This window comes from Streptomyces sp. NPDC047081 (assembly GCF_040643775.1).
Lineage (GTDB): Bacteria > Actinomycetota > Actinomycetes > Streptomycetales > Streptomycetaceae > Streptomyces.
Window position 1 is genome coordinate 281072 of the sequence record NZ_JBEYUY010000007.1, and the last position, 55653, is coordinate 336724.

The 55653-nt window shown below is 70.9% G+C and carries 54 protein-coding genes and 1 tRNA gene (2 of these 55 only partly in view); 40 read left to right on the top strand and 15 right to left on the bottom strand.

Translation table 11 applies throughout. The features are described 5' to 3' along the window. From ABZ848_RS16410 to ABZ848_RS16435, 6 genes are all read left to right on the top strand, one after another. On the top strand, positions 1 to 359 hold the end of the coding sequence (locus tag ABZ848_RS16410; RefSeq protein WP_360831671.1) for a sugar ABC transporter substrate-binding protein. 661 nt of this gene lie to the left of the window's left edge; the window shows 359 of its 1020 coding nt (coding positions 662–1020); its start codon lies beyond the left edge, outside the window; the stop codon is at positions 357 to 359. Then, positions 359 to 1435: an ABC transporter permease gene (locus ABZ848_RS16415; RefSeq protein WP_360831961.1), complete on the top strand. Its 1077-nt coding sequence runs from the start codon at positions 359 to 361 to the stop codon at positions 1433 to 1435. The genes ABZ848_RS16410 and ABZ848_RS16415 overlap by 1 nt, the downstream gene beginning before the upstream one ends. Before the next feature lie 4 nt (positions 1436 to 1439). Further along, positions 1440 to 2351 (top strand): ATP-binding cassette domain-containing protein, encoded by a 912-nt coding sequence (locus ABZ848_RS16420; protein ID WP_360831674.1) that lies wholly within the window; start codon positions 1440 to 1442, stop codon positions 2349 to 2351. Between the two features lies 1 nt (position 2352). Continuing rightward, complete coding sequence (locus ABZ848_RS16425) at positions 2353 to 3255, top strand: sugar phosphate isomerase/epimerase (RefSeq protein ID WP_360831677.1); 903 nt, start codon at positions 2353 to 2355, stop codon at positions 3253 to 3255. Between the two features lie 19 nt (positions 3256 to 3274). Further along, complete coding sequence (locus tag ABZ848_RS16430) at positions 3275 to 4294, top strand: Gfo/Idh/MocA family oxidoreductase (RefSeq protein ID WP_360831680.1); 1020 nt, start codon at positions 3275 to 3277, stop codon at positions 4292 to 4294. A gap of 92 nt (positions 4295 to 4386) precedes the next feature. After that, positions 4387 to 6807, top strand: a complete 2421-nt coding sequence (locus ABZ848_RS16435; RefSeq protein WP_360831683.1) for a hypothetical protein — start codon at positions 4387 to 4389, stop codon at positions 6805 to 6807. Positions 6808 to 6811: 4 nt separating this feature from the next. Here ABZ848_RS16435 and ABZ848_RS16440 read toward each other — a convergent pair whose 3' ends face one another. From ABZ848_RS16440 to ABZ848_RS16460, 5 genes are all read right to left on the bottom strand, one after another. Beyond that, a complete protein-coding gene (locus tag ABZ848_RS16440) occupies positions 6812 to 7873 on the bottom strand; it encodes a Gfo/Idh/MocA family oxidoreductase (protein WP_360831686.1) in 1062 nt (353 codons plus the stop codon). Between the two features lie 23 nt (positions 7874 to 7896). Then, the gene (locus tag ABZ848_RS16445) at positions 7897 to 9192 is read right to left on the bottom strand and encodes an FAD-dependent oxidoreductase (RefSeq protein WP_360831689.1); all 1296 of its coding nucleotides are present in this window, start codon (positions 9190 to 9192) and stop codon (positions 7897 to 7899) included. Positions 9193 to 9350: 158 nt separating this feature from the next. Further along, complete coding sequence (locus tag ABZ848_RS16450) at positions 9351 to 10355, bottom strand: Gfo/Idh/MocA family oxidoreductase (RefSeq protein WP_360831692.1); 1005 nt, start codon at positions 10353 to 10355, stop codon at positions 9351 to 9353. Between the two features lie 101 nt (positions 10356 to 10456). Continuing rightward, complete coding sequence (locus tag ABZ848_RS16455; RefSeq protein WP_360831695.1) at positions 10457 to 11233, bottom strand: SDR family oxidoreductase; 777 nt, start codon at positions 11231 to 11233, stop codon at positions 10457 to 10459. Positions 11234 to 11249: 16 nt separating this feature from the next. Next, positions 11250 to 12413: a phytanoyl-CoA dioxygenase family protein gene (locus ABZ848_RS16460; protein WP_360831698.1), complete on the bottom strand. Its 1164-nt coding sequence runs from the start codon at positions 12411 to 12413 to the stop codon at positions 11250 to 11252. A 127-nt stretch (positions 12414 to 12540) separates the two neighbouring features. Between ABZ848_RS16460 and ABZ848_RS16465 the strand changes: the two genes are divergently transcribed. Beyond that, complete coding sequence (locus tag ABZ848_RS16465) at positions 12541 to 13572, top strand: LacI family DNA-binding transcriptional regulator (RefSeq protein WP_360831701.1); 1032 nt, start codon at positions 12541 to 12543, stop codon at positions 13570 to 13572. An 11-nt stretch (positions 13573 to 13583) separates the two neighbouring features. Next, positions 13584 to 14183, top strand: coding sequence for a poly-gamma-glutamate hydrolase family protein (locus ABZ848_RS16470; RefSeq protein WP_360831704.1), 600 nt, complete (start codon positions 13584 to 13586; stop codon positions 14181 to 14183). 9 nt (positions 14184 to 14192) lie between these two features. Here the strand turns inward: ABZ848_RS16470 and ABZ848_RS16475 are convergent, their stop codons facing one another. After that, positions 14193 to 14537, bottom strand: a complete 345-nt coding sequence (locus ABZ848_RS16475; RefSeq protein WP_360831707.1) for a cupin domain-containing protein — start codon at positions 14535 to 14537, stop codon at positions 14193 to 14195. A 122-nt stretch (positions 14538 to 14659) separates the two neighbouring features. Between ABZ848_RS16475 and ABZ848_RS16480 the strand changes: the two genes are divergently transcribed. From ABZ848_RS16480 to ABZ848_RS16495, 4 genes are read left to right on the top strand one after another with little or no spacing between them, the layout of a single operon-like run. Next, positions 14660 to 15172 (top strand): hypothetical protein, encoded by a 513-nt coding sequence (locus tag ABZ848_RS16480; protein ID WP_360831709.1) that lies wholly within the window; start codon positions 14660 to 14662, stop codon positions 15170 to 15172. A 41-nt stretch (positions 15173 to 15213) separates the two neighbouring features. Beyond that, positions 15214 to 15807 carry a hypothetical protein gene (locus ABZ848_RS16485; protein ID WP_360831710.1) on the top strand — a complete coding sequence of 198 codons (594 nt, stop codon included), beginning with the start codon at positions 15214 to 15216 and terminating at the stop codon, positions 15805 to 15807. Positions 15808 to 15832: 25 nt separating this feature from the next. Continuing rightward, positions 15833 to 16699 carry an intradiol ring-cleavage dioxygenase gene (locus tag ABZ848_RS16490; protein WP_360831713.1) on the top strand — a complete coding sequence of 289 codons (867 nt, stop codon included), beginning with the start codon at positions 15833 to 15835 and terminating at the stop codon, positions 16697 to 16699. After that, entirely contained in the window at positions 16699 to 17775 is a 1077-nt protein-coding gene (locus ABZ848_RS16495) for a maleylacetate reductase (protein ID WP_360831715.1), read from the top strand. The genes ABZ848_RS16490 and ABZ848_RS16495 overlap by 1 nt, the downstream gene beginning before the upstream one ends. Positions 17776 to 17859: 84 nt before the next feature. Here ABZ848_RS16495 and ABZ848_RS16500 read toward each other — a convergent pair whose 3' ends face one another. The 3 genes from ABZ848_RS16500 to ABZ848_RS16510 all read right to left on the bottom strand — a co-directional run bounded on the left by ABZ848_RS16500 (position 17860) and on the right by ABZ848_RS16510 (position 21755). Further along, a complete protein-coding gene (locus ABZ848_RS16500; protein ID WP_360831717.1) occupies positions 17860 to 19335 on the bottom strand; it encodes an MFS transporter in 1476 nt (491 codons plus the stop codon). An 83-nt stretch (positions 19336 to 19418) separates the two neighbouring features. Then, positions 19419 to 20594 (bottom strand): sensor histidine kinase, encoded by a 1176-nt coding sequence (locus ABZ848_RS16505; RefSeq protein WP_360831720.1) that lies wholly within the window; start codon positions 20592 to 20594, stop codon positions 19419 to 19421. A 126-nt stretch (positions 20595 to 20720) separates the two neighbouring features. After that, positions 20721 to 21755, bottom strand: coding sequence for a zinc-binding dehydrogenase (locus ABZ848_RS16510; RefSeq protein WP_360831723.1), 1035 nt, complete (start codon positions 21753 to 21755; stop codon positions 20721 to 20723). 261 nt (positions 21756 to 22016) lie between these two features. Between ABZ848_RS16510 and ABZ848_RS16515 the strand changes: the two genes are divergently transcribed. Then, positions 22017 to 22520: a MarR family transcriptional regulator gene (locus ABZ848_RS16515; RefSeq protein ID WP_360831728.1), complete on the top strand. Its 504-nt coding sequence runs from the start codon at positions 22017 to 22019 to the stop codon at positions 22518 to 22520. Between the two features lie 10 nt (positions 22521 to 22530). On the opposite strand, the gene ABZ848_RS16520 is transcribed toward ABZ848_RS16515, so the two are convergent. Continuing rightward, positions 22531 to 23307, bottom strand: a complete 777-nt coding sequence (locus ABZ848_RS16520) for a hypothetical protein (RefSeq protein WP_360831731.1) — start codon at positions 23305 to 23307, stop codon at positions 22531 to 22533. A gap of 120 nt (positions 23308 to 23427) precedes the next feature. Here ABZ848_RS16520 and ABZ848_RS16525 point away from each other — a divergent pair, with 120 nt between their 5' ends. The 8 genes from ABZ848_RS16525 (at position 23428) to ABZ848_RS16560 (ending at position 30977) form a co-directional block, all read left to right on the top strand. Then, the gene (locus ABZ848_RS16525; RefSeq protein WP_360831734.1) at positions 23428 to 23877 is read left to right on the top strand and encodes an Lrp/AsnC family transcriptional regulator; all 450 of its coding nucleotides are present in this window, start codon (positions 23428 to 23430) and stop codon (positions 23875 to 23877) included. Positions 23878 to 23983: 106 nt separating this feature from the next. Beyond that, positions 23984 to 24634, top strand: a complete 651-nt coding sequence (locus ABZ848_RS16530; RefSeq protein ID WP_360831737.1) for a GntR family transcriptional regulator — start codon at positions 23984 to 23986, stop codon at positions 24632 to 24634. A 184-nt stretch (positions 24635 to 24818) separates the two neighbouring features. Further along, positions 24819 to 25571 (top strand): PIG-L deacetylase family protein, encoded by a 753-nt coding sequence (locus tag ABZ848_RS16535; protein WP_360831740.1) that lies wholly within the window; start codon positions 24819 to 24821, stop codon positions 25569 to 25571. Further along, on the top strand, positions 25568 to 26272 hold the full coding sequence (locus ABZ848_RS16540; protein ID WP_360831743.1) for a 4-carboxy-4-hydroxy-2-oxoadipate aldolase/oxaloacetate decarboxylase: 705 nt from the start codon (positions 25568 to 25570) through the stop codon (positions 26270 to 26272). The genes ABZ848_RS16535 and ABZ848_RS16540 overlap by 4 nt, the downstream gene beginning before the upstream one ends. A 32-nt stretch (positions 26273 to 26304) precedes the next feature. Continuing rightward, positions 26305 to 27381, top strand: a complete 1077-nt coding sequence (locus ABZ848_RS16545; protein ID WP_360831964.1) for a 4-oxalomesaconate tautomerase — start codon at positions 26305 to 26307, stop codon at positions 27379 to 27381. After that, positions 27378 to 28328: a catechol 2,3-dioxygenase gene (locus tag ABZ848_RS16550; RefSeq protein WP_360831746.1), complete on the top strand. Its 951-nt coding sequence runs from the start codon at positions 27378 to 27380 to the stop codon at positions 28326 to 28328. Before ABZ848_RS16545 ends, ABZ848_RS16550 begins: the two co-directional genes overlap by 4 nt. Before the next feature lie 111 nt (positions 28329 to 28439). Then, the gene (locus ABZ848_RS16555; protein WP_360831749.1) at positions 28440 to 29765 is read left to right on the top strand and encodes an aromatic acid/H+ symport family MFS transporter; all 1326 of its coding nucleotides are present in this window, start codon (positions 28440 to 28442) and stop codon (positions 29763 to 29765) included. A gap of 429 nt (positions 29766 to 30194) precedes the next feature. Then, positions 30195 to 30977, top strand: a complete 783-nt coding sequence (locus ABZ848_RS16560; RefSeq protein WP_360831752.1) for an alpha/beta hydrolase — start codon at positions 30195 to 30197, stop codon at positions 30975 to 30977. A 19-nt stretch (positions 30978 to 30996) separates the two neighbouring features. On the opposite strand, the gene ABZ848_RS16565 is transcribed toward ABZ848_RS16560, so the two are convergent. After that, positions 30997 to 31407, bottom strand: a complete 411-nt coding sequence (locus tag ABZ848_RS16565; RefSeq protein ID WP_360831755.1) for a cupin domain-containing protein — start codon at positions 31405 to 31407, stop codon at positions 30997 to 30999. A 235-nt stretch (positions 31408 to 31642) separates the two neighbouring features. On the opposite strand from ABZ848_RS16565, the gene ABZ848_RS16570 reads away from it, so the two are divergent. From ABZ848_RS16570 to ABZ848_RS16625, 12 genes are all read left to right on the top strand, one after another. After that, on the top strand, positions 31643 to 32209 hold the full coding sequence (locus ABZ848_RS16570; protein ID WP_360831758.1) for a carboxymuconolactone decarboxylase family protein: 567 nt from the start codon (positions 31643 to 31645) through the stop codon (positions 32207 to 32209). A gap of 29 nt (positions 32210 to 32238) precedes the next feature. Next, positions 32239 to 33750 (top strand): sugar ABC transporter ATP-binding protein, encoded by a 1512-nt coding sequence (locus ABZ848_RS16575; protein WP_360831761.1) that lies wholly within the window; start codon positions 32239 to 32241, stop codon positions 33748 to 33750. Then, positions 33747 to 34757: an ABC transporter permease gene (locus ABZ848_RS16580; RefSeq protein WP_360831764.1), complete on the top strand. Its 1011-nt coding sequence runs from the start codon at positions 33747 to 33749 to the stop codon at positions 34755 to 34757. Before ABZ848_RS16575 ends, ABZ848_RS16580 begins: the two co-directional genes overlap by 4 nt. Before the next feature lie 60 nt (positions 34758 to 34817). Further along, complete coding sequence (locus tag ABZ848_RS16585; protein ID WP_360831767.1) at positions 34818 to 35768, top strand: sugar ABC transporter substrate-binding protein; 951 nt, start codon at positions 34818 to 34820, stop codon at positions 35766 to 35768. Between the two features lie 46 nt (positions 35769 to 35814). Continuing rightward, the gene (locus tag ABZ848_RS16590) at positions 35815 to 36726 is read left to right on the top strand and encodes a LysR family transcriptional regulator (protein WP_360831770.1); all 912 of its coding nucleotides are present in this window, start codon (positions 35815 to 35817) and stop codon (positions 36724 to 36726) included. Between the two features lie 97 nt (positions 36727 to 36823). Continuing rightward, positions 36824 to 37735, top strand: coding sequence for a VOC family protein (locus ABZ848_RS16595; RefSeq protein ID WP_360831774.1), 912 nt, complete (start codon positions 36824 to 36826; stop codon positions 37733 to 37735). A gap of 14 nt (positions 37736 to 37749) precedes the next feature. Next, entirely contained in the window at positions 37750 to 39198 is a 1449-nt protein-coding gene (locus ABZ848_RS16600; RefSeq protein WP_360831777.1) for an NAD-dependent succinate-semialdehyde dehydrogenase, read from the top strand. Beyond that, positions 39195 to 39965, top strand: a complete 771-nt coding sequence (locus ABZ848_RS16605) for a fumarylacetoacetate hydrolase family protein (protein WP_360831780.1) — start codon at positions 39195 to 39197, stop codon at positions 39963 to 39965. Before ABZ848_RS16600 ends, ABZ848_RS16605 begins: the two co-directional genes overlap by 4 nt. After that, positions 39962 to 40333 (top strand): VOC family protein, encoded by a 372-nt coding sequence (locus tag ABZ848_RS16610; RefSeq protein WP_360831783.1) that lies wholly within the window; start codon positions 39962 to 39964, stop codon positions 40331 to 40333. The genes ABZ848_RS16605 and ABZ848_RS16610 overlap by 4 nt, the downstream gene beginning before the upstream one ends. Before the next feature lie 26 nt (positions 40334 to 40359). Further along, complete coding sequence (locus tag ABZ848_RS16615) at positions 40360 to 41145, top strand: alpha/beta hydrolase (RefSeq protein WP_360831786.1); 786 nt, start codon at positions 40360 to 40362, stop codon at positions 41143 to 41145. Next, entirely contained in the window at positions 41142 to 41612 is a 471-nt protein-coding gene (locus ABZ848_RS16620; protein ID WP_360831788.1) for a heme-binding protein, read from the top strand. The genes ABZ848_RS16615 and ABZ848_RS16620 overlap by 4 nt, the downstream gene beginning before the upstream one ends. 3 nt (positions 41613 to 41615) lie before the next feature. Then, entirely contained in the window at positions 41616 to 42611 is a 996-nt protein-coding gene (locus ABZ848_RS16625; protein WP_360831790.1) for a methionine synthase II (cobalamin-independent)-like protein, read from the top strand. A 35-nt stretch (positions 42612 to 42646) separates the two neighbouring features. Here ABZ848_RS16625 and ABZ848_RS16630 read toward each other — a convergent pair whose 3' ends face one another. After that, positions 42647 to 42934: a putative quinol monooxygenase gene (locus ABZ848_RS16630; protein ID WP_360831792.1), complete on the bottom strand. Its 288-nt coding sequence runs from the start codon at positions 42932 to 42934 to the stop codon at positions 42647 to 42649. 181 nt (positions 42935 to 43115) lie between these two features. Between ABZ848_RS16630 and ABZ848_RS16635 the strand changes: the two genes are divergently transcribed. From ABZ848_RS16635 to ABZ848_RS16655, 5 genes are all read left to right on the top strand, one after another. Beyond that, positions 43116 to 44576 (top strand): aldehyde dehydrogenase family protein, encoded by a 1461-nt coding sequence (locus tag ABZ848_RS16635; RefSeq protein WP_360831794.1) that lies wholly within the window; start codon positions 43116 to 43118, stop codon positions 44574 to 44576. Next, a complete protein-coding gene (gene lhgO, locus ABZ848_RS16640) occupies positions 44569 to 45777 on the top strand; it encodes an L-2-hydroxyglutarate oxidase (RefSeq protein ID WP_360831797.1) in 1209 nt (402 codons plus the stop codon). The genes ABZ848_RS16635 and lhgO overlap by 8 nt, the downstream gene beginning before the upstream one ends. A 122-nt stretch (positions 45778 to 45899) precedes the next feature. Next, positions 45900 to 46760 carry an amidohydrolase family protein gene (locus ABZ848_RS16645; protein WP_242776452.1) on the top strand — a complete coding sequence of 287 codons (861 nt, stop codon included), beginning with the start codon at positions 45900 to 45902 and terminating at the stop codon, positions 46758 to 46760. Positions 46761 to 46773: 13 nt separating this feature from the next. Then, positions 46774 to 48483 (top strand): thiamine pyrophosphate-dependent enzyme, encoded by a 1710-nt coding sequence (locus ABZ848_RS16650; protein ID WP_360831800.1) that lies wholly within the window; start codon positions 46774 to 46776, stop codon positions 48481 to 48483. 14 nt (positions 48484 to 48497) lie between these two features. Next, positions 48498 to 49562, top strand: coding sequence for an Ldh family oxidoreductase (locus ABZ848_RS16655; protein ID WP_360831803.1), 1065 nt, complete (start codon positions 48498 to 48500; stop codon positions 49560 to 49562). 57 nt (positions 49563 to 49619) lie between these two features. Here the strand turns inward: ABZ848_RS16655 and ABZ848_RS16660 are convergent, their stop codons facing one another. Further along, positions 49620 to 50198 carry a helix-turn-helix domain-containing protein gene (locus ABZ848_RS16660; protein ID WP_360831805.1) on the bottom strand — a complete coding sequence of 193 codons (579 nt, stop codon included), beginning with the start codon at positions 50196 to 50198 and terminating at the stop codon, positions 49620 to 49622. 166 nt (positions 50199 to 50364) lie between these two features. Here ABZ848_RS16660 and ABZ848_RS16665 point away from each other — a divergent pair, with 166 nt between their 5' ends. Together ABZ848_RS16665 and ABZ848_RS16670 are read left to right on the top strand one after the other, a co-directional pair. After that, a complete protein-coding gene (locus ABZ848_RS16665; RefSeq protein ID WP_360831808.1) occupies positions 50365 to 51804 on the top strand; it encodes an MFS transporter in 1440 nt (479 codons plus the stop codon). Between the two features lie 90 nt (positions 51805 to 51894). Continuing rightward, positions 51895 to 51971 (top strand) — tRNA-Pro (locus ABZ848_RS16670). A gap of 97 nt (positions 51972 to 52068) precedes the next feature. Here the strand turns inward: ABZ848_RS16670 and ABZ848_RS16675 are convergent. Together ABZ848_RS16675 and ABZ848_RS16680 are read right to left on the bottom strand one after the other, a co-directional pair. Further along, positions 52069 to 54963 carry a BTAD domain-containing putative transcriptional regulator gene (locus ABZ848_RS16675; RefSeq protein ID WP_360831811.1) on the bottom strand — a complete coding sequence of 965 codons (2895 nt, stop codon included), beginning with the start codon at positions 54961 to 54963 and terminating at the stop codon, positions 52069 to 52071. Between the two features lie 12 nt (positions 54964 to 54975). Continuing rightward, on the bottom strand, positions 54976 to 55653 hold the 3' portion of the coding sequence (locus ABZ848_RS16680) for an NAD(P)-dependent oxidoreductase (protein ID WP_360831814.1). Its footprint extends 267 nt past the window's final position; the window shows 678 of its 945 coding nt (coding positions 268–945); its start codon lies off the right edge, out of view; the stop codon is at positions 54976 to 54978.

The following is a 55653-nucleotide window of genomic DNA, read 5'->3' on the forward strand; positions in this document are numbered from 1 at the left end:
AGTCGACGATCACCGCCAAGCTCAAGCAGGACTCCTCGATCGACTACGTCGCCACGCTGGGCGCCCCGTTCGCGCTCACGGCCGTGCAGTCGGTGTCCGACGCGGGCAGCAAGGCGAAGGTCGCGACCTTCGACCTCAACAAGGACCTCACGACCGCCATCAGCAAGGGCACGATCCAGTTCGCGGTGGACCAGCAGCCGTACCTGCAGGGCTACCTCGCGGTGGACTCGCTGTGGCTCTACAAGAACAACGGCAACTACAGCGGCGGCGGTGAGCAGCCCGTGCTGACCGGCCCGGCCTTCGTCGACAAGTCGAACGTCGAGGCGGTGGCGAAGTTCGCCGCGAAGGGCACCCGGTGATCAGCATGACCCAGCATGCCGAGCCGGCGGTGGAGACACCGCCGGCCCCCGGCCCGAAGGAGACCGACGGGCGGACCGCCGAACGGCCCCTGGCCCTGCGGCTGTTGGCCCGCCCCGAGGTGGGCGTCTTCCTCGGTGCCGCCGCCGTCTACGTGTTCTTCCTGATCGCCGCCCCGCCCGTGCGGGACGGCAGCGCGATGGCCACGGTGCTGTACCAGTCGTCGACCATCGGGATCATGGCGCTCCCGGTGGCGCTGCTGATGATCGGCGGCGAGTTCGACCTGTCCTCCGGCGTCGCGGTGATCACCTCGGCGCTGACCGCGAGCATGCTCGCCTACCAGCTGACCGTGAACGTGTGGGTCGGTGTCTTCGTCGCCCTCCTGGTCTCCCTGGCGGTCGGCTTCTTCAACGGCTGGATGGTCGTCAAGACCGGACTGCCGAGCTTCCTGGTCACCCTGGGCACGTTCCTGATCCTCCAGGGCGCCAACCTCGCGGTGACCAAGCTGGTCACCACCAACGTCGCCACCGACGACATCAGCAACATGGACGGCTTCGACCAGGCACGCAAGGTCTTCGCCTCGTCCTTCGACATCGGTGGCGTCCAGGTGAAGATCACCGTCTTCTACTGGCTGGTCTTCGCGGCCATCGCCACGTGGGTGCTGCTGCGCACCAAGTACGGCAACTGGATCTTCGCGGTCGGCGGCAACAAGGAGTCGGCACGCGCGGTCGGTGTGCCCGTGACCTTCACGAAGATCTCCCTGTTCATGCTGGTCGGCCTCGGTGCCTGGTTCGTGGGCATGCACCAGCTGTTCACCTTCAACACCGTGCAGTCCGGCGAAGGGGTGGGCCAGGAGCTCATCTACATCGCCGCGGCCGTCATCGGCGGCTGTCTCCTCACCGGTGGCTACGGTTCCGCGATCGGTCCGGTCTTCGGCGCCTTCATGTTCGGCATGGTCAACCAGGGCATCGTCTTCGCGGGCTGGAACCCCGACTGGTTCAAGGCCTTCCTGGGCGTCATGCTGCTCGGCGCCGTCCTGATCAATCTGTGGGTCCGCCAGTCGGCGACCAGGAGGTGACCCGATGACGAAGAACGAATCCGGAACCCACGGAGCCATCCTCCAGGACGTCGTGCCCGAGGGCGAGGACGGCCCGATCGTCGAACTGCGCAACGCGGGCAAGGCGTACGGCAACATCCGTGCCCTGCACGGGGTGAGCCTGAAGGTGTTCCCCAGCCAGGTCACCTGCGTGCTGGGCGACAACGGCGCCGGCAAGTCGACCCTCATCAAAATCATCTCCGGCCTGCACCAGCACACCGAGGGCGAGTTCCTCGTCGACAGCACCCCGGTGCGCTTCTCCACCCCGCGCGACGCCCTCGACAAGGGCATCGCCACCGTCTACCAGGACCTCGCCGTCGTCCCGCTGATGCCGGTATGGCGCAACTTCTTCCTCGGCTCCGAGATGACCAAGGGCCCCTGGCCCCTGCGCCGCCTCGACATCGAGAAGATGAAGCAGACCGCGGATCAGGAACTGCGCAACATGGGCATCGTCCTGGACAACCTGGAACAGCCCATCGGCACCCTCTCCGGCGGTCAGCGCCAGTGCGTGGCCATCGCCCGCGCCGTCTACTTCGGTGCCCGCGTCCTCATCCTGGACGAGCCCACCGCCGCCCTCGGCGTCAAACAGTCCGGCGTGGTGCTGAAGTACATCGCCGCCGCTCGCGACCGCGGCCTGGGCGTCATCTTCATCACCCACAACCCGCACCACGCCTACATGGTCGGCGACCACTTCAGCGTCCTGCGCCTGGGCACCATGGAGCTGTCCGCCTCCCGCAGCGAGGTCAGCCTGGAAGAGCTGACGAACCACATGGCCGGTGGTGCCGAACTCGCCGCGCTCAAGCACGAGTTGGCCCAGGTCCGCGGCGTCGACACCGAGGAGCTCCCCGAGGAGAAGGACCTCACCGCACCCGTCGCCTCCTCGGAAGGGGCGTCCTGACATGGCGAACGCCCTCGACCGCATCCGGGTCGGCTCGGCCCCCGACTCCTGGGGCGTCTGGTTCCCGGACGACCCCCGGCAGGTGCCCTGGGAACGCTTCCTGGACGAGGTCTCCGAGGCCGGCTACTCGTGGATCGAGCTGGGTCCGTACGGCTATCTGCCCACCGACCCGGCCCGGTTGGCCGACGAGATCGCCAAGCGCGACCTCAAGGTGTCGGCCGGCACGGTCCTCACCGGGATGCACCGCGGCCCGTCCGTCTGGGAGTCCACCTGGGAGCACGTGAGCCAGGTGGCCGCGCTCACCCAGGCGATGGGCGCCGAGCACCTCGTCGTGATCCCGTCCTTCTGGCGGGACGACAAGACGGCCGAGATCCTGGAGCCGGCCGAGCTGACCGGCGAGCAGTGGGCGCACCTCACCAAGGGCATGGAACGGCTCGGGCACGAGGTGAAGGAGACGTACGGCCTCGAACTCGTCGTGCACCCGCACGCGGACACGCACATCGACACCGAGGACCACGTCGAGCGCTTCCTCGACTCGACCGACACCGAGCTCGTCAACCTGTGCCTGGACACCGGCCATTACGCCTACTGCGGCGGCGACAGCGTCAAGCTGATCGAGACGTACGGCGAACGGATCGGCTATCTGCACCTCAAGCAGGTGGACCCGGCGGTCCTGGCCGACGTACAGGCCAAGGGCACGCCGTTCGGGCCCGCCGTGGCGCAGGGCGTCATGTGCGAACCGCCCGCCGGTGTACCGGAGTTGGGGCCGGTCCTGGAGGCGGCGCAGCGGCTCGGCGTGGAGCTGTTCGCGATCGTCGAGCAGGACATGTACCCCTGCGAGCCGGACAAGCCCCTGCCGATCGCGGTACGCACCCGCAAATTCCTGAGGTCCTGCGGCGCCTGACGAAGCGAGGGGGACGACCATGGCTCAGCCGGGAACGCTGCGCGTCGCCGTCGTCGGCACCGGGAAGATGGGTGCCGACCATGTCCGCCGGATCCAGGAAGTCGTCAGCGGGGCCAGAGTGAGCGCCGTCGTGGACGTCGACGCGGAACGCGCCAAGGCCGTCGCCGCCCGCGTCGACGGCTGCACCGCCCACACCGACCCGGCCGCCGCGATGACGGCGGCCGACGTCGACGCCGTACTGATCGCCTCCCCGGGGCCCGCCCACGAGGCGGCCCTGCTGGCGGCGTTCGAGCACGACCTGCCCGTGCTGTGCGAGAAGCCGCTCACCCCGGACGCGGCCTCCGCCCTGCGCGTCATGGAGGCCGAGCAGCGGCTCGGCCGGCGCCGGGTCCAGGTCGGCTTCATGCGGCGCTACGACGCCGAGTACATGAGACTCAAGGCCCTCCTGGAGACAGGGCAGTTGGGCCGGCCGCTCATGCTGCACAACCGGCACCGCAACGTCGCCTCGCCCCCCGGCTGGCACAGCGAGATGCTGATCAACGACTCCGTGGTGCACGAGATGGACGTGACCCGGTGGCTGCTCGGGCAGGAGATCACGGCGGTCACGGTGCTGCGCCCGACGCCGTCCGCGAACGCGCCGGACGGGGTGCAGGACCCGCAGTTCGTCGTCTTCGAGACCGACGGCGGCGCGGTCGTCGACGTCGAGATCTTCGTCAACTGCGGCTTCGGCTACCAGGTCCAGGCCGAGGTGGTCTGCGAACGCGGCACCGCCCGCATCGGCGACGGCCACGCCATGGTCACCAACATGGCCGGCCGCTGGGGCGGCACCATCACCCAGGACTACATCGAGCGCTTCGCCGACGCCTACGACCGCGAGGTGCAGGCCTGGGTCGACGCCACGCGCCGGGGCGAGGTCACCGGGCCGAGCGTGTGGGACGGCTACGCCGTGGCCGCGGTATGCGAGGCGGGGGTGCGGGCGCTGACGGAGGGCGGCCGGGTGGAGGTGGAGCTGGCGGAGCGGCCGGCGCTCTACCACTGACGGCCCAGCTGTACCACTGACGGCCCAACAGCGTTGAAATATCGCCCGATTGCGTGATGGACCGGCATCCTCGGCCGCGTCACGCTGTCGCCGTGACCGAAACCGCTCCGGCCGCGGCGGTATCCGCGGAGACCGTGGAGATCCGCGTGCACGGCGTCAGCGGCACGCCCGTGGAGAGCCTGCTGGAGATCAGCGCCGTCCGCCAGGTCGACGGCGACAACCTGGCGGGGTTCTACCGACTGCCCGAGACCCGGCCCGAGTCGGACGTCCGCTGCGAGGCGTTCCGCTGGGGTGACATGACCTCGGGGTCGGTCTCCAAGGCCGTATGGCTGCTGATGGCTCCGCTCGGCGTGATCAACCTGGCCGGATTCACGCTGCCGGCACCGGCCGGGAAGAAGGCGCAGGAGCGGGCCCTGGGAGTGGCCGAGGCCCTGCTGCGGCTGCTCGCGCTGGGCATGACCCTGCTGCTGGTCACCGCCGTGACGTTCGTGGCGGTGGACCAGGCCGCGTGGCAGTGCGGCGGTGACAAGAACTGCGCCAAGAAGCTGCTGTTCCTGACCGCCCCACAGTACGGCTGGCACTTCCGGCTGGCGTGCGCGGCGCTGGTGCCCGCGGCGATGGTGCTGATCCTCGACCGCATCAGCCGAAAGGTGTATCTGTACCCGCCTGTCCTGCCCGAGGGACACAAGTCGGGCAGCCGGCCGGGCCGCGACCTGGGGGACAGGGACTTCTGGGCGCCGAAGCCGCGCACGGCGCTGCTGCGCCGACTGCACCTGACCGCCTCCCTGGCCGTGGTGACGATGCTCATCACCCACCTGTCCACGCACTACGTGTCCGGTCTCCAGGCCGCGCGGGGCTGGCCCCGGCCCGTGCTGTGGGCCCTGTTCTGGATCGCCTGCGCGATCGCCGTCCTGTGCCTGGTGGCCACCGCGGCCGGCCGGACCCCCGGCCTGGACAAGGTGGACGCGGTGACCGACCCCAACGCCGTGCCGGGCTTCTACCGTGCGGTGTACGGCGTGGCCTGGGCGGCCTTCGCGGCCGCCGCCCTGGTCGGCGGCGGGCACGCCGGTGGCGGCCGGGGACAATTGCCCGTGTGGCTGACCGGCTTCGACTGGGCCTTCCAGGCGTACTACGCCTATGCGGCCCTGCTGCTGGTCCTGCTCGCGGTGGCGAACGCGGTCCTGGCGCGAGGCTCTGCCGGTGGATCCGGTGGATCCGGCGTGCCGAAGCCGTACCGGAGGCTGTGGGCGGGAATGACCTGCACCGTCCTGACCGGCTTCGCCGTGCTGCTGGCGACCGGCTTCACCTCGGGCCTCATCCTCCAGACCGCCCGCCTGTTCGGCCACCGTGACCAGCTCACGAAAACCCAGCAGACCCTGGACCTGCCGGACCTGTTCCATGTGACGACCCTGCTGTGGGGGTTGCTCATCGTGCCCCTCGTCGCCGTCGCCGCCGTGTGCCTCTTCTGGCGCGCGATCCACCCGAGGTGGCCGCAGGGCGTGACCTTCCCGGGTCGGATCGTGCAGGAGTATCCGGAGAATGCGCAGCCGGAGGAGCGCACCGTCACCCTCATCCGCAAGTCATGGCAACGGGCCCGCCTCAAGTACCGGCTGCCGACCTGGCTGTGTGCCATCGGAGTCGCCGGATGGGTCGCCGCCGTCGCCCAGGGAGTGCTCGGCGCCCTGGCGGTGCCGCCCGGCCGGGACCCCGTGCCCCGGTGGCTGCAGGACCACGTCTACACCGGACGCAACCCCCGCATCTTCTTCACCTTCGTCGACGAGGCGCTCGGCACCTGGACCCTGACGGCCCTCGCCGCCGGCCTCGCCTTCCTCGGCATGCGTGCCTTCCGCAACCCCACCTGGCGGCGCACCGTCGGCATCATCTGGGACCTGCTCGCGTTCTGGCCGCGCTGGATCCACCCGATCGTGCCGCCGCCGTACGGAGGCCGCGCGGTGCTGGGGCTGGTCAAGCGGGTGGAGGACAAGGCCGCGGCGGGAGACAAGGTGGTGCTGTCCGGGCACAGCCAGGGCAGCCTGATCTGCGCGGCGGCTGTCCTCGCCACACCGGACAAGGCCCGTCAGCGGCTCGCCCTGCTCACCTACGGCTCCCAACTCATGTGGGCGTACTCCAGGTTGTTCCCGGCCCACGTCGGCTACGACACCCTCAAGGACCTGTACGCGGTCAAGCTCAAGGACCGCTGGTACAACCTGCACCGCTGGACCGACCCCATCGGCGGGCCGGTCCTCGCGTATCCCGGCTCGGCGAAGGTCGATCCGGTGCTGCCGGTCACCGACTGGAACACGATCGACGTCCAACCGGTCGAGGCCGACACCAATCCGCCCCCGGAGACGGGGCCTTGGTGGCGAAAGCTGGGCCCCGAATACCAACTCCGGGACCCACGAACTGTCGTGCCCTCCGACAACGCCCCCGCCACCCCGATGCTCGGCCACAGCGCCTACTACGCGGACCCGGCCTTCGACGCCGTCGTCCGCCAACTCGCCGCGAAGATCTAGCCGTTCAACTCCCGATCGTCGTCCGGGGCCGCGGCTCGAAGCCCGCGGCCCGGTAGCACTCGTCGATCAGTGTCATCGTCGCCAGCGCGTCGTCCGCGTCCAGGGAAAGCGGCGCGCCCTCGCGCACCCGCGCCGCGAACGCCTCCAACTGGTACGTGTACGACGACCGGGTGCCGAGGCGTTCCGTCCGCTCGCCCTCCGCCGTACGGACCACGAGCCGGTCGTCGAGGTGGGGGAGGACGAAGTTCGGGGCGAGGGCCTCGCCCTTCGTGCCGACGATCCGGCAGCTCATCTCCAGCCCGTCGTACGCCATGTGGCAGCGGGCCGAGCCGGTCACGCCGTTGGGGAAGGCGAGTTCGGCGTCCAGCCACTCGTCCACGCCCGGCGCGCCCGCCCTCCCCCAGACTCCGTCCGGGGGGACCCCCATCTCGCTGCGCTCCCCGCCCCGCGCGGACACGAGGCTCGGGGCGCCGCCCGCCCACGGGGCCAGCATGCGCTGGGCGTGCAGGCTGTAGCAGCCGAGGTCCATCATGGCGCCGCCGGCGAGGGGCAGGGACCAGCGCGGGTCGGTGGCGTCCGGGGCGCCGATCGCGACCATCGTCTCCACCCGCTGGAGATCACCGAGTTCGCCGCTGTCGAGGATCTCGTGCAGGCGGCGGGTGACCGGGTGGAAGAGGTAGTGGAAGCCCTCCATGAAGGCGGCGCCGGACTTCGCCACCGCTTCCCGTACCTCGGCCGCCTCCTCGGCGTTGCTCGCCGACGGCTTCTCCGACAGGACGTGCTTGCCGGCCGCGAGGGCGGCGAGGTTCCACGGGCCGTGCAGGCCGTTCGCCAGGGGGTTGTAGACGACCTCGACCTCGGGGTCGGCGAGCAGTTCGGCGTACGAGCCGGCGACCCGCTCCACGCCGTGCTCGGCGGCGAAGGCCTCCGCGCGGGACCGGTCGCGGGCGGCCACCGCGACGACGCGATGCCCGGTGGTCCGCGCCGGGTCGATCAGGGCACGCTCGGTGATCCGCGCGGCGCCCAGTACTCCGATGCGCAGTGGTTCCCGGCTCGTCTCGCTCATGGCGTCGGTCCCTCCGTGATCCGTTACGGCAGTGTCAGTGTGCCGCCCGCCGGCGGGAAGTGTCGGCGGACGAGGTCCTGGGCGTGTGCGACGGTGCACTCGATCAGCTCGAACGCGGGCAGCCCGCCCACGTAGTACGTGCGGTCACGGCCTTGCAGCGCCTCCAGCCGGTCCAGGGCGCCGTCCGCGAGGTCGCTGCTGCCGAAGTGCGGCATGAAGGCCCAGGCGCGCTCCAAATACACCTCCTCCAGCCGCCCGCCGAGCCCCGCGACGTCCTCCCGCAGCAGCGCGCCGACCTCCTCGGGGCGGCCGTAGGAGTAGAAGGTCCGCACGTCGCTGCCCGGGTAGCGGTGGTGGTACGAGACGCAGTGGCCCTTCGACGCGCGGCTCGTGGTGTGGGCGTCGAGGAAGTAGAAGGCGTCCTCGGGCAGGCCGGACGCGGTGGCGAGGGTGGTGTGGTAGGCGTTGGCGCGGACCCGGGCGGCGAGGTCGCGCTCCTCCGCGCCGGCGTCCAGGACCGGCAGGACGCGGTCGAGGGCGACGGCGAGTACGACCTCGTCCGCCTCCACCGGCCCGGTGTCCGTGTGCACCCGTACCCCTTCCGCGCGGCGCTCGACCGACTCCACCCGCACTCCGCAGCGCACGTCCTTCAGCTCCTCGGCGACCCGGCGCCACAGGGCGCCGAAACCGCCCACCACGGTGAACGCGCCCGCATGGCCCAGGAGTTGGGGCGGACCGGCCAACAGGCCTGTCATCTCGGCGTACTTGACGAAATACAGCGCCGGTGCGTCGTCGTCGAGGTAGCCGTATCCGGCCGCCGTGTATCCGGTGCCGAGGGAGTCGGCCATGGACTGGAGGCCGTGCTCGGCGAGCCACTCCGTGACGGGAGCCGCCAGAGCCCGTGCGGAGTGGGCGAGGCCCGGTTCGGCGATGTGCGGGAACTCCCTTGCGCGCAGGGCCCGGTAGCGCCGGAAGGACTCCTCGCGCAGGAACGACATCGCCTGCCGGGTCGCCGCGCGGCCCTCGACGTCGAGGACGCGGTAGCGGCTGGTGCGCTCCGTCTTCACGTCCAGTTCCGTCACCAGCTCCGCGATCCGTTCGTACCGGGTGGTGCAGATGTGCCCGCCGAGGTCGTAGGCCCGCCCGTCGACGGCCACGCTCGCGCACTTGCCGGCCACCGTGTCCCGCTCCTCCAGGACGGTCACCCGGTGTCCGGCCCGCTCCAGCTCCCGGGCGGCGGCGAGACCGCTGGGGCCGGCGCCGATGACGACGACCGTGCGGGGGAGTAACTCTCTTGATGTGAAGGGCTGTTCGGTCATGCGCGTCGCTCCTCGGTCGGTCCGTTCGGCGGGATCTCATGCTCGTACCCGGAGATCCCGTCGGCGTGGCCGACCAGGGTGACGTGATGGTTCGCACACTCGTGTTCCGGGCACCGGAGGCCGGTCCGTGCCCGGAACACGAGGACTGGGGGCGCCCGTCAGGCGGTGCGGACCTCGGCGATGGTCACCGGCCGGTGCTCGTGCAGCGACAGCGTGCACGCGTCGGCGATCCAGCCGGCCTCCAGCGCGTCCTCGACCGTGCACGGCGAGGGGCGCTTGCCGGCCACGACCTCGGTGAACGCGGTGAGTTCGGCGCGGTAGGCGGCGGTGAACCGGTCCATGAAGAAGTCGTGCGGGGTGCCGGCCGGGAAGGTCACGCCGGGCTCGACCGAGCGCAGCGGGAGCTTGTCCTCCAGGCCGACGGCGATGGAGTCCGTAAAGCCGTGGATCTCCATACGGACGTCGTAACCCCGGGCGTTGTGGCGGGAGTTGGAGACCACCGCGATGGTGCCGTCGTCGAGGGTGAGGATCGCGCCGGTGGTGTCGGCGTCGCCCGCGTCCTTGATGTACTCGGCGCCGCGGTTGCCGCCGACGGCGTACACCTCCACGACCTCGCGGCCGGTCACCCAGCGGATGATGTCGAAGTCGTGGACGGAGCAGTCGCGGAAGATGCCGCCGGAGGCGGCGATGTACGCGGCCGGCGGGGGAGCCGGGTCCAGGGTGGTCGAGCGCACGGTGTGCAGCTTGCCCAGCTCACCGCTCTGCACGGCGGCACGGGCGTTGACGAAACCGGTGTCGAAGCGGCGGTTGTAGCCGATCTGGATCGGCACGTCGCTGCCCTCGACCGCCTTGAGCACCTGCACGCCCTCGGCCATCGTCTTCGCGACGGGCTTCTCGCAGAAGACGGGGATGCCGGCCTCGACCCCGGCCAGGATGAGGCCGGGGTGGGCGTCCGTCGCGGCGGCGATCACGATGCCGTCGACACCGGCCGCCAGCAGGGCCTGGGGCGAGTCCACGACCTCGCCGCCGAACCGCTCCGCGGCCGACTTGGCGGCGTCCGCGAACGGGTCGGTGAGCACCAGCGACTCGACCGCGTCGAGTCCGGAGAGGGTCTCGGCGTGGAAGGCGCCGATGCGGCCTAGGCCGAGGATGCCGATACGCATGTGGGTACTGCTCCTTCTGAGTGGTTGCTGCGCGTTGCCGGGGCTCCGCCCCGGACCCCGATCGCCCTTCGGGCTCGTCCTCAAACGCCGGACGGGCTGAATCAGTCGAGGCCGCCCAAGACGTTCTGGTCCCAGTCGATCACCGAACCCGTCACCACGCCCGACCGCTCCGACAGCAGGAGGACCACGAAGTCGGCGATCTCGTCCGGCTGGCCCAGCTTGCCCATCGGCAGCTTGGCGGCGGCCTCCTCGCGCCAGTCGTCGGTGGCGTCGTGGAAGGTCTTCTGGGTGGAGTCCTCGCCCTCGGTGTCGGTCCAGCCGATGTTGAGGCCGTTGATCCGCACCCGGTCCCAGCGGTGGGCGTGTGCGGCGTTGCGGGTCAGCCCGATCAGGCCGGCCTTCGCGGCGACGTACGGGGCGAGGAAGGGCTGCCCGCCGTGCGCCGAGGAGGTGATGATGTTGACGATCGTGCCGGGCGACCTGCGCGAGACCATGTCCGCGACCGCGGCCTGCATGGCGAAGAACGGCGCCTTCAGGTTGATCGCGATGTGCTGGTCGAACAGCTCGGGCGTGGTGTCGAGCAGCGTGCCGCGCGAGGTGAGCCCGGCGGAGTTGACCAGGCAGTCGATCCGCCCGTACGCGGCGACCACGTCGCCCACGGCGGTGCGTGCCTGCTCGGCGTCGGAGAGGTCGGCGCGGATGAACATCGCCTTGCCGCCGGAGGCCGTCAGCTCGGCCACCAGCTCCTCGCCCGGCGCCGGACGCCGGCCGGTCACGGCCACGACCGCGCCCTCGCGGACCGCGGCCCGTGCGATGGCGGCGCCGACGCCCTGACTGCCGCCGTTGACGAGGGCGACCTTGTCGTCGAGAAGTCCCATGACGTGGAGGGTCCTTTCAGCTTTCCCGGCGTTCGGCGCCGGCCCGCAGCTCGGCCCGGAGGGCCTCGGGAGTCCAGGCCTCGCGGAGCGCGCGCCGGACCGTGTCCGCCTGGGAGGGCGGGGCGAGTCCGTCGACCGGCGGGTCGCTGTCGAGGTTGGTGGGGAAGGGGTAGCCCTCGGCGCTCGCGGCGATCACATGCTCCAGCCAGTCCTCGCCGACGCCCTCGGACCTGCGCTTGAGGAGGGCCGGGAAGACGGCGTTCGCGACCGCCTCGCGGTCCACCGTCTCCATGGCCCGCCCGAAGGCCGAGGACACCTGGAGCAGGTTGGCCATGCGCCGGACGTCCGCGGAGCGGTTGGTGCCGGCCGCGTGGAACAGCGCCGGGTTGAAGAAGGCCGCGTCGCCCTTGGCGAGCGGGAGTTGGACGTGGTGGGTCTCGAAGTAGGCCTGGAATTCGGGCAGTCGCCAGGCGAGGTAGCCGGGCTCGTACTTCTGGGAGTGCGGGAGGTACATCGTCGGCCCGGTCTCGACCGGCATGTCGCAGTGGGCGACGGCGCCCTGGAGGGTGAGCACGGGGGAGAGCAGATGGACGTGGGCCGGGTAGGCGGCGGCGACCTCGTTGGTGAGGAAGCCGAGGTGGTAGTCCCGGTGCACGGTCTGCGCCTGTCCGCCCGGGTTGACCACGTTGACCTGCGAGGTGACCTGGTAGCCGGGGCCGAGCCAGGCCGCCGAGACCAGCGCCAGGATGTCGTTGGCGTAGTAGTCGGCGAACGCCTCGGGGTCGTACAGGGCCGCCTTCTCCAGCGCGTTCCACACCCTGTCGTTGGCGCCCGGCCGGGCGAAGTGGTCCCCGGCGCTCGCGCCCGAGGCGTGCTGCTCGGCGATCAGGGCGTCGAAGACGGCGCTGAGCCGGTCGACGACCGCGTGGTCGGTGAAGGCGCCCCGGAAGACCACGATGCCGGGGCCGTCGGCGAGGGCCCGCACCAGCTCGGCCCGCACCGCCCGCCGCTCGGCCTTCCGCAGCCGCTCGCTGTCGTAGACCAGGACATTGCTCTCGACCGCGGAGGCGTACGGGAAGTCGGCGAGGTCGGTGGTCCGCTCGACGAGTTCACGGAAGTCGGCGAGGTCGCAGTCCCGCTCGGACAGCCACGCACGGGGTCGCACGGAGGTGAAGGACATCGTCGTCCCTTCTGGGGGTGGGCCGGCGGCACCGGTGACAGGTGGGGGCCGCGCTGTCATTCTTGTCAGTACAAACCCGTCGAACAACCAGCAGGCGGCCATCAAAAACCCCTCAAGGAGCCGGCCCATGGGGCACCCCTTCCCGATCCGGGAGATCGCACGTCAGGCGGGTCTGAGCGAGGCCACCGTCGACCGTGTGCTCAACGGCAGGGGCGGGGTCCGCGAGAGCACGGCGCGGGAGGTCCAGCAGGCCATCGCGGACCTAGACCGGCAGCGCACCCAGGTCCGGCTGGTGGGCCGTACGTTCATGATCGACATCGTGATGCAGACGCCCGACCGGTTCTCCACCGCCGTACGGGCGGCCCTGGAGGCGGAGCTGCCGGCGCTGCACCCGGCCGTCGTGCGCTCGCGCTTCCACTTCCGGGAGACCGGCCCGGTGCCTGAGCTGACCCGGACGCTGGACCGGATCGCCCGGCGCGGCTCCCAGGGCGTGATCCTCAAGGCCCCGGACGTCCCCGAGGTCACGGCCGCCGTCAGCCGCCTCGCCGACGCGGGCATCCCGGTCGTCACCCTCGTCACCGACCTGCCCGCGACCCCGCGCCTCGGCTATGTCGGCATCGACAACCGAGCCGCCGGCGCGACCGCCGCGTACCTCATGGGCCAGTGGCTCGGCGACCGCCCCGGCAACGTGCTGACCAGCCTCAGCAGCGGCTTCTTCCGCAACGAGGAGGAGCGCGAGATGGGCTTCCGCAGCGCCATGCGCACCCTCCACCCGGAGCGCACGCTGGTCGAGATAGCCGAGGGCCAGGGCCTGGACGCCACCCAGTACGAGCTCGTACGGGCCGCTCTGGAGCGCGACCCCGCCATCCGGGCCGTCTACTCGATCGGCGGCGGCAACATCGCCACCCTGCGCGCCTTCGAGGAAGTGGGCCGCGAGTGCGCGGTGTTCGTCGCGCACGACCTCGACCACGACAACACCCGCCTGCTGCGCGAGCACCGCCTCTCCGCCGTCCTCCACCACGACCTGCGCCAGGACATGCGCGAGGCCTGCCACATCGTCATGCGCGCACACGGCGCCCTGCCGCCCGCCGGACCCACCCTGCCGTCGGCGATCCAGGTGGTCACGCCGTACAACATGCCACCGCAGGCGACGAGTTGAGGGGACGGGGAGTGACGACGAGGACCGAAGAGGTGGAGATCGAAGGGGTGCGCCTGTTCGCCACCCTGACCACGGGCGGCGAGGTCGGACTGCTGGCCCTGCACGGCAGCAACGAGGGCGGTACGGCCGAACTCGCGCGCTCCGTGGCCGAGCGCTGCGGCGCCACCAGCCTGGTCTTCACCCAGCCGGGCAAGCCGGCGCCGGTGCACATCCCGTCCCCGCGCATGGCCGTGGCCCACTGTGAACTGCTGCGGGACTTCCTGTCCCACGTGGCGGTCACGGTCTCCCTGCACGGCCACAGGCGCAGGGCGACCCCCCGGGCCATCTTCCTCGGCGGCGCCAACCGGCCCGCCGCGCACCGGCTGGCCTCCGGCCTGACCGCCCTGCACCCCGAGTTCCACACGGTCACGGACCTGGAGGAGATCCCCGTCAACCTGCGCGGCCTGCACTCCAGGAACCCGGTGAACCTGACCAGGGGAGGCGGCGTCCAGGTGGAACTCCCGCTCACCGCCCGCACCCGGCGCCCCGGCTGGCGGCCCGGCGTCCCCGACGAGCCGCCGCAGTCCGTGGTCGACGCGCTCGCCAAGGGCGTCGGGCTCCTCACAGACTGACCGGGCTCCTCAGAGGTTGATGGCGTACGCCTTCCGCAGCGTCTCGTGCACCGTCCACGTCGTACGGTCGCCCTCGCGCAGTACGGCCATGTCCCCGGGCCCGACCGTCAGCGTCGGCCCGCCCTCGACCTCGATCGTCGCCGACCCGCTGATCACAACGAACAGTTCGTCCGCCTCGGTGTCGGTGACGACGCCGGGCGTGATCTGCCAGACGCCCCGGATCTGCTTCCCGTCCGCCGACTCCCAGACGACCTTCCCGGTCACCTCCGGCGTCCCGGAGACGATCTGCTCGGGGGCGAGGGGCTCGGGTTCGAGCTCGGCGTCGGGGATGTGCACTACGAAGCTGTCGGTCATGGGCCGACCCTAACGAGCCCGACAGGTGATCGGCCGTCGACACTGTGTGCGGTATCGGCGCAGGTGGGAGGACACTTCGTCGCGACTGGCGGCCCGGCCGGTGCCGGGCGATCGTGGAAGGCATGGCGCAGACCACGACGGCCGCCCGCGAGCCACGGCAGCACGACACGCGTGAGGCCGTGCTCTTCGGCGGGGTCTACGGCTCCGTACTCGCCTGCTCCATGGTCGCCGCGCTCACCCAGTACGGCCACACCTCCAGAGCCAGCCGCCGCTACGACGCCCTGTGGCTGCTGGTGACCGCGCTGGCCTCCGCCCTCGCCCACGGCTACGCCCACTACATCGCCGAGCGCGAACCGCACCGCCGCTGGGACGCCCTGCACACCCTCGTCGACGAGTGGCCCCTGGTCACGGCGGTGCTGCCGACCGTGCTGCTGCTCGCGGGGGCGGGGTGGGGCTGGTGGCCGCCGAAAGGGGTGGAGTACGCGGCGTTCGTGTTGAACATCGTCCTGCTGTTCGCACTCGGCCTGGTGACCGCCCGCCGGTCGCGGCGACCCTGGCCGGTCGCCCTGCTCATCGGCGCGGTGGACGCCCTGCTCGGTGTGGTCGTCGTCGTGGCGAACGCGGTCATCAAGTGATCGGTCCCGAGACGCGCCGACTTGCCGTAGGGTCATGCGCCGTGGGGACGGACATCGACGGTGTCATCGAGTGCCGATCGGCCGACGGACACTGGCAGTTGGAGGCCGATCTGCTGGACTTCCGGCCGCCGCGGGACTACGACGCCTGGGAGTGCCTCTTCGGCGTGCGCGGTACGGGCGACGTACAGCGCCCGCTGTTCGCCGCCCGCGGGCTGCCGCCGCACATCTCGGAGGCGACGCGGGAGGCGGCTGTCGGCGACTGGCAGCACAGCCATACGTACGCGACCTGGCCCGAGGTCGCCGCGGTCGACTGGGACGAGCCGCTCGCCTCGGGCCCCGCCTGGAACCGCGCGCTGCGCCGAGACCGGGAAGGCGAGGATCTCGTTCGGGTGACACCGGGCCTGCGCGAGGCCGCCGCCGCCACGTTCGGCGGGGAACTCCTGCTCGCCCCGCCCGAGTGGCCGCCCGGCGGCGAGGTCCACCTGGACGGGGCCGTGTACCGGCCCGTCGTGCCCACGGCGCGGATCCTCGCGCCGCCGGACGAGGGATGCTGGGCACAGGTGTGGCGAACCATGCGGGAGCTGGCGGCCGGGTACGGCGACGAGCACGTACGGCTCCTCGTCTGGTTCGGTTGACCCGCTTACCCGGGAAGGAGCCGACATGACCACGGACGCCACGGACACGACGGTCACCGAAGAGGCCGTGAGCAGCCTGGCCGGCACCACCGACCCGCGCCTGCGCGAGCTGCTCACCGGTCTGATCCGCCATCTGCACGCCTTCGTCCGCGAGACCCGGCTCACCCAGCAGGAGTGGGAGCGGGCGGTCGGCTTCCTCACCGCGACCGGACAGACCTGCACGGACACTCGCCAGGAGTTCATCCTCCTGTCGGACGTGCTCGGCCTGTCGATGCTCGTCGAGACGATCAACGGCGACCGGGCCCCCGGCGCCACCGAGTCGACGGTCCTGGGCCCCTTCCACATGACCGAGTCCCCGGTCCGTGAACTCGGCGCGGACATCGACCTGGTGGGCGGCGGCGAACCCTGCGTGGTCAGCGGCCGGGTGCTGTCCCGGGACGGAACCCCCTTGCCGGGCGCGGAAGTCGACGTGTGGCAGGCCGACGGCAACGGCTTCTACGACGTCCAGCGCCCCGACGTGCAGCCGCCGGGCAACGGACGCGGACTGTTCACAGCAGACGCCGACGGCCGCTTCTGGTTCCGCACCTGCGTGCCGAGCCCGTACCCCATCCCGACGGACGGCCCGGTCGGCGACCTGCTCAGGGCCACCGGCCGACACCCCTACCGCCCGGCCCACATCCACTTCATCGCCTCGGCGGCAGGGCATGTGCCGGTCACCACGCACATCTTCGTCGCGGGCAGCGACTACCTCGACTCGGACGCCGTGTTCGCGGTCAAGCAGAGCCTGGTGCAGGACTTCGCCGAGACCGACGACCCGTCCCTGGCACGGGAGTTCGGCGTCCGGAACCCGTTCCGGCACGCCCGCTTCGACCTCGTACTGGAGCGCTCGTGATGGACGTCCTCGACTTCTCGTACGAGTCCCATCCCGTCCGGGTCGTCTTCCGCGCCGGCGCCGCCACCACCGCGACCGCGGGTGAGGCGGCCGGCCTGGGGCTGCGCCGGGTGCTGGTGGTCTGCGGCAGCCATGGCGCGGCCACCGCGCGGGCGGTCGCCGACTCGCTGGGGCCCGCCTGCGCGGGCCTGCACGACGGGGCCCGGATGCACGTTCCCGTCGAGGTCGCCGACCGTGCCGTCGCGGCGGCCCGCGCGGCCGGTGCCGACGGCTGCGTGGCGGTCGGCGGCGGCTCCTCGATCGGCCTCGGCAAGGCGATCGCCCTGCGCACCGGCCTCCCGCTGATCGCCGTGCCCTCCACCTACTCCGGCTCGGAGATGACCCCGGTGTGGGGCCTGACCGAGCACGGCGCCAAACGCACCGGCCGCGACCCCGTGGTCCTGCCGCGGGCGGTCGTCTACGACCCCGAACTCACCCTCTCGCTGCCCGTGCCGCTCTCCGTCACCAGCGGCATCAACGCGATCGCCCACGCCGCCGAGGCGCTCTACGCCCCCGACACCTCGCCCCTGACCGCCCTGATGGCGGCGGAGGGCGTACGGGCCATGGCGACCGCCCTGCCCGCGCTGGCCGAGGCCCCGGACTCCCTGCCGGCCCGCGGCCGCGCCCTCTACGGCGCCTGGCTGTGCGGGTCCTGCCTGGGCGCCACCACCATGGGCCTGCACCACAAGCTCTGCCACGTCCTCGGCGGTACCTTCGGCCTCCCGCACGCCGAGACCCACACCGTGGTCCTGCCCTACGCCCTCGCCCACAACGCCCCCGCGGCCCCGGATGCCATGGCAACCCTCGCCCACGCCCTGGACACCACGGACGCCCCCCGCGCCCTGCGGGACCTGGCCGCCCGCCTCGGCGCCCCGCGCTCCCTGGCCGAACTCGGCCTGAAGGAGACCGACTTGCCCCAGGCCGCCACCGAGACAGCGGGCCAGGCGTACGCCAACCCCCGCGCGGTCACGGCGGAGGGGGCGCTGGCGGTCCTGCGGGCGGCGTACGAGGGCGGGGAGCCGGAGTTCCCCGCCTAGCTAGCCTGTTGCTCCGGAAACGCCGGACGGCCGCCGTCCCGCCGGAGCGGAACGACGGCCGTCCGTGCGGCGCTTGACCGGGCGTCAGGCCTTGGCGGTGACCGCCTCGGGCTGCTCGTCCGCCTCGGTCTCCGCCGCGGCCGGGGTCTGCCGGCGCGGGATGAAGGAGGCGACCAGGAAGGCCAGCAGGGCGGCTCCGGCGCCGATGGCCATGACCACCTTGAAGCCGTTCTCCGAGGGCAGCGCGTGACCGCCGAAGTCGGTGGTCATCTGGGCCAGGATGACACCGGCCAGGGCGCTGGCGAAGCTGGTGCCGAGGGAGCGCATCAGGGTGTTGAGGCTGTTCGCGGCGCCCGTCTGCGAGGGGTCGACCGCGCCCATGATCAGGGCCGGCAGCGCGCCGTAGGTGAAGCCGACGCCGGCGCCGATGATGCAGGACACCAGGATCAGGTGCCAGACCTCGCTCATCAGCACGATGTTCAGGGCGTAACCGGAGGCCACGATCAGCGCGCCGATCAGCAGGGTGACCTTCGGGCCCTTGGCCTGGGTGACCTTCGCGGACGCGGCGGACATCACCATCATGACCAGGCCCTGCGGGGCGAGCACCAGGCCGACGGTCAGCATGGACTTGCCGAGGCCGTAGCCGGTCTGGGTGGGCAGCTGGAGCAGCTGCGGCAGCACCAGGGACATCGCGAACATCGAGAAGCCGAGGGCGACCGAGGCGAGGTTGGTGAACAGCACCTGCGGCTTGGCGGTCGTACGCAGGTCGACCAGCGGCTGCCTGGCCTTCAGCTCCCAGAAGCCCCAGCCGAGCAGGATCACGACCGCGGCGGCACCCAGCCCGAGTGTGGCGCCGGAGGTCCAGCCCCAGTCACCGCCCTTGGAGACGGCGAGCAGCAGCGAGACCAGACCGGCGGACAGGCCGAGCGCGCCGGCCAGGTCGAAACGGCCACCGGTGCGCACCTTGGACTCGGGCACGATCATCAGCACCAGCGCGAAGGCGACAGCACCCAGCGCGGCCGAGGTCCAGAACAGGATGTGCCAGTCCCACTTGTCGGCGATGAACGCGGCGGCCGGCAGACCCAGCGCACCACCCACACCCAGCGAGGCACTCATCAGCGCGGTGGACTGGGCCAGCCGCTCGGCCGGCAGCGCGTCCCGCATGATGCTGATGCCGAGCGGCACCACGGCGGCCGCGAGGCCCTGCAGCGTACGGCCGATGATCATCGGCACGAGCGAGTCGGCGAGGGCGCAGACCACGGAGCCGGAGACCAGCAGCACGATGCTGACCAGCAGCATCCGCCGCTTGCCGATCATGTCGCCGAGGCGTCCGACGACCGGCGTGGCCACGGCGGCCGCGAGCAGGGTGGCGGTGACGGCCCAGGCGGTGTTCGAGGCCGAGGCGTGCAGCAGGGTCGGCAGCTCCGGGACGATCGGGATGACCAGGGTCTGCATCAGCGAGACGACGATTCCGGCCAGGGCCAGCACCGCCACCACGGCGTTCGGCTTCGGCGGGGCGGCTGTCCCCGCGTCGGCGGGTCGGGTCAGGGCGTCGGACATGGCGGGGCCTCCGGCAAGGGGTTCATTGCTTGACTTACGCAAGTATAAGCAGGATTGATTGACTTAAGCAAGTGGAGTTGGTCTCAGGTGAGGGGCAGCTCGGTGACGACCTCGAAGCCGCCCCGGGGCAGCGGCCCCACGTACAGCCGGCCGCCCGCCGAACGGGCCCGCTCACGCATGCCCAGCACGCCGTACCCGCCGCCCGGGGGAGCGGGGGCGACCGGCGCCCCCGTGCCCTCGTTGGCGACCGTGACCGCGAGAGTGTCGTCGGAGTAGACGAGCCGCACCTCGGCCTCGCGGGCGGCGGCGTGCTTGGTGACGTTGGTGAGGGCTTCCTGGACGATCCGGTACGCCGTGAGATCCGCACCGGCGGAGAGCGGACCAGGCTCACCTTCCGTGGTGACCCTGACGGCGAGCCCGGCGTTCTCGAACGAGGCGGCCAGCTCCGGCAGCCGGGCCAGACCGGGCGTCGGCTCCAGCGGCTTCTCCGCGTCACCGCTGTGCCGCAACAGCCCCACGGTGGACTTGAGTTCACGCAGCGCCGAGGCCGTGGTCCCGCTCAGATCACCGGCGATCCGCGCGGCCTCCGCGGGCCGCCCCGGCAACTCCCGTGCGACGGCACCGGCCTGGAGGTTGGCCAGCACCAGATGGTGCGCCACGACGTCGTGCAGATCGCGGGCGATCCGCATGCGCTCCTCCGTCACCCGCCGCCGCGCCTCCTCCTCCCGGGTCCGCTCCGCGTGCTCGGCTCGCGCCTGCACGGCGTCGAGGTAGGCGGCGCGCAGCCGGGTCACCGTGCCGAGCGAGGTCGGCAGCAGCAACCAGGCGGCGGGACCGAGCAGTTTGAGCACCAGGGGTTCGCCCGAGGGGCCGGAGAGCAGCCCCGTGCCGACGAGCACTGCGATGCCGGCGAGGGCGAAGGTGTTGGCGGTCCTGCGGTCGGTGCCGACGGCCAGCGAGTACAGCGCGACCATGAGCGGCCCGAGCAGCAGAACGGTGAGGAGATACCCGAGCGCGGAGGCGACGGTGGCACAGCAGAGGGTGACGAGCACCGTGCCCCGAGGCCGCCCCCGCCGCCACAGAAGGGCGAGACAGGAAACACCGCCCAGCAGCACACCGGGCCACCAGGAAACCCCGAGCTCCTGACCGGGAAGGGCGACCAGACTGCCGGGAAAGGAACAGGTGAAGAGCGCGGCGGCGACAAGACCGTCAACGGGCCGGGGCCGGGTACGAGGCGGACGTATCAGATGGTCGATCATGGAAGTGGGGTTCCTGTCAGAAACGCCGTGAGGGAAGCGCCTCAGGGGCGCGGGGAACTGCGCGACCAGCCACGACGAACCCGCAGCCGCCCGACGATCCACCACGCCCCACACTGAATAGGCTGCCTAGTCGAAGGTGACGACGACCTTCTCCGCGGCCCCCGGCGTCATCGCGAGCTCGAACGCCCGCCCGGCTTCCGCGAACGGCACCCGATGGCTGATCAGCTTCGCGAACCGCTCGTGGTGCTCCACGATCTCCGGCGTGACCTCGAAGATCTCCGTCGGATACCCCTGAGAGGCGACCAGCGTCAGCTCACTCCGCAGCATCCCGCCGAGATCGATGTCGGCCCCCTTCTTCTGCACGGCGACCATCACCAGCTTGGCGCCCCACTTGGCCGCGTCCACGGTCGCGTTGAACACGGCGGCGACCCCGGCCGCGTCGATGTAGATGTCGGTCCCGGCCCGCGGCTGCCCGAGCGCGTTCGTCGCCTCGCCGTGCAGCTCGGTCAGCCGCGCGGTGACGTCCTCGGTGGCGGAGTTGATGACGGCGTCCGCCCCCACCGCCAGCGCGGTCTCCAGCCGTTCGGGAATGACGTCCGCGACGACCACGTGCTCCACGCCCCGCAGCTTCAGCCAGATCGTCGCGCCGAGCCCGATCGGGCCGGCACCGAAGACGACCACCTTGTCGGACGGCTTGGCCTCGGACCGGTTGACGCAGTGCCGCGCGACGGCCATCGGCTCGTTCAGCGAGGCCACGTCGAAGGGCACGGTGTCCGGGAAGACCGCGACGGTCTTGCCGATCTCCGCGTTCTCCAGCAGCAGGTACTCGGTCATCGCACCGTGCTCGCCACCGCACCCGATGATCCCGGAGGGCACGCCCTGCGGGTTGACCACCACCCGATCCCCGACCTTCAGCTCGGTGACCTCGGCGCCCACCTCCACGATCTCGCCGGCCGGCTCGTGGCCCAGCGGAATGGACCGCATCGCCCCGTCCGCACCGGCCGGCATCCCGCCGATGTGCAGGAAGAACGTGTCGGTGCCGCAGATTCCGCACGCGCGCATCTTCATCAGCACGTCCTTCGGCCCCGGTACGGGACGTTCGACGTCGACCACGTCGATCTCGTTCTTGGCGCCGGTCTTGACGGACTTCATCGTGGCCATTGGAAGGGCTCGCTTTCTGGAAGTGCGGGAGTGGGGGTGTCACCGGGTCCGGCGCCGGAAGGGGGGAGTGCTCCGGTCTGCCGGACCCGGTGACCGCGCCGTTCCCGTCCCCACGGAACCGGCGCTCAGGGGCCGCCTCCGCTCAGGTGCGGCCCGGTCTGTGCGGGCTTGCTTGACTTAGGCAAGCACAGTGGCATTACTTAAGTCAAGCAACCATCTCCATATTGCTTAAGTTAGGCAAGTAGATTTAGGCTGGTGCGCATGCCCGCACAACGATCAGTCTCGGCTACCGTTCCGGCGAACGTGACCGACATCGAGCAGGCGCTCACGCGTGTCACCTACCTGGCCGGACGGGCCCGGCAGCATGAGCGTCTGATGGCCCTGGCCGGGCTGCCGCTCGACCGGGCCGCCGTCGCCATCCTGCGGCACATCGCCGAGAGCGAGCCGATGCGCCCCGGTGTGCTGGCCGTCCGTCTCTCGGTGGAGGCCTCCCATGTCACCCGCCAGCTGCGGCAGCTGGAGCAGGGCGGCTATGTGATCCGCATCGCCGACCCGGACGACCGGCGGGCCCAGCGGGTCCAGCTCACGGACGTCGGCATGACGGCGGTCGAGCGCATCCGCGAGGTGAGCCGCCGGGGCCTCGCGATGGCGCTGGCCGAGTGGTCCGAGGGTGACCTGGAGCAACTCGCCGCGCTCTTCCACCGGTTGGTCGACGACTTCGTCGCCCACGCGGAGGATCCGCTGCCGGCCTTGCCGACCGGCTGACGGTGACGGTTCAAGGGGCCTGAGTCACCGGGCGGAGCAGGGGGAGTCGCGTGAGCGGCTGGGTCGCCGCCAGTGCGGCCAGGGCGAGCAGGAAGGCGGGGGCCGGGCCGAGCGGGACCAGGGTGGCGCCGAGCGCCAGCAGGAAGCAGAGCGTCCCGGTCGTGGCGCTCAGCGCCCCTCGCATCAGGTCGGTCGCGACGGGTGCGCCCGCCGAGCGGTGCAGTGCCGTGCCCATGATGGCCAGCAGGATCGGCAGCGCCGAGAGCATGCCGCCGACGAAGGAGCCGAGGGTGCGGGCGGCGGTCACGGCGGTGAGGACCAGCGCGGTCGCCATCGCCATCCGCAGCGGTATCTCCCAGGCCCGCGACCGGCTCGGCGGCCGGTGTCCCGGGTCGCCGGGCGGGCAGGTCACCAGGCCGACGAGGATCACGGCCGCGGTGAGGCCGGCGGTCAGCAGGACGCTGCCGAGCAGCGCGCCGACCAGACCGGCCGTGGCCGCGCCCGCCAGGGCGAGCGGCAGCGTCCAGGCCGGCCGCAGGGTCCGGGCGAAGCGCGCGTAGGCCAGGCCGAAGCACGCCACGACCAGGGTTCCCGTCACACAGCCGTGCACGGCGCGCGCGGCGGTTCGGGGGCCGTAGGTGGAGCACATCAGCAGCAGGAAGGGCCCCGTGCTCGTCGGCGCTCCGATCAGCAGGCCGCCCCTGTGCGGTCCGAGCCGACGGGCGGCGACGGAGACGAGCAGTACGAGACAGGGGGCCAGGGCGACCCTGAGCAGCAGGATTTCCATGCTTGCGATGCTTGCAGCGAGAACGCCGATTTTGGCTCGGAGTTCTCGGTGCTTAGGGCTCTGTAGCCGAGCTAATCTCGGTGAATCATGCGTTACGCCGATGATCTGTAATCTGAGGGCATGGATCGTATCGATCGCGAGCTCCTCTCGTTCCTTCTCCAGGACGGCCGGGCGACCTACCAGGAGCTGGGTCGGCATGTGCGGCTGTCCGCGAACACGGTCGCCGACCGGGTACGTCGCCTCAGGTCGACCGGAGTGATCCGCGGATACCGCGCCGACCTGAACCTGGAGGCGTTCGGGCGCGGAATGCAGATGATCAGCGACATTCGCCTGGGTGAGCGGATGGACCGCAAGGCCTTCGAAGTGCGGTTGAACGACGTGCCGCAGGTGGTCGGTGCCATGAGGCTCACCGGCGACTACGACTTCCAGCTGCGGATGAGCTGTGTCGACGCGCGCGAGTTCGAGGCGGTCATCGACCGGCTGAAGAGCGAGCTGGGGGTGCGGGAACTGCGCAGCCGGCTGGTGCTGCACGAGGTGCCGCTGGGGGTCGACCGGATCCTCGGCGTATGACCCGGTCCGGCAATCGACCCGACCCGGCAATACGGCGGACAAAATTGTTGACAATCTTGTTTGGCTAGATTTAGGTTCGACAGGCACTCACTCAGGGAGGGCAGCGATGCCGAAAGAAGCCCGTCCGAGCACCGGGGAGCAGGCCAAACAGCATGCGCTCGCGCAGCTGCGGCAGGCGATCCTGCACGGCGAGATGGCACCGGCACAGCGGCTGGTGGAGAACGAGCTCGCCGAGCAGTTCGGTGTGACACGGGCCAGCATCCGGGCGGCACTCATCGATCTGGAGGCCCAGGGCCTCGTCGAGCGGATCCGCAACCGCGGCTCGCGGGTGCGGGTGGTGACCGTCGAGGAGGCGGTCGCCATCACCGAGTGCCGCATGGTCCTCGAAGGGCTGTGCGCGGCCAAGGCCGCCGCCCTGGCCAGCGACGAGCAGCTCGCCGAGCTGACCGAGCTGGGCACGGCGATGACCAAGGCCGTGGCCGACGGTGAGCCGGTGACCTACTCCGAGCTCAACCAGGAACTGCACGCCAAGGTGCGCGAGTTCTCCGGCCAGCAGACGGCCGTGGACCTGCTGGAGCGGCTCAACGCCCAACTGGTGCGCCACCGCTTCCAGTTGGCGCTTCGGCCGGGACGCCCGCAGCACTCCCTGAACGAACATCTGGCGATGATCGAGGCGATCAGGGCCAGGGACCCGCAGGCGGCCGAGGCGGCCGTCCGCGCCCACCTCACCAGCGTGATCGAGGCGCTCCGCGACTGACGCGACGCGCACCGGACGCGGGGGAGGCGGGCGTCCACCTGTCACCAAGGCGAGCGAGCCGAAGGGGTGCGCCGGTGGCGAGGCCGCGAGCGCGCGGAGGCCCGAAGGGCTGAGCACGGTCGTGGCCTCGCCACCGGCTGACGCACCCCGGAGGGGAGCCGCCCATGAATTGGGAGATTTCAGCATGACCCAGGCCAACGCGCCCGCCACCCCACCGCGTTCCACCCTCGTGGTCACCGCCCACGCCGGGGACTTCGTGTGGCGGGCGGGTGGTGCCATCGCCCTGGCCGCCTCCCGCGGCGAGAAGGTCACCATCGCCTGTCTGACCTTCGGCGAGCGCGGCGAGTCCGCCAAGGCATGGCGCGAGGGCAAGAAGCTGGAGGAGATCAAGGCGATACGCCGGGAGGAGGCGGAGAAGGCCGCCGCAGCTCTCGGCGCCGAGGTCCGCTTCTTCGACGCCGGCGACTACCCGCTGATCGCCACCGCCGAGCTGACCGACCAGCTCGTCGCCGTCTACCGCGAGACCCAGCCGGACGTCGTGCTCACCCACCCCGTCGAGGACCCGTACAACGGCGACCACCCGGCCGCCAACCGCATGGCCCTGGAGGCCCGCATCCTCGCCCAGGCCATCGGCTACCCCGGCGACGGCGACATCATCGGCGCCCCGCCCGTCTTCTACTTCGAGCCCCACCAGCCCGAGATGAGCGGCTTCAGGCCCGAGGTGCTGCTCGACATCACCGAGGTCTGGGACACGAAGCGCAAGGCCATGGAGTGCCTGGGCGCCCAGCAGCACCTGTGGGCCTACTACACGGACCTCGCCGTCCGCCGCGGCGTCCAGCTCAAGCGGAACGCCGGCCCGAACCTGGGCCTCGCGCACAACACCATGGCCGAGGCGTTCATGCGGCCCTTCCCGCAGATCGCGAAGGAGCTGGCATGAGCGGCGTGATCGTCACCAACCCGCCGAAGGCGGAGGCCAAGGACGTCGAGGCGCTCGCCGGGTTCGGCGTGGCGACCGTGAGCGAGGCGATGGGCCGCACCGGCCTGCTGGGGCCGGAGATCCGTCCCGTCCAGCAGGGGGTACGAGTAGCAGGTACCGCCGTCACCGTGCTGAGCTGGCCCGGTGACAACCTCATGATCCACGCGGCCGTGGAGCAGTGCGGCGAGGGCGACATCCTGGTCGTCACCACCACCTCGCCCTGCACGGACGGCCTGTTCGGCGAGCTGTTCGCGACCGCGCTGAAGCAGCGCGGGGTGCGCGGTGTCGTCCTCAACACCGGCATCCGCGACACCCAGGAGCTGCGCGACATGGGCTTCGCCGCCTGGTCCCGCGCCGTATCCGCGCAGGGCACGGTCAAGGCGACCGGTGGTTCGGTCAACGTGCCGATCGCGATCGACGGCCAGGTGATCCGCCCCGGCGACGTGATCCTCGCCGACGACGACGGCGTCGTGGTCGTACCGCGTGAGCGTGCCCGTGAGGCGGCCGAGAAGTCCGAGGCCCGCGAGGCCAAGGAGGCCGCCACCCGCGCCGCCTTCATCGACGGCCAACTCGGCCTGGACCGCTACGGGTTGCGGGACAAGCTCAAGGAGCTCGGCGTCGAGTACCGGACCTACGAGGAACACTCGGGGGAGTCGTCGTGACCCGCGGGCCGGAGGAGGTGCGCTGCCTGCTGATGCGCGGCGGCACCTCCAAGGGCGCCTACTTCCTCGCCGGCGACCTGCCCGCCGAACCCGCCCTGCGCGACGACCTGTTGCTGCGGATCATGGGCAGCCCGGACGAGCGGCAGATCGACGGCCTGGGCGGCGCGCACCCGCTCACCAGCAAGGTCGCCGTGGTGTCACCCTCGGACGATCCGCGCGCCGACGTCGACTACCTCTTCCTCCAAGTGGTCGTCGACCGGCCCGAGGTGAGCGACCGTCAGAACTGCGGGAACATCCTCGCCGGCATCGGCCCGTTCGCCGTCGAGCGCGGACTGGTCCCGGCGGGGGAGGAGGAGACCTCCGTCCGTATCCGCATGGTCAACTCCGGCGACTACGCGACCGCGACCTTCCCGACCCCGGGCGGCCGCGTCGACTACACGGGAGACGCCGAGATCTCGGGCGTGCCCGGGACGGCCGCGCCCGTCGTCATCGAATTCCCTGCCGGGGCAGGGCAGTTGCTGCCCACCGGCAGGGTCCGTGACGAGATCGCCGGAGTGTCCGTCACCTGCGTGGACAACGGCATGCCGACCGTCCTCATCGCGGCCGCCTCCCTCAAGGTCACCGGCTACGAGACGCCCAAGGACCTGGAGGAGGACGTCGTGCTCGCCGACCGGCTGCACGAGATCCGCCTGGAGGCGGGCCGGCTGATGGGCCTCGGCGACGTCTCCGACGCCACCGTGCCCAAGCTGACACTGCTCGCCCCGCCCCGGGACGGGGGAGCGGTCACCACCCGCACCTTCATCCCGGTCCGCTGCCACACCTCCATCGGTGTGCTCGGCGCGGCCAGCGTGGCCGCCGGGCTCAGGATCGAGGGCGGCGTCGGCGCGGAGCTGGCCGAGACCGACGGCAGCGGCGACCGTGTCCGCATCGAACACCCCACGGGCTTCCTGGACATAGAGAGCAGCCTCGGATCGACCCCCGACGGCCTCCCCTCCGCCCGCCGCACCGCCGTGGTCCGCACGGCCCGCAAGATCTTCGACGGCACCGTCTTCCCGCGGTCCGCCGAGACGGCACCGATCCCCCCGCAACCCCAAGGAGGTCACCGATGACTCCGCCGCTCGGCGACATCGCCCACATCGGCCACGCCCAGCTCTTCACCCCGGACCTGGATGCCAGCGTCGCCTTCTTCACCGACTACCTCGGCCTCACGGTCAACGGCCAGGACGGCGACACGGTCTATCTGCGGACCTTCGACGACTACGAGCACCACAGCCTGGTCCTCACCGCCCGCGAACAGCCCGGCCTCGGCAGGCTCGCCCTGCGCACCTCCAGCGAGGACGCGCTGCACCGCCGTGTCAAGGCGATCGAGGAGTCGGGCGGCTCCGGCAAGTGGGTCGAGGACGAACCCGGCCTCGGCAGGCTGTACTTGACCACCGACCCGGACGGCCACGAGCACGCCCTGTACTGGGAGAGCGAGCACTACCGGGCCCCCGAGGAGCTCAGGCCCGCGCTCAAGAACCAGCCACAGGCCAAGCCCAACAGGGGAGTTGGGGTGCGCCGCCTGGATCACATCAACTTCCTCGCGGCGGACGTGCTGGCCAACGCCGAGTTCCAGGAACAGGTGCTGGGAGCCAGGCCGACCGAGCAGATCCGGCTCGACTCGGGCCGGATCGCGGCGCGTTGGCTGACGTACACGAACAAGTCGTACGACGTCGTCTACACCGAGGACTGGACCGGCTCCGAAGGCAGGCTGCACCACATCGCCTTCGCGACCGACACCCGCGAGGACATCCTGCGCGCCGCCGATCTCGCCATCGACAGCGGGGTGTTCATCGAGACGGGCCCGCACAAGCACGCCATCCAGCAGACGTTCTTCCTGTACGTCTACGAACCCGGCGGCAACCGGATCGAGCTGTGCAACCCGCTCACCCGGCTCGTGCTGGCGCCGGACTGGCCGCTGATCACCTGGACCGAGGAGGAGCGGAAGAAGGGGCAGGCCTGGGGCCTGAAGACCATCGAGTCGTTCCACACGCACGGGACGCCGCCGGTCGGCTGAACCGGCAGGGGCCGTCCGCCGAGATTGTCGATGAGATTGTTGACAAAAATGTTGACTCTTGGCGGGCGGCTCCTTAGCGTCTTGCGCACCAAGTACGAGAGGTAACCAACGATGTCTTCCTCCCCCTCCCCCTCCGCTCGGGTCAGCAGACTGGCCCTCCTGGTCGTCGGACTGTGCTGGCTGGCCGTGCTCTTCGACGGGCTCGACATGTTCATCTACGGCTCGGTGCTGCCGCACCTGCTGGAGACGAAGACCTTCGGTCTCACCCCCGACCAGGCCGGCGACCTCGGCTCCTACGCCACCTTCGGCATGCTGGTCGGCGCGCTGACCGCGGGCACGGTCGCCGACCGGATCGGCCGCAAGAAGCTGATGGTCGTCTGCGTGACGGTCTTCTCGCTGGCCTCCGGGATCTGCGCGGTCTCCGGCAGCGTCGAGGTCTTCGGCCTCGGCCGGACCCTCGCGGGCGTCGGCCTCGGCGGCCTGCTGCCGACCGCGATCAGCATGGTCTCCGACTACGCCCCGCGCGGCCGCGGCGCGATCGTCATCGGCATGCTGATGACCGCGCACCACGCGGGCGGCATCCTCTCCGCCTACGTGGCCAAGTGGCTGATCGACCCGGTCGGCTGGCGCGCGGCCTTCTGGGTGTGCGTGGCCCCGCTGGTCTTCGCGCCGGTGCTGGCGAAGTTCCTGCCGGAGTCGCTGAGCTTCCTGGTCGCCAAGGGACGGACCGAGGAGGCCGGCGAGCTGGCCGCCCGCTACGACGTCGAGGTGCCCGCCGCGGCCGGCAAGAAGACCGCCGCCGACCGCTGGGACGCGCTGCAGAACCTCTTCCGCGGCGGCGAGTGGATCCAGACCCTCCTGTACTGGTGCGCCTCCTTCGGCGGACTGCTCCTGGTCTACGGCGTCGCCACCTGGCTGCCGACCCTGATGCGCACCGAGGGCTACGCGCTCGGCGACGCCCTGTCCTTCGTGGTCGTCTTCAACCTCGGCGGCATCGTGGGCATGCTGGTCGCGGGCCGGGCCGCCGACCGCTTCGGCGCGCCGCGCATCTCCGCCCTGTGGTTCGCGCTGACCGCCGTGGGGGTCTTCCTGCTCAGCGTCCACATGGCGCAGACCGTCACGATGATCGTCGTCTTCCTCACCGGTGTCTTCCTCAACAGCGCCCAGACGATGATCTACGCCACGGTCTCGATCCGCTCCACCCCGGAGAACCGCGCCACCAGCGTCGGCTGGACCTCCGGCATGGGCCGCTTCGGCGCGGTCTTCGGCCCGTGGCTCGGCGGCCAGCTGCTCGCCGCGGGCAACGGCGACTGGGGCTTCACCGCCTTCGCCCTCGCCGGAGTCTCGTCCATGATCTTCATCGGCATCGCGGCCCTCCGCAGCCCGAAGAAGGGCGCCCCGGTGGACACGGGGCAGGAACTGGTCGCCGCGCACTGAGCACACAGGGGACAAGGACGGACGCCGGCCACCGCGGGACGCGAGGGCCGGCGTCCGGCGTGCCGGGGTGATCGGTGGCGGGGAGGGGCGGGGCGCGGGACATGGGCGGGGCGGGGTGCCCGCAGGAGATGCGGGGTCGGCGGTTCGGTGGGCTGCGGATGATTTGGGGAGGAGGGCCGGGGGCGCGGATGAGCCGGGGAGGAGGGCCGGGGGCGCGGATGAGCCGGGGAGGAGGGCCGGGGACTCGGGGTCGGGCTGGCCGGCGGGATGCCCGCGGGCGGTGCCGGGCCGGTGACCGGCGCCCGCGGAGGACCTCGTGTGCGCGACCAGACTGCCCCGGGCGCGGCCGTGGGGCGGATGCCCATGCCGTGCCCGGCGCGGGCGGCCGCCGCGGATGCGGGTCGCCCTCCGTGGAGGCACGCTCTAGGTATGGGTGAGCGCTGGGATGTCCGGCGTGCGGGTCCTGTCGAGGCCCCGCACCGGGTGTTGATGATTCCCGGTGGGCTGTGTTCGACCGAGTTCTACGCCGATGTGATGGCCGAGCCGGTTCTCGCCGGGCTGAGCACGGTGGCCGTGACGCAGCCGGGGTTCGCCGGGACCACCGCGCCCGAGGACGTGAGCATGGAGCACTACGCCGAGCTGCTGGCCCGCTTCGCGCACGACACCGGCTGCGATGTGCTCGTCGGCCACAGCCTCGGCGCGAACGTGGCGATCGAGATGGCCGCGGCCGGCCTCTTCAAGGGCCCGCTGGTACTCCTGTCGCCGACCTTCTCGCGCGGGGACGAGGCGAAGTTCCTCGCGGTGATGAACACGGTGGGCAAGGTCCCGGCGCTGGGCGGCGCGGTCTGGGCCGGCATGCTGTGGCTGCTGCCCAGGGCGATGAAACGCGAGATGCCGGCCCACCGTGCCGAGACGCTGTCGGCCGACATGGCCGGCAACGACCCTGCCGTCTGCCGGCGGATCGTACGGCGCTACTACGAGTACCTGGACCGGTATCCCTCACTGGTCCCCCGCCTGTGCGAGGCCGCCGTCCCGGCCTGGGTCGTACGCGGCGACCACGACGAGATCGGCCTGACGGACGGCGAGCGACGGGGCCTGGAGGCCTGCCCACAGGTCCGGCTGGTCACGGTGCCCGACGCCGGGCACATGCTCCTGGTCGAACAGCCCGCCCGCGTCGCCGAGGTGATCGCGGTGGCGGCCGCCTCGCTCTGAGGGCCGCGGAGGCGCGCCGTCAGTCCTTGCCCATCTGGTCCTCGGCCGACAGGTGCTCCACCGTCTTCCCGGTCTCGGTGAACGTACGTGTCACATGGCCCGAGGAGTACACCCACAGGATGCGCAGGGGAGTGTCCCCGACGTTCCGGAAGAGGTGGGGGATGGGTGACGGGATATAGGTGGTGTCGAACTGCTCCAGCTTCGTCACCTCGCCGTCGACCCACACCTCCGCCTCGCCCTCCAGGATGGTCACGTGCTCGTCGCAGTTGTGCGAGTGCAGCGGCGCTCCGGAGCCCACCGGGTAGACGCTCATCCCGCTGGTGATCTTGTTCTCGCCGTTCGCGGACGGCGTGGTGATCAGCGGCGTCGTGACGACGGCGCCCCCGCGGTCCAGCAGCGGTACCGACGCGACCTTGATGATCGTGGTCATCCGGAGTTCCTCTCCACTTCGGGATGTTGCGTCGACCGACGTTAGGCGGCGTCCCTCTTGTTGGGTGCCCTCCAGCGTGCAGCTTTACGTTGCAGTCCGAGGGGGGCTGAGCTGCCGGAACCCGGCTGTACGGTCGGCTGGCGTCGCACGGTTTCCCGTTTCCGTGCCAGTAACGCGCCGGAAAGAAAAGGCAGGTATCGGCCAGATGAGGCTCCCCGTTCTCAGCGAAGAGGAAATGGATGCGCGGCAGCAGGAGCTGGCCGCCCGCATCGCCGGCCGGCGCGGAGCCGTCCGCGGCCCGTTCCGGGTCTGGCTGCACAGCCCCGAGATGTGCGAGCGCGCCGAGTCCCTGGGCGCCTTCGCCCGCTTCGACTGCAGCCTCCCCAAGCACCTGCGCGAGCTGTCGCTGCTGATGGCCGCCCGGAACTGGGACGCCCAGTACTCCTGGAACGCCCATGTGCACCAGGCGATCGAGGCCGGCATCCCGGAGGCCGCCGTCAAGGCCATCGCCGAGAAGCGCGAGGCGGTCTTCGACAACGAGGCCGACCAGGCCTTCTACCAGTTCTGCCGGGAGATCCTCGACGAGCACTTCGTCACCGACGAGACCTTCGCCCGGGCGCTGGAGCACTTCGGCTCCAAGGGGCTGGTCGACACCATCGGCGCGCTCGGCAACTTCACCATGCTCGGCATGTGCCTCAACACCTTCCAGGTGGACCTGCAGGCCGACAAGGAGCCCCCGTTCCCCGACATCCGCGGCTACGGCCGTGTCGCGCCGGACGGCGACGACCGTACGCAGCCGTGACCGACCCGGCCAGACAGGGAGGCACCGCCGTGCCACCGAAGAGCGACGCGCAGCCCGCCGCCGTGCTCCGCGTCCGGGGCGTCACCAAGAGCTTCGGCGGAGCCGCCGCCCTCAAAGGCGTCGACCTCGACCTGTACCCGGGCGAGATCCACGCCCTGATGGGCATGAACGGCGCCGGCAAGTCGACGCTGGTGCAGATCCTCTCCGGGGTCCACCAGGCCGACGGCGGCACCATCGAGGTCGACGGGCACGCGCAGCACGGGCTGACCGTGCGCAAGGCCCGCCGCCTCGGCATCGCCTCGGTCCCGCAGCGCCGCGAGCTCGCGATGGGCCTGACCGTCGCCGAGAACGTCCTCCTCGGCGACCTGCCCACCCGCGCCCGCACCGTCCACTGGAAGGCGGTCCGGGACGCGGCCCGCGAGGCCCTGCACGGGCTCGGCATCGACATCGACGTCGAGCGCACCGCCGGTTCGCTCAGCGTCGCCGAACAGACCATGGTCGAGGTGGCCCGCGAGGTCCGCCGCGGCGGCCGCATCCTCATCCTCGACGAACCCACCGCCTGCCTGAGCGCCGAGGCCGCGGGCCAGATCCGGGCCCTGGTACGGAAGTTGCGGGACGAGGGTGTCGCCGTCGTCTACATCTCGCACTACATCGACGAGGTCATGGCCGTCGCCGACCGCCTCACCGTCCTGCGGGACGGGGCAGTGGTGCGCACGGCGCCCGCCGCCGAGATGGACCATGTGGAGCTGGTACGGGCCATGGTGGGCCGGGACGTCGTCTCCACCCGCCCCGAGCGCCCGGCCCCGAAGGACGAAGTCGGCCTGTCCGTACGGGGGTTGACCGACGGCCGGACGATCCGGGACTTCACCGTCGAGGTGAGGAAGGGCGAGATCGTCGCCGTCCTCGGTCCGGCCGGGGACGCCCAGTCCCGGCTGTTCGACCTGCTCTCCGGACGCCGGCGCCCCGACGCCGGCCAACTCCACGTCGAGGGACGGGCGGTGCCCTTCGGCCGCATCCCCGCCTCCCTCGGCAGCGGCCTGCGCTGCGTCACCGGCGACCGCCGCGCCCTCGGCCTCGTCCCCGAGCTCTCCCTGGACGAGAACCTGATGCTGGCCGACGACCGCTTCGCCCGCCGGCGCCTGCACCGTCGTAACGAACTCGCCCGCCGCGCCGCCCCGTTGAGGCGCGGTTACGGCGTCAGGGCGCTGGCCGGCAACCCGCCGGTGAGCGCGCTGTCCGGCGGAAACCAGCAGAAGGTGCTGCTCGGCAAATGGCTGGAGACCTCGCCCGCCGCCTGCTTCCTGGAGGACCCCACCAACGGCGTGGACATCGCCGCCATGGCCGACATCCACACCCTCGTCGACGACCTCGCCTCCCGGGGCGTGGCCGTACTGCTCGCCTCCTCCTCCGCCGAGGAGGTCATGCGCCTGGCCGACCGGGTCGTCGTCGTGAGCGCCGGCCGCACGGTCGCCGAGCACGACATCACCGCCATCACCCGCGACGAACTCGTCGCCACGGCCCTCGGAGGCGAACCGCAGTGAGCGTCAAGACACTTCCCGATGTCCCCGGCGTCTCCGGCCCGTCCAAGTCCCGTGTCTCCGTAGGGCGGTTGCGGGACATCCCGCACGCCGGGCTCATCGTGGTCCTCGCCCTGGTCGTGGTCTTCACCGCCGTCCAGAGCGACACCTTCGCCACCGACCGCAACATCATCAACGTGCTCGGCCAGATCAGCGTGAACGCGGTGCTCGCCGCCGGGCTCACCCTGCTGATGACCGCGGGCGGCATGGACTTCTCCATGGGCTCCAACGTCGCCGTGACCGCCGCCGTGGCCGCGAAACTCCTTGCCGGCGGGCACGCCACGGCCTACGCGGTGGTCGTCGCGCTGCTCCTCGGCACCGCGATCGGGCTGGTCAACGGGCTGGTGGTGACCTTCACCAACGTGGCGCCGTTCGTCGTGACGCTGGCCTCGGCCACCCTCCTCGACGGCGTCGCGCTCCTGGTGCACGACGGCAACACCATCTCCATCGGCACGCGCATGTTCGCCCTCGGCAACGACAAGGTCCTCGGCGTGCCGTACCTGCTGGTCGTGGCGGTCGTGGTGCTCGTCGCGACGGCGCTGGTCATGCGGTTCACCGTGTTCGGCCGCGACGCCTTCGCGATCGGCGGCAACGAGCACGTCGCCCGCCTCAGCGGCATCAACGTCACCGCACGGAAGCTGACCCTGTACGGCCTGACGGGCACGCTCTCCGGTCTCGCCGGCCTGATGCTGCTCTCCCGTCTCGGCTCCTCCAGCCCCGGCGGCACCGCGGGGCTCTCGCTCCAGCTCGCCGTCGTCGCCGCGGTCGTCATCGGCGGCACCTCCCTCGCGGGCGGCTACGGCACCGTGATCGGTACCGCCCTCGGCCTGGTGCTGCTCGGCGTGGTCGCCAACGCGCTCAACCTCCTGGACTTCTCCAGCAATTACCAGCCGGTCTCGGTCGGCGCGGTGCTGCTCGTCGCGGCCGTCGCCAACGAAATGCACAAGGCGCGCTCCGCCTCACGGCACTGAATTCCCTTCTTTCCCTTGCGACTTGCTCCCATGAAAAGCTCCTTTGAAAGGCGGCACCTCATGAGATTCTCCGCCCGCTCCCGCAGCGCGCTGTTCGCCACGGCCCTCACCTCCACGCTCGTCCTGAGCGGCTGCGGTGACGACAAGGCGAGCAGCAGCTCCGGAGACCTCACCCTCGGATTCGTCAACGGCGGCGACACCAGCTTCCACACCTGTCTGCAGAAGGCCGTCGAGGAGACCGCCAAGACCGAGGGCGCGAAGGTCTACACGGCCAACTCGCACCAGAACGCGGGCACCGAGCTGTCCAACATCGAGGACATGATCTCCCGCAATGTGAGCGCGCTGATCGTGCAGACGGTCAACGTCGACTCGCTCAAGGGCGACATAGCCAAGGCGAAGGCCTCGGACATCCCGATCTATCTGACGTCCGTCGCCACCAGCGACGTGAACGACATCCTCGGCGCGGCCGTCGTCGACCTGAAGAAGGTCGGCGCCCTGGACGCCGGCTGGGTCGCGAAGGACGCCGGCGGCAAGGACGTCGAGGTCGGCATCGTCGCCGGCGCCCCGGGCGCCGCGTCCGACCTGCTGGTGGGCGGCTTCAAGGGCGCCCTGCCGGCCAATGCCAAGGTGGTCGCGAACCAGCCCGGCATGTTCAACCCGGCCAAGGCGCAGGACGTCGCCGAGAACATGATCGAGGCCCACCCGGACCTGGACTACGCCTTCGTCGCCAACGAGGACATGGCCTTCTCCGTCCGCAAGGCCTTCGACGCGGCCGGAAAGAAGGACGTCAAGATCGTCACGGTGAACGGCACCGACGAGGGCCTGGCCGCCGTGAAGAGCGGTGAGTTCTCGGCGACCGTGGCGAATTCCGCGAAGACGATCGGCGACACCGCGGTCAAGAACGCCGTCGGTCTACTGGACAAGAAGAAGGTTGACAAGATTGCCAACATTCCTCTTGTCTTGGTGACCAAGGACAACCTGGGCGACGCGCCCCAGTACTGCCCCAAGTAGGACACCCCCCTCACAAGGAAGTGAGCGGGAGGGCCGGAGGAAAACAATGGATCGCTTGCTCCTGATGCACAGCTTCGTCACCGTCGCACAGGTCGGCAGCTTCAGTGGAGCCGCCAAGAAGCTGGGCTCGTCGGGCTCGCTGGTGTCGCGGCACGTGGCGGAGCTGGAGCGGCAGGTGGGCGTACGCCTGGTCAACCGTACGGCCCGCTCGGTGAGTCTCACCGAACCGGGCCGGCGCTACGCGGAATTCGCCGAACGCATCCTGAACGAGATCGAGGCCGAGGACGCCGGAATAGCCCAGCTGCACGACCGGCCGGAAGGCACCCTCAGCATCATCTGCCCGAAATGGATAGGCAGCCTCGATCTCGGAGACGCCATCGCCGCCTTTTCCGCGGCCCACCCGAAAATCCAGGTGAGATTCGAACTCGGCGGAATGTCCGACCGTACCTACGACTTCCTGGACGGCGGATTCGACGTCGCGTTCCACACCCGGGACCTCAGGGACTCCAGCGTCCGGCTCAAGAAGATCGCCTCGCTGCCGTTCGTGCTGTGCGCGTCCGCGGCGTACCTGGACCGCGAGGGCCCGCTGGACGAGCCCAACGCCCTCGCGAACCACGACTGCCTGGTCCATGTGAACGACCCGGTCTGGCGCCTGGGCCACGGCCACGCGTCCACCCTGCACAAGATCCGCAACATCGCCTTCTCGTCGAACTCGTACCTCGCGCTGCAGAAGGCGGCCGTGCACGGGCGCGGCATCGCGCTGCTGCCGCAGCGTCCGGCGTACGACGACCTCGTCTCCGGAGCGCTGCGGGTCCTGCTGCCGGAGCTGGCGGTGCCCGACCGGCCGCTGTACGCGATCTACGGCCCCGGGCAGGGCACCCCGCGCAAGATCAGCGTGTTCTTGGACTTCCTCACCGACTGGTTCTCACGCAACCCCATCCCCGCGATCGACCAGTAGGCGCAAGAAACGATTGCGCATTCCGCGGGCCCCCATCCATTGAGCCCGCGGCCTGCGGAAATCTACGCTCACAGGCGACCCGCGAAAAGAGGAATCCATGGGAATCCAGAGGATCGAATCGGTCACCTACGGTATCGACGACCTCGACGAATGCGTCCGTTTCTTCGACGACTTCGGGCTGTTCCCGGTGGAGCGGACCGACGAGCACGCCGTGTTCGAGACGCTCACCGGGCAGACGCTCCACCTGGACACCCTCCCCGGTCCGTTGCTGCCGCCCCCGGTGGAGTCCGGGCCCACCCTGCGCGAGGTCGTGTGGGGTGTCGACACCCCCGAGGAACTGGAGCGGCTGGTGGCCGCCGTCGCCAAGGACCGCGAGGTCCGTGAGAGCGCCGACGGCGTCCACCACACCGCCGACGACACCGGCTTCGGCGTCGGCCTGACCCTGGCCCGCCCCAGGCCGGCCCCGGTCACGCCGCGCCCCGCCAACGCGCTCGGCAACGTCAACCGCTGGAACACCGCCCTGGACGCCATCGAGCGGGTCCGGCCGCTGCGGATGTGCCACGTGGCCCTGAACATCCCCAAGCCGGGCAAGGACGAGGCCGTCGCCTTCTACACCGACCTCCTCGGCTTCCGCCCCACCGACGTCGTCGAGCCGATGGGCGTGTTCATGCAGGCCCCGGGCGACCAGGACCAGCACACCATGCTGCTGTGCCACCGGCCCGACAGAGCCGGCATCAACCACATCGCGTACGAGGTGCCGGGCTTCGACGACGTGATCGAGGGCGGCAACCACATGATCGAGCACGGCTGGCGCGAGGCCCGCCGGCTCGGCCGCCACACCATCGGCTCCAACGTCTTCCGCTTCCTGCACGCCCCGTGCGGTGGCCGCGTCGAGTACGCCGCCGACATGGACCGGGTCGACGAGACCTACGAGACCCGCGTCCACGAGACGACCCCGCCGCACCACATCTGGGCCCTGCGCACCAACCGCGACAACGAAGCCTCTTGAGAGGGCACCCACCCATGACGACCGACCACGGCTACCCCGCCGTCCGCATGTACATCGCGGGCGAGTGGTGCCAGGGCGGCACCGGACGCACCGCCCCCATCGTGAACCCCGCCACCGAGGAGGTGATCGGCGAGGTCCCGCTCGCCACCACCGCGGACCTCGACCGCGCCCTCGAAGCCGCCGAAAAGGGCTTCCGCACCTGGCGGAACACGTCCGTCGCCAAGCGGACCCAGATCCTGCACGCCGCCGCCGACCTGCTCACCGAGCGCGCCGCCGAGGTGGGCCGGATCATGACCCTGGAGCAGGGCAAGCCCCTCGCCGAGGCCGCCGGCGAGGCCCGCCGGGTCGCCGACACCCTGCGCTGGCACATCGAGGACGCCCGCCGCGCGTACGGCCGTATCATCCCCTCGGCACCCGGCACCGTACTGACCGTGCGCCGTGAACCGGTGGGCCCCGTCGCCGCGTTCGTGCCGTGGAACTTCCCGGCCGGCGGCCCCATGCGGAAGATCTCCTCCGCGCTGACCGCGGGCTGCTCGATCGTCATCAAGGCCTCCGAGGAGACCCCGGCGACGGCCGCAGCCCTGGTCGCCTGCTTCGCCGACGCGGGCCTGCCGGCCGGTGTCCTCAACCTCGTCTTCGGCGAACCCGCCGAGGTCTCGGCCCACCTCATCGCCTCCCCGGTCACCCGCCTGATCGCCTTCACCGGTTCGGTCCCCGTCGGCAAACTGCTGGCCGCCGAGGCCGGCAAGGTCATGAAGCCGACGCTGATGGAGCTCGGCGGCCACGCCCCGGTGATCGTGTGCGAGGACGCCGACCCCGCCATGGCCGCCCGCCGTGCCGCGCAGGCGAAGTTCGTCAACGCCGGACAGGTGTGCACCTCGCCCAGCCGCTTCCTGGTCCACGAGAGCCTGGTCGAGGAGTTCACCGCCGAGTTCGTGAAGGCCGCCGAGGCCGTGGTCGTCGGCGACGGACTCGCCGAGGGCACGAAGATGGGCCCGCTGGCCAACGAGCGCCGCCTCGACGCCATGATCCGCCTGACCCAGGACGCCGTCGCCAAGGGCGCCAAGATCCTCACCGGCGGCGAACGCCCGGACCGCCCCGGGTACTTCTTCGCGCCGACCGTCCTGACCGACGTACCGTCGGACGCCGACCTCCTGCACGAGGAGCCCTTCGGACCGCTCGCCCCGATCGTGCCGTTCACCGACCTCGACGAGGCGCTGAGGACCGCGAACGAACTGCCGTACGGCCTCGCCGCCTACGGCTTCACCCGGTCCGCCGCAACCGCCGAGCGACTCTCGGACGAGCTGGAGGCCGGCATCCTCTCCCTCAACCACTGCGGCGGCTCCGTCCACGAGGCGCCCTCCGGCGGTGTGAAGGAGAGCGGTTACGGCCGTGAGGGCGGGCCCGAGGCCCTCGACGCCTACCTGATCACCAAGCGCGTCTCCCACCTGCTGGCGCCATGAGGTACGCGCGCATCCTGGTCGACGGCCGGCCGGTGTGGGGCCGGGTGGGGGAGCAGGACGTCGAGCTGCTGTCCGGGTCCCCGATCGAGGGCGAACCGGACGTCGTCGGCGCGGTCGCCCGCTCGGCCGCCGTCTGGCTGCCGCCGGTCGTGCCGCCCGTGTTCTACGCGGTCGGCATGAACTACCCGCGGCACATCGCGCACGCCGGCGTCGAGACCCCGGCCCGCCCCGAGATCGGCTACCGCGCCAACAACGCGCTCACCGGGCACGGTTCGCCGATCGTCAAGCCCGCCGAGGTCGAGGGCCGCTTCGAGGCCGAGCCCGAACTCGTCGCCGTCATCGGCCGTACGCTGCGGCACGCCACCCACGAGGAGGCGCGCAAGGCCGTCTTCGGCTGGACGATCGGCAACGACGTCAGCGCCCGCGCGTGGCAGCACCAGGACCGCACCTTCTGGCGCAGCAAGAACAGCGACACGTTCAAGCCGATGGGGCCCTGGATCGAGACCGACGTCGACGCCCTCGCACAGACCACGACACTCCGCGTCAACGGCGAGGTGCGGTCCGCATTTCCCACCGGCGACATGGTGTTCGACCCCTTCGACTACCTCGTCGAGATGACCAGACACCTCACCGTGCACCCCGGCGACGTGCTGTGGATGGGTGCCGAGTCCGTCTGCCAGATCGAGCCGGGCGACACCGTGGACGTCGAGATCAGCGGCATCGGCGTGCTGTCCAACCCCGTACAACTCGAAGGGAAACACCCATGAGCAAGGCACCCCGCTACATCCACCACGTCAACTTCCCCACCACCGACCCCGACCGCACCGCCGAGTGGTACACCAAGGTCTTCGGGATGAAGCGCATCCAGCCCAAGTCCAACACCCGTGTGGTGCTGATGACCCGGGGCAACTTCGACCTGCACTTCACCCCGGTCGAGGAGATGGAGCGCATGGCGCCCTATCACTTCGCCGTCGAGGTCGACGACTGGGACGAGTTCCTGGAACACCTCACGGAGCTGGGCATCCGGCACACCCGGCCGATCGAGCGCCCCGAGAACCAGTCCAAGTTCTGCTACATCCACGACCCCGACCACACCATGATCGAGCTGGTCTACCACGGTCGTCGCCCCAACTAAGCCTGCACGTACGGGAGTTCATCCTCATGCCCATTGCCGACTCCGACGGCACCTCCATCTACTACGAGCGCCACGGCAGCGGTCCGGCGATCCTGTTCGTGCACGGCAGCGGTGGCCATCACGCGGCCTGGTGGCAGCAAGTGGCCGCGCTGCGCGAGGAGTTCACGGTCCTCACCGTGGACCTGCGCGGCTTCGGCAAGTCCGACTCGTCCATGGAAGAGTTCGACGGCCAGGACTTCCCCGGTGACGTCGTCGCCGTCCTCGACCAGGAGGACATCACCGACGCGATGCTCGTCGGCCAGTCCATCGGCTCCGTCGCCGCCCTGCGCGCCGGCCTGATGCGCCCCGAGCGCGTCTCCTCCGTCGTCCTCGGCCACTCCCTCGGCGGCATCAGCCACCCCGAGCTCAAGGAGCTGGCCGCCGCCGACCGCGCCGAGGCCGTCAAGCTTCCCGTCATCGACCGCCTGCTGACCAAGGAGTTCCAGACCGGTCGCGCCGATCTCACCTTCCTGTTCCAGCAGATGGGCACCTTCAACGTCGCCAAGATGCAGGACCTGCGCAACCTCGACACCAACGGCCCCTCCCTGGAGGACATCCACGCCTCCGGCGTCAAGGTCGCCTTCCTCGCCGGCGAGAAGGACGCGGTGCTCAGCGTGAAGACCGTGACCCGCGCCCACGAACTCCTGCCCGGCTCGCACCTGGAGATCGTCGAGGGCGCCCCGCACTCCATGTACTGGGAGACACCCGACAAGTACAACGCGGCCGTCGCCCGCCTGCGCCGCACCCTCACCGCACCGAAGGAAGCCGCATGACCAGCCTCACCCTGGACACCGCCGAGGAGATCATCGACGCCGCCCACAAGCGCGCCCAGGCCATCGGCAAGGCGGTGAGCGTCGCGGTCGTGGACGCCGGCGGTTTCCCGATCGCCATCCGCCGCCCCGACGGCGCCCGCCCCCTCACCCCCGACATCGCCCGCGCCAAGGCCTACACCGCGGCCATCATGCAGCGCCCCGGCAAGATGCTGAAGAAGTGGCAGGAGAGCCAGCCCGTCTTCTTCTCCCAGCTCTCCCAGCTGCCCGGCGCCGCCCTGCCGATCATGGCCACCGAGGGCAGCGTCACCATCAAGAAGGACGGCGAGATCATCGGCGGCCTCGGCATCGCCGGCGGCACCGCGGACGAGGACCAGCAGATCGCCGAGGAGGTCCTCCAGTCCCTCGGCTACGAACTGGAGTTCGCCGCCTGGGGCGTTTCCGGCAAGCCTTCAGGAAAGGACGCCTGAGCCATGGCGGACACCTTCAACTACCGCATCGACCACCACGGAAGCCTGGTCCGCCCGAACGACCTCGCGACCGTCGGCGTGGAACAGGCCGTCCAGGACGCGGTCGCCTACCAGCGCAAGCTGCGCTCGACGGTCGTCACGGACGGCGACTTCCCCCGGGAGGACTTCCGCAGCGCGGTTCTTGACGGAGTGTCAGGATTCCGTCGTACGGACGGGGAGGACGAGGACGGGCTCACGCGCTGGGTCGCCGAGTCCCTCCCCAAGGCCAACGGCCCGCTGCTCGCTGACTGGGCGGCCCGGCTCACCGAGCTGACGCTGATCGCCCCGAAGGCCTCGCTGCCCTCCCCGGCGTACCTGGCGGCCACCACGTACCAGGAGGGCCTCGGCCCGTCCTCCGCCCACGAGTTGGGCGAGGCCCTGGCCGAGATCGTCCAGGCCGAGATCGAACTGCTGGTCTCCAAGGGCGTACGCCTGATCCAGCTCAACAACCCGCTCCTGCTGGGCCAGTTGGACACCGACCCGGCCGCCCCGGGCGCCCTGTCCTTCGAGGACGCGCTGGCCGTCGACGCTTTGGCGGTACGTCTGGACGAGCGCCCCGAGGGAGTGAGGATCGCGGTCTCCCCGGGCTGGACGGCCCCCGCCGCCGTGGACCGGTCCCGCGCCGAGCAGCTCTACTCCGAGATCGCGGCCGACCGCTGGATCCTCCCCTTCGACCAGGGCACCCCGGCCGAACTGGCCCTGGTCAAGGCGCTGCCGGAGGACCGCGACTTCTGCCTGGGCGTGGTCGACGCGACCACCCCGGAGCTGGAGGACATCGACGCGGTGATGCGACGCATCGACGCGGTGGGCGAGTTCAAGGACCTGGAGGACGGCGCCGTATCCCCGTCGCGGGGCTTCGCGGACGCGGCCGACAGGCCACTGCTGAGCGCCGAGGGCCAGCGCAGGAAGCTGGTCCTGGTCGAGACGATCGCCCGGTACGTCTGGGGCAACGAGTTCTGATGGTCAGGGGCCGGGGATTCCCGGCCCCTTCCGTCTCAGACGGACTCGGCGAACGTCACGGAGCGACCGGTGAGCAGCGGCCACACCGTCTCGATGATCAGCTCCTTGAAGTGATCGGCCGCCTTGTGCGCCTCGAACCCGGCCTGGTCGACATACCGCTCGTACAGCAGGAACCCACCGGGCTCGCCTTCCACGGCGTGCACCTCGTACGCGAGGTTCGCCGGCTCCGCCCGCGTGCTTTCCCGCGCCTTCAGCAGCGCATCGCGCACGGTCTCCGAGTCGGCGGGTTCACAGCGGTAGTGGGCGACAACTGCGTAAGCCATCTGTTTCTCCTCGTATCTGGTCCGGCCCGCCGATTCCAGCACGGATCATGCGCCCGCCCACCCGCGCACGGCGCAACCAATGCCTGCCCCCACGGGCCTGGTGGCACCGCCCCCACATGGTGTGTTGTCGCATCCGGCCCGCACGATCCGCGCCGCGCGGACGACCAAGGAAGTGATCTCCATGCGTACCCTCGAAACCCTCTCCGGCGGCGAGTGGGTCGCGACCGGTGAGTGGATCGGCGTCCAGAACCCCGCCGACGTCCGTACCCCGATCGCCCGTATCCCCGCCCTCGCCGCCAAGGACGTCACCCGCGCCTACGACCACGCCGAGCGCGGCTTCGCCGTCTGGAAGCGCACCAGCCCCTTCGAGCGGGCCCGCGTCTTCACCGAGGCGGCCCGGCTGATCCGGGAGCGCGTCGAGGAGATCGCCGCCGACGTCACCGCGGAGAACGGCAAGACCCTGGCCGAGGCGACCGGCGAGACGCTGAAGGCCGCCGACTTCCTGGAGTACTACGCGGGGCTCGCCCGCCAGGGCTACGGCACGCTCCTGCACGACGTACGCCCCAACCACCGTACGCACACCCAGCGCGAGCCGATCGGCGTGATCCTGGTGATCAGCCCCTGGAACGACCCGCTGATCACCCCGGCCCGCAAGCTGGCCCCGCTGCTCGCCGCCGGCAACGCGGCCGTGTTCAAGCCGGCCACCGAGACACCGTTGTCGGGCCTGCACTTCGCGCGCGCCCTGCACGACGCGGGCCTGCCCGCCGGTGTCCTCAACGTCGTCACGGGCCGCACGGCCGAGATCGAGGAGGCCCTCCTCGACGACCCGCGGATCGTCGGCATCACCTTCACCGGCTCCAACGAGGTCGGCAACCGCATCCGCCGCCGCCTCGCCGACCGCAACGTCCGCTTCCAGGGCGAGCTCGGCGGCAAGAACGCCTCCGTCGTCCTGCGCGACGCCGACCTGCCGGCCGCCGCCAAGGCCGTCGTCGCCGCCTCGTTCGGCCAGGCGGGCCAGCGCTGCACCGCCACCAGCCGCGTCATCGTCGAGCGGCCGGTGTACGACGAGTTCACCCGGCTCCTGGTCGCCGAGGTCGAGGCGCTCAGGATCGGCCCGGGCAGCGACCCGGCGACCACGCTCTGCCCGCTGTCCAGCCCCAAGCAGCGCGACTCCGTCCTCGCCGACATCGACAAGGCGCTCGCGCAGGGCGCCACCGTCCTCACCGGCGGCGCGCCGGACACCGAGGGCGAGCGCGCGCACGGCTGCTACGTCCAGCCCACCGTCCTCGCCGGCGTCACCCCCGAGACGGCGATCTGGCGCGAGGAGGTCTTCGGCCCGGTGATAGCCCTCCTCGCCGTCGAGGACTTCGCGTCCGCCGTGGAGGCGGTCAACGACTCGGACTTCGGTCTCGCCGCCGCCGTGTTCACCCGCGACCTGGCGAGCGCGTACCGCTTCGCCGACGAGGCCGAGTGCGGTCAGATCGCGGTCAACACGACCACCCCCGGCTGGGACGTCCACCTGCCCTTCGGCGGCTTCCGCGACTCCGGTACGGGCTACAAGGAGCAGGGCGAGGAAGTCCTGAAGTTCTCCACCCGCGTCAAGACCGTCGCCATCAACCTCGGGGAGGCCGTACGTGGCTGACGAGACCATCGGCATCGTCGGCGCCGGCATCGTGGGCCTGGCCACGGCCCGCGAGATCGCCCTGAGCCGCCCCGGTACCCGGGTCGTGGTCCTGGAGAAGGAGAAGGAGGTCTCCCTCCACCAGACCGGCCACAACTCGGGCGTCGTCCACGCCGGCATCTACTACAAGCCCGGCAGTCTGAAGGCCGACCTCACCGTCCGGGGGGTCTCCCTGCTGCGCGAGTACTGCCAGGACCGCGAACTGCCGTACCGGGAGATCGGCAAGCTCGTCGTGGCCGTGCGCGAGGACGAGCTCGGCCGGATGAACGACCTCTACGAGCGGGCGCGGAACAACCACGTGCCCGACCTGAGGAAGATCTCCAGGGAGGAGATCCGGGAGCTCGAACCGCACGCCGGCGGTGTCGCCGCCCTGCACTCCCCGCGCACCGCGATCACCGACTACCCGGCGATCGCCCGCGCCTTCGCCAAGGACGTCGTCGACTCCGGCGGCGAGGTGAGACTCGGCTTCCCGGTCACCGGCATCACCACTGTGCCCGGCGGGGTCGAGGTGGCCTCCGGACAGGAGCGCGTCACGGTCGACCGGCTGATCCTGTGCGCGGGCCTCCAGTCGGACCTGGTCGCGAAGCTCGCGCAGGACAAGCAGGAGCCGAAGATCGTCCCCTTCCGGGGCGAGTACATGCTCCTCAAGCCGGACAAGACCCACCTGGTCCGCGGCCTGCTCTACCCGGTGCCGGACCCGCGCTACCCGTTCCTCGGCGTGCACTTCACCCCGCGCGTCGACGGCACGGTGGAGGTCGGCCCCAACGCGGTCCTGGCCCTCGCGAGGGAGGGCTACACCAAGACCCGGATCTCCCCGGCGCACCTCCTGGGCCTGGCCGCCTACCCCGGCGCCTGGAAGATGGCGGCCCAGCACTGGCGTACCGGAATCAAGGAGTACCGCGGCTCCTTCTCCACGGCGGCCTTCATGAAGGACGCCAAACTGTACGTCCCCGGAGTCTCCGCCGCCGACGTCGTACGCGGCGGAGCGGGCCTGCGCGCCCAGGCGCTGGACCGCGACGGCACCCTCGTGGACGACTTCCGCATCCACCAGGTCGGCCGGATCACCGCCGTCCGCAACGCCCCCTCGCCGGCCGCGACGGCCTCCATGGCCATCGCCGAACACATCGTCGAAGCCATGTTCAGGAACCCGTCCGCAATCTGAGAGTTCCCTGCGTACGACGCACTTTCTGGTTGCGCTCCAGGGGGCTCCGCAAGCGCTCACCACCCGCCTAGCGTTCCTTCCGCACCACCCCACCGTCCCGCTCTACGGAAAGAGTTCAAGACATGTTCGTCGTCGACACCCAGATCCACATCTGGAAGGAAGAGACCCCGGACCGCCCCTGGGTCCCCGGCGCGCGGGAGCGCATCCGCCTGAACGGACATCGCGAGGACCCCTTCTCGTACGAGGAGGCCCTGGAGCTGATGGACGAGGCCGGCGTCAACCGCGCGCTGATCCTGCCGCCGTCCTGGGAGGGCGACCGCATCGACTACGCCCTGGAGGCGTGCGAGGCGCACCCCGACCGCTTCGGCATCATGGCCCGCATCCCGCAGAACAAGCCCGAAGAGGGCAAGGCGATGCTGAAGGACTTCGCCGAGAACCCGCATGTGAAGGGCACCCGGCTGACCTTCCACCGGCCGCAGGACCGCAACTGGATGATCGACGGCACCAACGACTGGTACTGGCCGATCGCCGAGGAGCTGCGCATCCCGACGATGGTCCACGCCCCGATCTGGAAGCGCGAGCTCGGCGAGATCGCCGCCAAGCACCCCGAGCTGAAGATCATCATCGACCACATGGGCATCATGGCCCGCTGCGTCGACGACGCGATCGGCTACTGGGTCCAGGAGACCGCCGACCTGCACGTCCACCCGAACATCTACGTCAAGGTGTCGGCGCTGCCGGGCTACTCCACCCAGCCCTTCCCGAACAACAACATCCAGAAGTACGTGCGCGAGATGGTCGACAAGATGGGCCCGCAGCGCTGCTTCTACGGCACCGACATCACCCGGCTGCTCGGCCACGGCATCACCTACACCGACACGATCGAGCAGTTCACCAAGCACTGGGACTTCACCCCCGAGGAGCTTGAATGGATCATGGGCCGCGGTATCTCCGAGGTCCTGAACTGGCCGATCGAGGGCTGAGGAAGCACGAGAGATGACCGACACCCGCAACACCCCAGGCGCCGACGGCGGCGACGCTCTCGTAACCGCCTTCAACGCCGTCGGCGCCGATTACATCTTCTGCTCGTCGGGCTCCGAGTGGGCCCCCGTGTGGGAGTCCCTCGCCCGGCGCCACCGGGACGGGCTGGACTGCCCCGAGTACCTGGACCTCACCCACGAGACCGTCGCGGTCGGCATGGCCACGGGCTACGGCCTGATCAAGCGGCGCCCCCAGGGCGTCCTCCTGCACGCGGCCCCCGGTCTCCTGCAGGGCTCCATGGCGGTGCACGGCGCGCTCCTGGCGGGCGTCCCGATGGTGGTCTCCTCGTCCGAGTCGACCACGTACGGCGACGCCCCCGGGCACGATCCGGGCGGGCAGTGGTACCGCAACCTGTCCATCGTGGGCGGGCCGCACCAGATCGCGCAGCCCTTCACCAAGTGGTCCAACGAGGCCGCGAGCGTGCACACGCTGCCGACGATGGTCGCGCGGGCCGCCGAGCTGTCCTGGCGGGCCCCGGCCGGGCCGGCGTACCTGAACATCCCGCTGGAGATCCTCCTGGAGGACTGGGACGGCCGCGAGGCCAAGCCGATCGTGGCACCCGGCTCCACGCACAGCTCGCCCGAAGAGGTCGACCCCGTCGCCCAGTTGATCCGCGAGGCCGCCAACCCCGTGATCGTCACGGAGACGGCGGGCCGCGAGGCGGGCGGCTTCGAGGCGCTCGTCGCCTTCGCCGAGGCCTGGAACATCCCGGTCGTCGAGCCCGACTCGGCGGTGTGCGGCAACTTCCCGCGCACGCACCCCCTCCACGCCGGCAGCGACATCGGCCCGTGGATCGACGAGGCGGACCTCATCCTCCTGGTCAACTGCCGCGCGCCCTTCTACCCGCCGTCGCGCCGCCCGTCCAAGGCAAAGGTCGTGGTCATCGATGAGGTGCCCCAACGCCCGCATGTGGTCTACCAAGTGCTGTTCGCCGACCGGTACCTGGAGGGGAACGTCGCCAACACCCTGCGTCAGCTGACGAAGCGGGCGAAGGACCTCGACGAGGCCGTCGTGGCATCTCGTCGTACGGCCCAAGAGGCGCGGCACGCCGCAGAGTTGTCGGCCGTCGCCGCCGCCGAGGCCAGGGCGGCCGAGGCCGAGGGCGTCGACCCGGTGCTCGTCGCCGCGACCCTGCGCAAGCTCCTCGACGGCAAGGACGGCATCGTCGTCGACGAGACGATCACCCACAGCCGTGTCGTCAAGCGGCACGTCCAGACCGCCGACCCCGACTCGTACTTCTACGTGCAGGGCGGACTGGGCCAGGGCATCGCCGTCGCCCTCGGCGTCAAACTCGCCGCGAAGCAGCGCCCGGTGGTGCTCACGATCGGCGACGGCGCCTTCACGTACAACCCGGTCATCCCGTCGTACGACGCGTCGAAGGCGTACGAACTCCCGCTGCTGATCGTGGTGTTCAACAACCGCGTCTACAAGTCCATGAACCTCAACCACCGGCGCTTCTACCCCGAGGGCGCGGCGGCCGAGACGGGGGAGTGGCTCGGCACCGACCTGCACCGGCTGCCCCGGCTGGCCTCCTTCGCGGAGCCGTTCGACATGCACACCGAGACCGTCGACACCCGGGACGCGCTCGCCTCCGCGCTGGAGCGCGCCCTCAAGGCCGTGGCCGAGGGCACGACCGCCGTCGTCGACGTCCTCGTCACCCGCTGATCCAGGAGACCCCCATGTCCACCACACCCCCCAAGAAGGTCCTGGTCCCCGCCGACGACCTGCGCACCTTCTCCGCCGCGCTCCTCGAAAAGGGCGGCCTGAGCCCCGAGCACGCCGCCACCACCGCCGACGTGTTCGTCTGGGCCGCGCTGCGGGGCGTCGACTCGCACGGCATCGCCCGGGTCCCCGCCTACCTGGAGCTGCTCGCCAAGGGTGTCGCCAACGCCGGCGCCGACATCAAGGTCGAGTCGACCACCCCGGCCGCCGCGGTCGTCGACGCGGACCGCGCGCCCGGCCCGGTGGCGCTGACCGCGGCCGCCGACGAGGCCGTACGACGGGCCCGCGAGACCGGCATCGCCTCCGTGGGCGTACGGCGGACCGTGCACACCGGCGCGATCGGGTACTACGTCTCCCGGATCGCCGAGCAGGGCCTGGTCGGCATCGGCTTCGTGGCCGGCATGCCGAACATGGGCTACACCGGCGTCAAGGGTGCCGCGGTCGCCACCAGCCCCCTCGCGATCGCGGTACCGGCCCGCGACCACGCCCCGCTGCTCCTCGACATGGCCACTGCCACCATCGCCCTCGGCAAGATCCGCCAGGCGAAGGCGAGCGGCACCCCGCTGCCGGAGGGCGCGGCGGCCACGGAGGACGGCACCCCGACGACCGACCCGGAGCAGGCGGTCATGCCCCTGCCGCTGGGCGGCGCGAAGGGCTCGGGCATGTCCCTGGCCTTCGAACTCCTCACCAGCGTCCTCGTGGGCGCCCCGATCTTCGCGTCCTTCCACTCGGACGACCCGGCGGGCCGCAAGCACCGCCAGAACGCCCTGCTGATCGCCGTGGACCCGGCGGCGTTCGGCGGCGCGGACGAGTTCACGGAGGACGTCGACACCACGCTGAGCACGCTCAAGAGCCTCCCGGTGGCGGATGACGCGGACGGTGTCTACTACCCCGGTGAGCGCAGCGCGACGGTGGCGTCGCAGCGGGGGGCGCAGGGCATCCCCGTACCCCCGAAGGTCTGGCGAGACCTGACGGAACAGGCGGAGAAGCTGGGCGTGACGCTGCCGAAGCCGGTCGGTTAGCCAAGCCTTGAGACGCCCCGTGCCCCTTCAGGGGTACGGGGCTGTTTCGCTTTGCGGCTACGCGCCCACCCGCACCCCGTCCAGCGCGATCCCCAGCACCCGGTCCCGCTGAGCCTCGTCGACGAACACCGTCGCCGTGATCCCCGCGACCATCCGCAGCAGATCCCCGAAGTCCATGTCCCGCCGAGCCACCCCGGCCTCCTGGGCCCGCACGAACAACGGACCCCCCGCGGCGTACATGGACTCCCGGCACGCGTCGAAGATCTCCGACTCGTCGTCCAGCGCCTCCCGGACGGCCCGCTTGGTCACCATGTAGTCGGTGAACCGGGTCAGCCACGAGGTCAGCGCCTCCCACGGCTCCCGCTCGGCCACCTCCTCGGCGACCCGCACGAGCTCGTTCACCTCGTCCGCGTACACGCTCTCGAACAGCTCGCGCCGCGACGGGAAGTTCCGGTACAGCGTGCCGATGCCCACCCCCGCACGCTTCGCGATGTCCTCCAGCGACGCCTCCGCCCCGTGCTCGGCGAACGCCTCCCGCGCCGCCGCCAGCAGGGCGTCGTAGTTGCGCGCGGCGTCCTTGCGGTGCGGGCGCCGGGACACGACGAGTTCACGGACGGGGTACTGCTGGGCCGTCACTGCTGCCTCCCGGACAGGACTCGGTTGAAACCGGAGGTGTGCCTCCGATACAGTGGAGGCGTACCTCCACTTTAGCAGTGTGGGTGTGCACGCCCCCGCGCTCAGGGCCCGTACGACCGTGGCCCGAGAACCTCGGCCGCACCCCGTTCGTTCGGAGAGGCCTTCCATGCCCCGCAAGTCCACCCGTCTCACCTTCGCCGTCCTCGCGACCGGCGCGGGTGTGTTCGCCATGCTGCAGTCGCTGATCGCACCGGCCCTGCCGACGGTCCAGCACGCGCTGCACACCTCCCAGTCCACCGCGACCTGGGTGATGACGGCCTATCTGCTGTCCGCCTCCGTCTTCACCCCGATCCTCGGCCGCGTCGGCGACCTGGTCGGCAAGAAGCGCACCCTCGTCGCCGTCCTGCTCGTCGTACTGGCCGGCTGTCTGCTCGCCGCGCTCGCCCCGAACATCGGCGTACTGATCGTCGCCCGGGTCGTTCAGGGTGTCGGCGGCGCGCTGTTCCCGCTCTCCTTCGGCATCATCAGGGACGAGTTCGACCCGTCCCGGGTCCCGGGCAGCATCAGCAACCTGTCCGCCGTGATCGCCGCGGGCGGCGGCGTCGGCATCGTCGCGGCCGGTCCGATCGTGTCGGCCCTCGACTACCGCTGGCTGTTCTGGATCCCGGTCGGCGTCGTCGCGGCCACCGTCTTCATCGCCCTCCGTTACGTGCCCGAGTCGCCCAACAGGGCCGAGGGCAACGTGAGTTGGCTCGGTGCCGGCCTGCTGTCGGCCTGGCTGGTGGCGCTGCTGCTGCCGCTGAGCCAGGCGAGCGTGTGGGGCTGGGGTTCGGCCAGGACGGTCGGCCTGTTCGCCGCCGCGGTCGTCCTGTTCGCCCTGTGGCTGCTGGCGGAGGCCCGCTCCCGGACCCCGCTGATCGACCTGCGCGTCATGCGGCTGCCCGCCGTGTGGACCACCAACACCGTGGCCCTTCTCTTCGGCGCGGGCATGTACGCGCTCTGGTCCTTCCTGCCCGGCTTCGTCCAGATGCCCAGTTCCGCGGGATACGGCTTCGGCGCCAGCGTCACCGCCTCCGGGCTGCTGATGCTGCCCATGCTGGTGACGATGTTCTTCTCGGGCATCCTCAGCGGCCGGCTGGAGCCCGTCGTGGGCGCCAAGGCCCTGCTGACCACGGGTGCCGCGCTCGGCGCCCTCGCCCTGGGCCTGCTCGCCGCCTGGCACTCCGCGCAGTGGCAGGTCGCCCTGGTCACCGGCGTGTTCGGCCTCGGCATCGGACTCGCCTTCGCCTCCATGGCCAACCTCATCGTCGGCAGCGTCCCGGCCTCCCAGACCGGCGCCGCGACCGGCATGAACGCCAACATCCGCACCATCGGCGGCTCCATAGGCGCCGCCGTGACCAGCGTCCTGGTCACCGGCCGGCTCCAGCCCTCGGGCCTGCCGTACGCCTCCGGCTACACCCACGGCTTCACGCTCCTGGCGGTGCTCTGCCTGGCCGCCGCACTCGCGGCGCTGCTGGTGCCGGTCGGCCGGGCGGGACGGCTCGCCGGTACGGCGCCGGTGACCGGAAGCGAGCCGGAAGTGATCACATCCGGCACCCGCGGCTGACGGACGGGGCTCCCGGACCCTGCGGGAGCCCCCGTACCCGTACGGTAAGGTTGACCTGCACGATCGCGCGGCCCACCGCGCGAGAGGCACCGGGACGTGGCGCAGCTTGGTAGCGCACTTGACTGGGGGTCAAGGGGTCGCAGGTTCAAATCCTGTCGTCCCGACCAGCTTTTTTGCAGGTCGGAAGCCGTTCTCTCGGATGCGGGAGGGCGGCTTTCGCGTGGTGAGCGCGGCGCTGCGACGGAGTCGCGGTAGCGCACCACGTCAGCATTCATGCGGTGACGAGGAGTCGAGCACCGCGAGCCGCTCGCGGATCAGATCGCTCTCGGGGTGCCCGATCGCGCCCAGGATGTCGAGTGCCTCGCTCCACGCCGCGCGGGCGTCCTCCTTGGACTCCGTCGCGTGTACGTCGCCGATGTGAACGAGTGTGTCGGCGGTCAGGTAGACGTCGTTCAGCCGGCGGTAGGCGGCCAGGGCGCGGTCGAGGGCCCGCAGGGATGCGGCGCTGTCGCCGAGGCGGTGGTGGGCGACGCCCAGGCTGTCCCAGGACGCCGCCTCGACATTGCGGTTGCCGGCTGCCTGGGCGAGGGCGATCGCATGACGGCAGTCCCGGACCGCACCCTCGAAGTCGCCCAGGAGGATACGGGTCCAGCCGACCTCGTTGGCGACGGAGGCCGTGCCGACCGTGTGACCGACCCTCTCGTAAAGGGCTGTTGCCGCCTTGTAGTGCACGAGGGCGTCCCCGTGGGCCTTTCTGACATTGGCGAGGAAGGCCAAATAACGCCGGGCCAGCGCCTCTTCGGGCAGGTCGCCGATCTCGGAGAACATCTCCAGCGCTGTATGGAGGTGCTCCTCGGCCTCGTCGTCCGGCTCCGAACGACCGAGGGCGAAGCCCAGCGACCGGTGCATCCACGCCTGTCCGGCGATGTCGCCGACCCGCTGAGCGGCGAGCAGGGCCGCGCGCTGCGTCTCGATCTGCTCCTGGCGCCGTCCGCTGCGATCGAGGAACAGTTCGAGAACGGCCGCGAGCCGCCAGATCTGCGCACCGGCGCCGTGGTCCGGGTGATGGGTGACGATGGCTTGCAGATTGGGCATCTCGTGGTGCAGCCATTCGGCCGCCTCCGCGGAGCCCGTGAACGAGATGGCCTGGGTGCCCGGCGCGGCGAGCGGCAACACGGGTTGTTCGCGGTGGGTGTTGATGGCGGTCGAGGCATGGTGCGCCGTGTGCAAGTAGTGGTCGTGGAGCCGCCGCCGGGCCTCCTCGACGACCTGCCGGGAGTCCTCGGCCCGGGACGCCTCCCTGCTGAAGAGCCGCAGCATCGAGTGGGTGTTGTAGAGGCCGGACCTCTCCGGGGTGCACAGGCTGGCGCGGTGCAGTTCGGACATCACCCGGCGCATGACGCGCACCGGCAGGCCGGTCATGCTCGCCGCGGCCTCCAGGGAGACCTCGTGCGACGGGACCAGCCACAAACGACGGAACGCCTCGGCCGCCCGCTCGCTGAGAGCGCGGTACGACCACGAGAAGACCGACCGTGTGTCGGTGACGGGATCGCTCGCGCCGCTGATCGAGAAGGCGTGGAGTCCGTCGCTTCCCTCCTCCAACTCCGCCGCGATCTCCGCGAGTGGAGCGGCCGGGCGGATCTCCGCGCGGGCGCAGACGATGGCGAGGGCCAGGGGCAGACGGCCGCAGTGCTCGGCCATGGCGGTCGCCGCCTCGCGTTCCCGTTCCACCCGTGCCGTCCCGAGTCTCCCCGCCAGGCATTCGAGGGCTTCGGGGAGGGTGAGGACGTCCAGGTCGAGCAGCCGCGCACCTGAGGAGACGGCGAGTCCGGTCAGCCGCTGGCGGCTGGTGATGAGGGTGAGACAGGCCGGATTGCCCGGCAGCAGCGGACGTACCTGGTTGGCGTCCCGCGCGTTGTCGAGAAGGATCAGACAGCGGCGCCGGGCCAAAAGGCTGCGATACAAAGCGATTTGGCCGTCAAGGAGTGAGGGGATCCGTTCGTCGGGGACGCCGAGCGACTCCAGGAAGCAGCGGACCGCCGCGGAGGGGGTGAGGGGGTCGCCCTCGGGGTCGTAGCCCCGCAGGTTGATGTACAACTGGCCGTCGGGGAAACGATGGGCGGTGCGATGGGCCCAGTGCAGGGCGAGCGTGGTCTTCCCCACGCCCGGTGCGCCCCCGATCGCGCCGATGCCGACGCTCGGGCTCGTGTCCGTCGGCAGGAAGGAGTCCAGAAGCTCGATCTCGGCCAGCCGTCCGGTGAACACCGGCAGTCTCGCGGGCAGTTGGGCCGGTCCGGGCACGCGGGTGACGTCACCGGGGGGAGCGGCGGACGCCTTGGCACGGGACCGAGTGCCCTGGGCAGCGGGGGCCGTACCGCGCAGCACCTGGGCTTGTGCGGCGCGGAGTTCGGGACCCGGGTCGACGCCCAGTTCCTCGATCAGCTGCGAACGCACGCGTCGGTAGTGCTCCACGGCCTGGGCCGTCCGCCCCTCCGCGGCCAGGACCCGGATGAAGCAGGCTTGCAGGGCCTCGTTGAGAGGATCGCCGTTCGCGGCCGGTCTGAGCAGCGGCAGCACCGTCCCGGTGCGCCCGGTGGCCAGCGCGGCCTCCGCGGCGGCCTGAGCGGCCTGGAAGTACTCCGCGTCGATCCCGGCGAACACGGTGTGCGAGCGGACCTCGTGGGCCAGACCGGCGGCGACGGGACCGTGCCACAGGGAGAGCGCCTTGACGAGATGGAAGGCCGCCGCATCCTGCCGGTCGTCCTCGGCCGCCTTCAGACCCGCGTCGCGGTGCTCGCGGAACCGGAGCAGGTCCAACTCCGCGTCCCTGAGGTCCAGTCGGTAGCCCCCGGCTGCCCTGACCAGTACCCGCGCCTCGCTCCGCCGCGTCAACTCCGGTTCCAGGAGCCGTCGTAGCGCCCCCACATGACGGTGTACGACGTTGATCGCACGCGACGGCGGGTCGTCGCCCCACAACGCGTCGACGATCTGGTGCACCGGTACCGGGTGGTCTGCCTGGGCCAGCAGCATGGCCAGCACGCTCTGTTGCTTCGGCGGTCCCAGGTGCAGCTCTCTGTCCTGGTACCAGGCTCGTAGAGGCCCGAGGACCGAGAGGCGAAGCGGGTTCCGCTCCGCTGTGGGCGTCGGGTCCGGGTCCACTTCCTTGTCTCCTCAGGGGTGATGGGGACGGGTCGTTCGGGACGCCGCACGGGGGACGCCGGGCGGTGTCACCGCACCGCTCCGCAGGAACTCGGCCAGCACCGAACCGTCCTGCTCGCCCAGACCCGCGGCCAGTGCCTGGGCGATGAGCCCTCGGCTCGCCGTCATCTGGGCCATCGGCGCGCCCACGGAGGACGCCAGCGCGTCGACCAGTGCGAGGTCCTTGGCCACCAACGCCAGCGTCATGTGGGTGGCGGCCTCTTGCGGTCGTACGAAGTTGGTCCGGTTGTACAGCATGAAGGGCGAAGAGGCCGCACTCTGGGTGAACGCGTCGTAGGCGTCCGCCCGGGAGACGCCGGCGCGCTCGGCCAACACCAGTGACTCGGCGAGGCCCGTGGCCATCGACAGAAGAAGGGAGTTGACCGCCAGCTTCATGACGCTGCCCCTGCCCGAGTCACCGAAGTGGAGGACCCGGGTGGCCAGTACGTCGATCACCGGGCGCACCCGGTCGAGTGCTTCCTTCGATCCGCCTGCCAGCACGGTGAGTTCACCGCGGGTGGCCAGTTCCACCGAGCCCGACACCGGGGCGTCGAGGAGGACGGCGCCGCGCTCCTGGACCTGGGGCACGAGCGCCAGCACCGTCTCGGGGGAGATCGTGCTGGTCTCCAGCACGGTGGCTCTCGGGCGCAG

What these genes read in the sequence shown, in the direction of transcription:
- ABZ848_RS16420 (WP_360831674.1), top strand. Translation starts at nt 1,440, where the DNA reads ATGACGAAGAACGAATCCGGAACCCACGGAGCCATCCTCCAGGACGTC.
- ABZ848_RS16425 (WP_360831677.1), top strand. Translation starts at nt 2,353, where the DNA reads ATGGCGAACGCCCTCGACCGCATCCGGGTCGGCTCGGCCCCCGACTCC.
- ABZ848_RS16430 (WP_360831680.1), top strand. Translation starts at nt 3,275, where the DNA reads ATGGCTCAGCCGGGAACGCTGCGCGTCGCCGTCGTCGGCACCGGGAAG.
- ABZ848_RS16440 (WP_360831686.1), bottom strand. Translation starts at nt 7,873, where the DNA reads ATGAGCGAGACGAGCCGGGAACCACTGCGCATCGGAGTACTGGGCGCC.
- ABZ848_RS16445 (WP_360831689.1), bottom strand. Translation starts at nt 9,192, where the DNA reads ATGACCGAACAGCCCTTCACATCAAGAGAGTTACTCCCCCGCACGGTC.
- ABZ848_RS16450 (WP_360831692.1), bottom strand. Translation starts at nt 10,355, where the DNA reads ATGCGTATCGGCATCCTCGGCCTAGGCCGCATCGGCGCCTTCCACGCC.
- ABZ848_RS16455 (WP_360831695.1), bottom strand. Translation starts at nt 11,233, where the DNA reads ATGGGACTTCTCGACGACAAGGTCGCCCTCGTCAACGGCGGCAGTCAG.
- ABZ848_RS16460 (WP_360831698.1), bottom strand. Translation starts at nt 12,413, where the DNA reads ATGTCCTTCACCTCCGTGCGACCCCGTGCGTGGCTGTCCGAGCGGGAC.
- ABZ848_RS16465 (WP_360831701.1), top strand. Translation starts at nt 12,541, where the DNA reads ATGGGGCACCCCTTCCCGATCCGGGAGATCGCACGTCAGGCGGGTCTG.
- ABZ848_RS16475 (WP_360831707.1), bottom strand. Translation starts at nt 14,537, where the DNA reads ATGACCGACAGCTTCGTAGTGCACATCCCCGACGCCGAGCTCGAACCC.
- ABZ848_RS16480 (WP_360831709.1), top strand. Translation starts at nt 14,660, where the DNA reads ATGGCGCAGACCACGACGGCCGCCCGCGAGCCACGGCAGCACGACACG.
- ABZ848_RS16490 (WP_360831713.1), top strand. Translation starts at nt 15,833, where the DNA reads ATGACCACGGACGCCACGGACACGACGGTCACCGAAGAGGCCGTGAGC.
- ABZ848_RS16495 (WP_360831715.1), top strand. Translation starts at nt 16,699, where the DNA reads ATGGACGTCCTCGACTTCTCGTACGAGTCCCATCCCGTCCGGGTCGTC.
- ABZ848_RS16500 (WP_360831717.1), bottom strand. Translation starts at nt 19,335, where the DNA reads ATGTCCGACGCCCTGACCCGACCCGCCGACGCGGGGACAGCCGCCCCG.
- ABZ848_RS16505 (WP_360831720.1), bottom strand. Translation starts at nt 20,594, where the DNA reads ATGATCGACCATCTGATACGTCCGCCTCGTACCCGGCCCCGGCCCGTT.
- ABZ848_RS16510 (WP_360831723.1), bottom strand. Translation starts at nt 21,755, where the DNA reads ATGGCCACGATGAAGTCCGTCAAGACCGGCGCCAAGAACGAGATCGAC.
- ABZ848_RS16515 (WP_360831728.1), top strand. Translation starts at nt 22,017, where the DNA reads ATGCCCGCACAACGATCAGTCTCGGCTACCGTTCCGGCGAACGTGACC.
- ABZ848_RS16520 (WP_360831731.1), bottom strand. Translation starts at nt 23,307, where the DNA reads ATGGAAATCCTGCTGCTCAGGGTCGCCCTGGCCCCCTGTCTCGTACTG.
- ABZ848_RS16525 (WP_360831734.1), top strand. Translation starts at nt 23,428, where the DNA reads ATGGATCGTATCGATCGCGAGCTCCTCTCGTTCCTTCTCCAGGACGGC.
- ABZ848_RS16530 (WP_360831737.1), top strand. Translation starts at nt 23,984, where the DNA reads ATGCCGAAAGAAGCCCGTCCGAGCACCGGGGAGCAGGCCAAACAGCAT.
- ABZ848_RS16535 (WP_360831740.1), top strand. Translation starts at nt 24,819, where the DNA reads ATGACCCAGGCCAACGCGCCCGCCACCCCACCGCGTTCCACCCTCGTG.
- ABZ848_RS16540 (WP_360831743.1), top strand. Translation starts at nt 25,568, where the DNA reads ATGAGCGGCGTGATCGTCACCAACCCGCCGAAGGCGGAGGCCAAGGAC.
- ABZ848_RS16545 (WP_360831964.1), top strand. Translation starts at nt 26,305, where the DNA reads ATGCGCGGCGGCACCTCCAAGGGCGCCTACTTCCTCGCCGGCGACCTG.
- ABZ848_RS16550 (WP_360831746.1), top strand. Translation starts at nt 27,378, where the DNA reads ATGACTCCGCCGCTCGGCGACATCGCCCACATCGGCCACGCCCAGCTC.
- ABZ848_RS16555 (WP_360831749.1), top strand. Translation starts at nt 28,440, where the DNA reads ATGTCTTCCTCCCCCTCCCCCTCCGCTCGGGTCAGCAGACTGGCCCTC.
- ABZ848_RS16560 (WP_360831752.1), top strand. Translation starts at nt 30,195, where the DNA reads ATGGGTGAGCGCTGGGATGTCCGGCGTGCGGGTCCTGTCGAGGCCCCG.
- ABZ848_RS16565 (WP_360831755.1), bottom strand. Translation starts at nt 31,407, where the DNA reads ATGACCACGATCATCAAGGTCGCGTCGGTACCGCTGCTGGACCGCGGG.
- ABZ848_RS16570 (WP_360831758.1), top strand. Translation starts at nt 31,643, where the DNA reads ATGGATGCGCGGCAGCAGGAGCTGGCCGCCCGCATCGCCGGCCGGCGC.
- ABZ848_RS16585 (WP_360831767.1), top strand. Translation starts at nt 34,818, where the DNA reads ATGAGATTCTCCGCCCGCTCCCGCAGCGCGCTGTTCGCCACGGCCCTC.
- ABZ848_RS16590 (WP_360831770.1), top strand. Translation starts at nt 35,815, where the DNA reads ATGGATCGCTTGCTCCTGATGCACAGCTTCGTCACCGTCGCACAGGTC.
- ABZ848_RS16595 (WP_360831774.1), top strand. Translation starts at nt 36,824, where the DNA reads ATGGGAATCCAGAGGATCGAATCGGTCACCTACGGTATCGACGACCTC.
- ABZ848_RS16600 (WP_360831777.1), top strand. Translation starts at nt 37,750, where the DNA reads ATGACGACCGACCACGGCTACCCCGCCGTCCGCATGTACATCGCGGGC.
- ABZ848_RS16605 (WP_360831780.1), top strand. Translation starts at nt 39,195, where the DNA reads ATGAGGTACGCGCGCATCCTGGTCGACGGCCGGCCGGTGTGGGGCCGG.
- ABZ848_RS16610 (WP_360831783.1), top strand. Translation starts at nt 39,962, where the DNA reads ATGAGCAAGGCACCCCGCTACATCCACCACGTCAACTTCCCCACCACC.
- ABZ848_RS16615 (WP_360831786.1), top strand. Translation starts at nt 40,360, where the DNA reads ATGCCCATTGCCGACTCCGACGGCACCTCCATCTACTACGAGCGCCAC.
- ABZ848_RS16620 (WP_360831788.1), top strand. Translation starts at nt 41,142, where the DNA reads ATGACCAGCCTCACCCTGGACACCGCCGAGGAGATCATCGACGCCGCC.
- ABZ848_RS16625 (WP_360831790.1), top strand. Translation starts at nt 41,616, where the DNA reads ATGGCGGACACCTTCAACTACCGCATCGACCACCACGGAAGCCTGGTC.
- ABZ848_RS16630 (WP_360831792.1), bottom strand. Translation starts at nt 42,934, where the DNA reads ATGGCTTACGCAGTTGTCGCCCACTACCGCTGTGAACCCGCCGACTCG.
- ABZ848_RS16635 (WP_360831794.1), top strand. Translation starts at nt 43,116, where the DNA reads ATGCGTACCCTCGAAACCCTCTCCGGCGGCGAGTGGGTCGCGACCGGT.
- ABZ848_RS16645 (WP_242776452.1), top strand. Translation starts at nt 45,900, where the DNA reads ATGTTCGTCGTCGACACCCAGATCCACATCTGGAAGGAAGAGACCCCG.
- ABZ848_RS16650 (WP_360831800.1), top strand. Translation starts at nt 46,774, where the DNA reads ATGACCGACACCCGCAACACCCCAGGCGCCGACGGCGGCGACGCTCTC.
- ABZ848_RS16655 (WP_360831803.1), top strand. Translation starts at nt 48,498, where the DNA reads ATGTCCACCACACCCCCCAAGAAGGTCCTGGTCCCCGCCGACGACCTG.
- ABZ848_RS16665 (WP_360831808.1), top strand. Translation starts at nt 50,365, where the DNA reads ATGCCCCGCAAGTCCACCCGTCTCACCTTCGCCGTCCTCGCGACCGGC.